General features: G+C 65.2%; 55 protein-coding genes (1 of these 55 only partly in view). 23 read left to right on the top strand and 32 right to left on the bottom strand.

Annotated elements, in window-relative coordinates; translation table 11 throughout:
* The 3 genes in view from AC0L2L_RS07445 to AC0L2L_RS07435 are tightly spaced (at most 7 nt apart) and all read left to right on the top strand, a layout consistent with a single transcriptional unit that may run on beyond the window.
* Positions 1-318 carry the end of a heme/hemin ABC transporter substrate-binding protein gene (locus AC0L2L_RS07445; RefSeq protein ID WP_473577220.1) on the top strand. Its footprint begins 570 nt before the window's first position, so only the last 318 of its 888 coding nucleotides appear in the window; the start codon falls outside the window, past its left edge; it ends in the stop codon at positions 316-318.
* 6 nt (positions 319-324) lie between these two features.
* Positions 325-1,425 (top strand): FecCD family ABC transporter permease, encoded by a 1,101-nt coding sequence (locus tag AC0L2L_RS07440; protein ID WP_473577218.1) that lies wholly within the window; start codon positions 325-327, stop codon positions 1,423-1,425.
* A 7-nt stretch (positions 1,426-1,432) separates the two neighbouring features.
* Positions 1,433-2,221 carry a heme ABC transporter ATP-binding protein gene (locus AC0L2L_RS07435; protein ID WP_473577217.1) on the top strand — a complete coding sequence of 263 codons (789 nt, stop codon included), beginning with the start codon at positions 1,433-1,435 and terminating at the stop codon, positions 2,219-2,221.
* Here AC0L2L_RS07435 and rirA read toward each other — a convergent pair.
* Positions 2,218-2,679, bottom strand: coding sequence for an iron-responsive transcriptional regulator RirA (rirA, locus tag AC0L2L_RS07430; protein ID WP_027167204.1), 462 nt, complete (start codon positions 2,677-2,679; stop codon positions 2,218-2,220). The two genes, AC0L2L_RS07435 and rirA, sit on opposite strands and share 4 nt — an antisense overlap.
* 205 nt (positions 2,680-2,884) lie before the next feature.
* On the opposite strand from rirA, the gene AC0L2L_RS07425 reads away from it, so the two are divergent.
* The 3 genes from AC0L2L_RS07425 to AC0L2L_RS07415 all read left to right on the top strand — a co-directional run bounded on the left by AC0L2L_RS07425 (position 2,885) and on the right by AC0L2L_RS07415 (position 5,351).
* Positions 2,885-4,180: a DUF445 domain-containing protein gene (locus AC0L2L_RS07425; RefSeq protein ID WP_473577216.1), complete on the top strand. Its 1,296-nt coding sequence runs from the start codon at positions 2,885-2,887 to the stop codon at positions 4,178-4,180.
* A 66-nt stretch (positions 4,181-4,246) separates the two neighbouring features.
* A complete protein-coding gene (locus AC0L2L_RS07420; protein ID WP_027167206.1) occupies positions 4,247-4,675 on the top strand; it encodes a phasin family protein in 429 nt (142 codons plus the stop codon).
* A gap of 178 nt (positions 4,676-4,853) precedes the next feature.
* Positions 4,854-5,351 (top strand): MaoC family dehydratase, encoded by a 498-nt coding sequence (locus tag AC0L2L_RS07415; RefSeq protein WP_473577215.1) that lies wholly within the window; start codon positions 4,854-4,856, stop codon positions 5,349-5,351.
* A gap of 19 nt (positions 5,352-5,370) precedes the next feature.
* Here the strand turns inward: AC0L2L_RS07415 and AC0L2L_RS07410 are convergent, their stop codons facing one another.
* The 3 genes from AC0L2L_RS07410 to AC0L2L_RS07400 all read right to left on the bottom strand — a co-directional run bounded on the left by AC0L2L_RS07410 (position 5,371) and on the right by AC0L2L_RS07400 (position 8,299).
* Positions 5,371-6,207 (bottom strand): EamA family transporter, encoded by an 837-nt coding sequence (locus AC0L2L_RS07410; RefSeq protein WP_473577213.1) that lies wholly within the window; start codon positions 6,205-6,207, stop codon positions 5,371-5,373.
* On the bottom strand, positions 6,204-6,785 hold the full coding sequence (locus AC0L2L_RS07405; protein WP_473577212.1) for a TetR/AcrR family transcriptional regulator: 582 nt from the start codon (positions 6,783-6,785) through the stop codon (positions 6,204-6,206). The genes AC0L2L_RS07410 and AC0L2L_RS07405 overlap by 4 nt, the downstream gene beginning before the upstream one ends.
* A gap of 74 nt (positions 6,786-6,859) precedes the next feature.
* Positions 6,860-8,299 carry an aminotransferase-like domain-containing protein gene (locus AC0L2L_RS07400; RefSeq protein WP_473577210.1) on the bottom strand — a complete coding sequence of 480 codons (1,440 nt, stop codon included), beginning with the start codon at positions 8,297-8,299 and terminating at the stop codon, positions 6,860-6,862.
* Between the two features lie 80 nt (positions 8,300-8,379).
* On the opposite strand from AC0L2L_RS07400, the gene AC0L2L_RS07395 reads away from it, so the two are divergent.
* The gene (locus AC0L2L_RS07395) at positions 8,380-9,243 is read left to right on the top strand and encodes a DMT family transporter (RefSeq protein ID WP_473577209.1); all 864 of its coding nucleotides are present in this window, start codon (positions 8,380-8,382) and stop codon (positions 9,241-9,243) included.
* Positions 9,244-9,251: 8 nt separating this feature from the next.
* Here the strand turns inward: AC0L2L_RS07395 and AC0L2L_RS07390 are convergent, their stop codons facing one another.
* Both AC0L2L_RS07390 and AC0L2L_RS07385 read right to left on the bottom strand, forming a co-directional pair.
* A complete protein-coding gene (locus AC0L2L_RS07390) occupies positions 9,252-10,292 on the bottom strand; it encodes a zinc-dependent alcohol dehydrogenase family protein (protein ID WP_473577208.1) in 1,041 nt (346 codons plus the stop codon).
* Between the two features lie 100 nt (positions 10,293-10,392).
* Positions 10,393-10,851, bottom strand: coding sequence for a winged helix-turn-helix transcriptional regulator (locus tag AC0L2L_RS07385; RefSeq protein ID WP_473577207.1), 459 nt, complete (start codon positions 10,849-10,851; stop codon positions 10,393-10,395).
* A 93-nt stretch (positions 10,852-10,944) separates the two neighbouring features.
* On the opposite strand from AC0L2L_RS07385, the gene AC0L2L_RS07380 reads away from it, so the two are divergent.
* Positions 10,945-12,174: an MFS transporter gene (locus AC0L2L_RS07380; protein WP_473577206.1), complete on the top strand. Its 1,230-nt coding sequence runs from the start codon at positions 10,945-10,947 to the stop codon at positions 12,172-12,174.
* 53 nt (positions 12,175-12,227) lie between these two features.
* Here the strand turns inward: AC0L2L_RS07380 and AC0L2L_RS07375 are convergent, their stop codons facing one another.
* From AC0L2L_RS07375 to AC0L2L_RS07365, 3 genes are all read right to left on the bottom strand, one after another.
* Positions 12,228-12,704, bottom strand: coding sequence for a hypothetical protein (locus AC0L2L_RS07375; protein ID WP_473577205.1), 477 nt, complete (start codon positions 12,702-12,704; stop codon positions 12,228-12,230).
* Positions 12,705-12,841: 137 nt separating this feature from the next.
* Entirely contained in the window at positions 12,842-13,492 is a 651-nt protein-coding gene (maiA, locus tag AC0L2L_RS07370; protein WP_473577203.1) for a maleylacetoacetate isomerase, read from the bottom strand.
* Positions 13,489-14,187, bottom strand: a complete 699-nt coding sequence (locus AC0L2L_RS07365) for a fumarylacetoacetate hydrolase family protein (RefSeq protein ID WP_473577201.1) — start codon at positions 14,185-14,187, stop codon at positions 13,489-13,491. The genes maiA and AC0L2L_RS07365 overlap by 4 nt, the downstream gene beginning before the upstream one ends.
* Before the next feature lie 225 nt (positions 14,188-14,412).
* Between AC0L2L_RS07365 and AC0L2L_RS07360 the strand changes: the two genes are divergently transcribed.
* Both AC0L2L_RS07360 and AC0L2L_RS07355 read left to right on the top strand, forming a co-directional pair.
* Positions 14,413-15,096, top strand: a complete 684-nt coding sequence (locus tag AC0L2L_RS07360) for a response regulator (RefSeq protein ID WP_027167217.1) — start codon at positions 14,413-14,415, stop codon at positions 15,094-15,096.
* A 38-nt stretch (positions 15,097-15,134) separates the two neighbouring features.
* Positions 15,135-15,512: a VOC family protein gene (locus tag AC0L2L_RS07355; RefSeq protein WP_473577199.1), complete on the top strand. Its 378-nt coding sequence runs from the start codon at positions 15,135-15,137 to the stop codon at positions 15,510-15,512.
* Positions 15,513-15,534: 22 nt separating this feature from the next.
* On the opposite strand, the gene AC0L2L_RS07350 is transcribed toward AC0L2L_RS07355, so the two are convergent.
* Both AC0L2L_RS07350 and AC0L2L_RS07345 read right to left on the bottom strand, forming a co-directional pair.
* The gene (locus AC0L2L_RS07350; protein ID WP_473577522.1) at positions 15,535-16,872 is read right to left on the bottom strand and encodes a hybrid sensor histidine kinase/response regulator; all 1,338 of its coding nucleotides are present in this window, start codon (positions 16,870-16,872) and stop codon (positions 15,535-15,537) included.
* Positions 16,873-16,877: 5 nt separating this feature from the next.
* Positions 16,878-18,116 carry an FIST N-terminal domain-containing protein gene (locus AC0L2L_RS07345; protein ID WP_473577197.1) on the bottom strand — a complete coding sequence of 413 codons (1,239 nt, stop codon included), beginning with the start codon at positions 18,114-18,116 and terminating at the stop codon, positions 16,878-16,880.
* A gap of 205 nt (positions 18,117-18,321) precedes the next feature.
* Here AC0L2L_RS07345 and AC0L2L_RS07340 point away from each other — a divergent pair, with 205 nt between their 5' ends.
* The 4 genes from AC0L2L_RS07340 (at position 18,322) to AC0L2L_RS07325 (ending at position 23,417) form a co-directional block, all read left to right on the top strand.
* Positions 18,322-18,822, top strand: coding sequence for a (2Fe-2S)-binding protein (locus AC0L2L_RS07340; protein ID WP_027167220.1), 501 nt, complete (start codon positions 18,322-18,324; stop codon positions 18,820-18,822).
* A 105-nt stretch (positions 18,823-18,927) separates the two neighbouring features.
* The gene (locus AC0L2L_RS07335) at positions 18,928-21,276 is read left to right on the top strand and encodes a xanthine dehydrogenase family protein molybdopterin-binding subunit (RefSeq protein WP_473577195.1); all 2,349 of its coding nucleotides are present in this window, start codon (positions 18,928-18,930) and stop codon (positions 21,274-21,276) included.
* Between the two features lie 109 nt (positions 21,277-21,385).
* The gene (locus AC0L2L_RS07330) at positions 21,386-22,183 is read left to right on the top strand and encodes an FAD binding domain-containing protein (protein WP_473577194.1); all 798 of its coding nucleotides are present in this window, start codon (positions 21,386-21,388) and stop codon (positions 22,181-22,183) included.
* Positions 22,184-22,394: 211 nt separating this feature from the next.
* Positions 22,395-23,417 carry an acyltransferase family protein gene (locus AC0L2L_RS07325; protein WP_473577192.1) on the top strand — a complete coding sequence of 341 codons (1,023 nt, stop codon included), beginning with the start codon at positions 22,395-22,397 and terminating at the stop codon, positions 23,415-23,417.
* Here AC0L2L_RS07325 and AC0L2L_RS07320 read toward each other — a convergent pair whose 3' ends face one another.
* The 3 genes from AC0L2L_RS07320 to AC0L2L_RS07310 form a co-directional block, all read right to left on the bottom strand.
* Positions 23,418-23,906, bottom strand: coding sequence for an SRPBCC family protein (locus AC0L2L_RS07320; RefSeq protein WP_473577191.1), 489 nt, complete (start codon positions 23,904-23,906; stop codon positions 23,418-23,420).
* Between the two features lie 76 nt (positions 23,907-23,982).
* On the bottom strand, positions 23,983-24,480 hold the full coding sequence (locus AC0L2L_RS07315; protein WP_473577520.1) for a GNAT family N-acetyltransferase: 498 nt from the start codon (positions 24,478-24,480) through the stop codon (positions 23,983-23,985).
* Between the two features lie 11 nt (positions 24,481-24,491).
* A complete protein-coding gene (locus tag AC0L2L_RS07310) occupies positions 24,492-25,256 on the bottom strand; it encodes a copper homeostasis protein CutC (protein WP_473577190.1) in 765 nt (254 codons plus the stop codon).
* 194 nt (positions 25,257-25,450) lie between these two features.
* Between AC0L2L_RS07310 and AC0L2L_RS07305 the strand changes: the two genes are divergently transcribed.
* Positions 25,451-25,879: an SRPBCC family protein gene (locus AC0L2L_RS07305; protein WP_473577189.1), complete on the top strand. Its 429-nt coding sequence runs from the start codon at positions 25,451-25,453 to the stop codon at positions 25,877-25,879.
* Between the two features lie 125 nt (positions 25,880-26,004).
* Entirely contained in the window at positions 26,005-26,460 is a 456-nt protein-coding gene (locus AC0L2L_RS07300) for a carboxymuconolactone decarboxylase family protein (RefSeq protein WP_473577188.1), read from the top strand.
* 42 nt (positions 26,461-26,502) lie between these two features.
* Here the strand turns inward: AC0L2L_RS07300 and AC0L2L_RS07295 are convergent, their stop codons facing one another.
* From AC0L2L_RS07295 to AC0L2L_RS07255, 9 genes are all read right to left on the bottom strand, one after another.
* Positions 26,503-26,934: a cupin domain-containing protein gene (locus tag AC0L2L_RS07295; RefSeq protein WP_473577187.1), complete on the bottom strand. Its 432-nt coding sequence runs from the start codon at positions 26,932-26,934 to the stop codon at positions 26,503-26,505.
* A 69-nt stretch (positions 26,935-27,003) separates the two neighbouring features.
* Positions 27,004-28,602, bottom strand: coding sequence for a DHA2 family efflux MFS transporter permease subunit (locus AC0L2L_RS07290; RefSeq protein ID WP_473577186.1), 1,599 nt, complete (start codon positions 28,600-28,602; stop codon positions 27,004-27,006).
* A complete protein-coding gene (locus AC0L2L_RS07285) occupies positions 28,599-29,612 on the bottom strand; it encodes an HlyD family secretion protein (RefSeq protein WP_473577185.1) in 1,014 nt (337 codons plus the stop codon). The genes AC0L2L_RS07290 and AC0L2L_RS07285 overlap by 4 nt, the downstream gene beginning before the upstream one ends.
* Before the next feature lie 298 nt (positions 29,613-29,910).
* Positions 29,911-30,684, bottom strand: a complete 774-nt coding sequence (locus tag AC0L2L_RS07280) for an SDR family NAD(P)-dependent oxidoreductase (RefSeq protein ID WP_473577183.1) — start codon at positions 30,682-30,684, stop codon at positions 29,911-29,913.
* 5 nt (positions 30,685-30,689) lie between these two features.
* Positions 30,690-32,024, bottom strand: a complete 1,335-nt coding sequence (locus AC0L2L_RS07275; RefSeq protein ID WP_473577181.1) for a dihydroorotase — start codon at positions 32,022-32,024, stop codon at positions 30,690-30,692.
* A gap of 3 nt (positions 32,025-32,027) precedes the next feature.
* On the bottom strand, positions 32,028-32,960 hold the full coding sequence (locus AC0L2L_RS07270) for a polysaccharide deacetylase family protein (protein WP_473577180.1): 933 nt from the start codon (positions 32,958-32,960) through the stop codon (positions 32,028-32,030).
* A gap of 28 nt (positions 32,961-32,988) precedes the next feature.
* Positions 32,989-34,011: an NAD-dependent epimerase/dehydratase family protein gene (locus tag AC0L2L_RS07265; protein WP_473577179.1), complete on the bottom strand. Its 1,023-nt coding sequence runs from the start codon at positions 34,009-34,011 to the stop codon at positions 32,989-32,991.
* Positions 34,012-34,038: 27 nt separating this feature from the next.
* A complete protein-coding gene (locus tag AC0L2L_RS07260) occupies positions 34,039-34,788 on the bottom strand; it encodes an SDR family NAD(P)-dependent oxidoreductase (protein WP_473577177.1) in 750 nt (249 codons plus the stop codon).
* Between the two features lie 14 nt (positions 34,789-34,802).
* The gene (locus AC0L2L_RS07255; RefSeq protein WP_473577176.1) at positions 34,803-35,996 is read right to left on the bottom strand and encodes an MFS transporter; all 1,194 of its coding nucleotides are present in this window, start codon (positions 35,994-35,996) and stop codon (positions 34,803-34,805) included.
* A 295-nt stretch (positions 35,997-36,291) separates the two neighbouring features.
* Between AC0L2L_RS07255 and AC0L2L_RS07250 the strand changes: the two genes are divergently transcribed.
* The 7 genes from AC0L2L_RS07250 to AC0L2L_RS07220 are packed head-to-tail and all read left to right on the top strand — an operon-like array spanning position 36,292 to position 43,440.
* Positions 36,292-36,642, top strand: coding sequence for a RidA family protein (locus tag AC0L2L_RS07250; protein ID WP_473577175.1), 351 nt, complete (start codon positions 36,292-36,294; stop codon positions 36,640-36,642).
* Between the two features lie 38 nt (positions 36,643-36,680).
* Positions 36,681-38,111, top strand: a complete 1,431-nt coding sequence (gene hydA, locus AC0L2L_RS07245) for a dihydropyrimidinase (protein WP_473577174.1) — start codon at positions 36,681-36,683, stop codon at positions 38,109-38,111.
* Positions 38,096-39,010 (top strand): nitrilase-related carbon-nitrogen hydrolase, encoded by a 915-nt coding sequence (locus tag AC0L2L_RS07240; RefSeq protein ID WP_473577173.1) that lies wholly within the window; start codon positions 38,096-38,098, stop codon positions 39,008-39,010. Before hydA ends, AC0L2L_RS07240 begins: the two co-directional genes overlap by 16 nt.
* Before the next feature lie 47 nt (positions 39,011-39,057).
* Positions 39,058-40,341, top strand: coding sequence for a Coenzyme F420 hydrogenase/dehydrogenase, beta subunit C-terminal domain (locus AC0L2L_RS07235; RefSeq protein ID WP_473577171.1), 1,284 nt, complete (start codon positions 39,058-39,060; stop codon positions 40,339-40,341).
* Complete coding sequence (locus AC0L2L_RS07230; protein WP_473577170.1) at positions 40,338-41,498, top strand: NAD(P)/FAD-dependent oxidoreductase; 1,161 nt, start codon at positions 40,338-40,340, stop codon at positions 41,496-41,498. Before AC0L2L_RS07235 ends, AC0L2L_RS07230 begins: the two co-directional genes overlap by 4 nt.
* The gene (locus tag AC0L2L_RS07225) at positions 41,495-42,778 is read left to right on the top strand and encodes a hydantoinase/carbamoylase family amidase (protein WP_473577168.1); all 1,284 of its coding nucleotides are present in this window, start codon (positions 41,495-41,497) and stop codon (positions 42,776-42,778) included. The genes AC0L2L_RS07230 and AC0L2L_RS07225 overlap by 4 nt, the downstream gene beginning before the upstream one ends.
* Positions 42,775-43,440 carry a cysteine hydrolase family protein gene (locus tag AC0L2L_RS07220; protein WP_473577167.1) on the top strand — a complete coding sequence of 222 codons (666 nt, stop codon included), beginning with the start codon at positions 42,775-42,777 and terminating at the stop codon, positions 43,438-43,440. The genes AC0L2L_RS07225 and AC0L2L_RS07220 overlap by 4 nt, the downstream gene beginning before the upstream one ends.
* Here AC0L2L_RS07220 and AC0L2L_RS07215 read toward each other — a convergent pair.
* The 9 genes from AC0L2L_RS07215 to AC0L2L_RS07175 are packed head-to-tail and all read right to left on the bottom strand — an operon-like array spanning position 43,425 to position 54,736.
* Positions 43,425-44,915 carry an N-acyl-D-amino-acid deacylase family protein gene (locus AC0L2L_RS07215; RefSeq protein ID WP_473577164.1) on the bottom strand — a complete coding sequence of 497 codons (1,491 nt, stop codon included), beginning with the start codon at positions 44,913-44,915 and terminating at the stop codon, positions 43,425-43,427. The two genes, AC0L2L_RS07220 and AC0L2L_RS07215, sit on opposite strands and share 16 nt — an antisense overlap.
* A 12-nt stretch (positions 44,916-44,927) precedes the next feature.
* Positions 44,928-46,469, bottom strand: a complete 1,542-nt coding sequence (locus tag AC0L2L_RS07210; RefSeq protein WP_473577163.1) for a trimethylamine methyltransferase family protein — start codon at positions 46,467-46,469, stop codon at positions 44,928-44,930.
* Positions 46,470-46,490: 21 nt separating this feature from the next.
* Entirely contained in the window at positions 46,491-47,459 is a 969-nt protein-coding gene (locus tag AC0L2L_RS07205; RefSeq protein ID WP_473577161.1) for a D-2-hydroxyacid dehydrogenase, read from the bottom strand.
* 7 nt (positions 47,460-47,466) lie between these two features.
* Complete coding sequence (locus AC0L2L_RS07200) at positions 47,467-48,375, bottom strand: dihydrodipicolinate synthase family protein (RefSeq protein WP_473577159.1); 909 nt, start codon at positions 48,373-48,375, stop codon at positions 47,467-47,469.
* The gene (locus AC0L2L_RS07195; protein WP_473577157.1) at positions 48,372-48,965 is read right to left on the bottom strand and encodes a hypothetical protein; all 594 of its coding nucleotides are present in this window, start codon (positions 48,963-48,965) and stop codon (positions 48,372-48,374) included. Before AC0L2L_RS07195 ends, AC0L2L_RS07200 begins: the two co-directional genes overlap by 4 nt.
* Positions 48,966-51,824 carry a 2Fe-2S iron-sulfur cluster-binding protein gene (locus tag AC0L2L_RS07190; protein WP_473577155.1) on the bottom strand — a complete coding sequence of 953 codons (2,859 nt, stop codon included), beginning with the start codon at positions 51,822-51,824 and terminating at the stop codon, positions 48,966-48,968. It lies immediately after the preceding gene.
* Complete coding sequence (locus tag AC0L2L_RS07185; protein ID WP_473577153.1) at positions 51,821-52,087, bottom strand: sarcosine oxidase subunit delta; 267 nt, start codon at positions 52,085-52,087, stop codon at positions 51,821-51,823. Before AC0L2L_RS07185 ends, AC0L2L_RS07190 begins: the two co-directional genes overlap by 4 nt.
* A gap of 2 nt (positions 52,088-52,089) precedes the next feature.
* Complete coding sequence (locus tag AC0L2L_RS07180) at positions 52,090-53,331, bottom strand: FAD-dependent oxidoreductase (RefSeq protein WP_473577151.1); 1,242 nt, start codon at positions 53,329-53,331, stop codon at positions 52,090-52,092.
* Between the two features lie 7 nt (positions 53,332-53,338).
* Positions 53,339-54,736 carry an MmgE/PrpD family protein gene (locus tag AC0L2L_RS07175; RefSeq protein ID WP_473577149.1) on the bottom strand — a complete coding sequence of 466 codons (1,398 nt, stop codon included), beginning with the start codon at positions 54,734-54,736 and terminating at the stop codon, positions 53,339-53,341.
* Positions 54,737-55,018 lie beyond the last annotated feature (282 nt).

Here is a 55,018-nt window from a genome sequence, read left to right as displayed (position 1 = left end):
AGCGATACCGCCGGTGACGGCATCATCAAGCTTGCCGGAGCGGTCAACGCGGTCGAAGGCTTTTCCGGCTACAAGCAGATGTCGGACGAGGCGATCGTCACCGCCAGGCCGGACGTGATCCTGACCATGAGGAATGCCGGGCCTCCGATCTCGGAAGACGAGCTGTTCGCCAATCCGTCGATCGCCTCGACTCCGGCTGGTGCCGCCCGCAAGGCGATCAGCATGGATGGCGGCTATCTGCTGGGCTTCGGGCCGCGCACGGCCGAAGCCATCCACGATCTTGCCGTATCGCTCTATGGCGATCAGGTCACGGACTGAGCGGCCATGGCCGAACAGTCCATTGCCGGCGCGGCGGGCAGGGTGATGACGGCCGATGGCGACCGCTCGGCACGGGCACGGTTTGTCATCCTGCTGTTGGGCCTGGCGCTCGCGCTCTCCGTTTTCCTGTCGCTGACGTCGGGAGCTTCCGATGCGTCCGCTGTCCGCGTCATCCGCGACTGGTTTACCGGGGCCGTGCCGGTGGACGCGGCGCTTGGGGCGCGCGACCAGCTGATCGTCTACGACATCCGCATGCCGCGCGTCCTGCTCGGTGTGCTCATCGGTGCCGCGCTCGCCGTGTGCGGCGCGGTGATGCAGGGGCTGTTCCGCAATCCGCTTGCCGATCCCGGCCTGATCGGCGTTTCGGCCGGCTCCAGCCTCGGCGCGGTGGCAATCATCGTGCTCGGCACCACATGGCTTGCGCCGGTCACGCTTGCGCTTGGCACGCTCGCGCTGCCGCTGGCGGCGTTCGTCGGCGGTCTGGCGGTGACTTTCTTGCTTTATGCCATCGCCACGCGCCAGGGGCGGACGTCGGTCGCCACGATGCTGCTTGCCGGCATCGCCATCAGCGCCCTTGCCATGGCCCTTACGGGCGTCCTCATCTTCATGGCCGACGATCGCCAGTTGCGCGACCTGACCTTCTGGCAGCTCGGCTCGCTTGCCGGCGCAACCTGGCCGAAGATCGGCACCATCGGGCCGGTGATCGTGCTGGCGCTGTCGGCGATGCCGTTCCTGTCGCGCGGCCTCAACGCGCTGGCGCTCGGGGAGGCAACCGCGGGCCATCTCGGCATTCCGGTGCAGCGGCTGAAATACACGGCCATCGTCGGTGTATCGGCGGCGGTCGGCGCTTCGGTCGCGGTCAGCGGCGGCATCGGCTTCATCGGCATCGTCGTGCCGCATGTCCTGCGCCTGGCGATCGGTCCGGACAACCGCTACCTGCTGCCGGCCTCGGCGCTCCTCGGCGCGTCGCTGCTTCTGCTCGCCGACGCGGTCGCCCGCACCATCGTCGCGCCGGCCGAGCTGCCGATCGGCATCGTCACAGCGGTCGCCGGCGCGCCGTTCTTCCTGTGGATCCTGCTGCGCCGGCGCGGCATCGTCGATTTGTGAGTTTGCCATGATCGAGGCGCGCGACATTTCAGTGGCGATCGGCGGCAAGCGCATCGTGTCGCATGTCCACTTCGCGGCGCGGCCCGGCAAGGTCTCGGCCATTGTCGGGCCGAACGGATCCGGCAAGACGACCCTGCTCAAGGCGTTGACCGGCGAGCTTGCCTATAGCGGCACCGTCACGCTCAACGGCCGCGACCTGTCGGCCATGAAGCCGGTCGAGACGGCTACGCTGCGCGCGGTGCTGCCGCAGTCGACGGCGCTGTCCTTTCCCTTCACCGTGCGCGAGATCGTGCGCCTCGGCCTGGTCGGAGGGCGCTCGGGCGTGTTGCCGGGAGAGGATGCGCGTTTGCCCGAGCGGGCGCTGGCGCGTGTCGACCTCGACAGCTTTGCCGGCCGTTTCTACCAGGAGCTTTCCGGCGGCGAGCAGCAGCGCGTGCAGCTTGCGCGCGTGCTGTGCCAGGTCTGGGCGCCGGTGCTGGAGGGCAGGCCGCGCTATCTGTTCCTCGACGAGCCGGTCTCCAGCCTGGACGTCAAGCATCAGCTCATCATCATGAACATCGCGCGCGATTTCGCCCGGCGTGGCGGCGGTGTCGTGGCGATCCTGCACGACCTCAACCTCACGGCCATGTATGCCGATCGCATCTTCGTGCTGCATCGTGGCGAATTGGCCGCCGCCGGCTCGCCGGCAGCGGTGCTGAACGACGAGCTGATTGAAAAGGTCTTCGACTGCCGTTTGAAGGTCGGCGCGCTGCCTGCGGGAAGCGTGCCGTTCGTATTGCCGCAATCGGCCGCTTAGGCCGCCGGGGCGCGCTGCTCCAAAAGATCGATGCCGAGCAGATGGCGCACGTTCGGGCGAGCGGCGACGAGATCGGCGATCGTGTAGCGGGAAAGCACGGCGAAGAAGGCGTTGAGCGCCTCGCGCAGCGCCGAATTCAGGGCGCAGCTATCGACCAGCGGGCATTCGGCCGCGTCGTTCTCGAAGCACTCGGCCATGGCGAAACTCTCTTCGGTGACGCGCACGACATCGAACAGGTTGATCTGCTCGGCCGCGCGGCCGAGACGCACGCCGCCGTTGCGGCCGCGCACGGTTTGGACCAGGCCGGCCTCGACCAGCGGCTGCAGGATCTTGAACAGGAACAGCTCCGAAACCGAATAGGCGGCGGCGATCTCGGGGATGCGGCTCAGCCTGTCGGTGTTTGCGGCGCAATACATCAGGATGCGCATCGCATAATTGGTCTGGCGCGTGAGCCGCATGGTATCCTCGCGAAAATATTAGCTTAAGCCGAATATGGCCCATAGTTTGGAACAATTCCAGACTGGACCGCCACATAGCTGAACAATCGTGTCAACTTTTTGTGCATGCCGCCTATGGCGACGCCGATATGCCCTGAGCTTCAGCGAGCGTTTCGTCGGTGCAGCCACTAGATAGATGCGGGTGCAAACAGGAAACGGCCCTTCCATGTCACAGTCAGCTCCGGCCCTCGTGCCGGTCCGTTTCGACGCCGATGCGCAAGCGAAGCTTTCGGCATTGCGGCGGACCAAGTTCATCGCCGCCGCGGCGCTCGCCTTCTGCATCCTTGTCTTCGCGCTCGCCAAGTCCTTGCAGGGCAGCCATCCATGGCTCGGCTTCGTCGCGGCCTTCGCCGAGGCGGCGACCATCGGCGGCCTTGCCGACTGGTATGCCGTGGTGGCGCTGTTCCGGCGGCCACTTGGCTTGCCCATTCCTCATACAGCCATTATCCCGGAGAACCAGCACCGGATCGCCGACAATCTCGGCCGTTTCATCGAAGCCAATTTCCTGGCGCCGGAGCCGGTGCGCGAAAAACTGGCCGAGGTCGACTTCGCCGCTCTGGTCGCGGACTGGCTGGCTGATGCCGAGCGCGCCGCCAGCCTGTCGCGATTCGTCGCGCGGCTGGTGCCGCAGACGTTGTCGGCAGTGGAGCAATCCGGCCTGCGCGACTTCGTCACCAGCCGCATGCTGGAGCAGATCGAAAAGGTGCCGCTGGCGCCGCTCGCGGCGGATCTGCTGTCGGCGCTGACCGACGATCGCCGTCACCAGAAACTGTTCGACGAATTCACCAGGGTCGTGGGGCGTTTCCTCAACGACGAGCAGGCGCTGGCGACGATGCGCGAAAAGATCCGCGAGGAATTGCCGTCGCTTTTCAACCTGTTCCGGGCCGACGCCTATCTCTTGAAGAAGATCGTCGCTTCGGCGGGTTCGCTACTCGATGAGGTCAGGGCTGATCCCGACCATCCGATGCGCGCCGAATTCGACCGGTTCGCGCTTGGCTTCATCGAGCGGCTAAGGACCTCGAAGCAATATGCAAGGCGCGCCGAGAAGCTGAAGCGCGACTTTCTCGGCCGTCCGGAGGTGAGGGCGATGGCCGGCGATGCCTGGACAAGCTTGCGCCTGTTCATCGAGCAGGACATCGATGCGCCGAATTCGATGATCCGCGAGCATCTCGCCAACATGTTCGTCGAGGCCGGCCGGCATCTGGCCGACGACGCCGAGATCAGGGCCGACATGAACCGGGGCTTCGTCGTGGCGCTGGCCTCGTTCGTCGAGAGCCAGAAGAGCGGCGTGTCGAAATTCATCGCCGACCAGGTCAAGCGCTGGGACCTGGCGCAACTGACGCGGCTGATCGAGATGAACATCGGCAAGGACCTGCAATATATCCGCTTCAATGGCATGATCATCGGCGGGCTTGCCGGCTTGGCGCTCTATACGGCGGAGCTGCTGTTTCTGGTCGATTGACGCGGGCCAGCCGCGCACTATTCTCCTTCAAGGGTGCCGCAAAACGCGGCAATCGGGAGGCATAGAATGGCAAAACAACCGGACTCAGACTCTTTCCTCGACATGTTCAGCAGGTTCGGCCGCGACCTCAAATTGCCGAATGTCGATGTCCAGGCGATCCTCGATCATCACCGCAAGAACCTCGAAGCCTTGGAAAAGTCGGCAAGGGCAAGCGCTGCCGGCACCTCCTCGGTGCTGGCAAGACAGCACGAAATGGTGCAGGACGCCCTGCATGAGGTCACCACGATGGCGCAGAACTACCAGACACCCGGCAATCCGCAGGACCTGATGAGCAAACAGGCCGAATTTGCCCGCAGATCCTTCGAGACGACGCTGAAGAATGCCAGCGAAGTGGCTGACCTTGTGCGAAGATCCAGCACGGAGTCCGTCGAAATCCTGCGCGACCGGATCAGGGACGCGATGGCGGAAATCCGCGCCGGTTACGGGAAGAAGTAGAATATTCGGCCGTTTCGGCTCCACCGTCGACTGACACGCTATGCAACCCGCCCAAGCGCCGCGCGTTCTCGGCTTGCCGCAAAAGCATCAACTTTGCCGGTGGAAATAGCGAAGCCGCGAATTGACTGAGGCTGCCGCTGCATGGTCGGGAGCAGGCAAAAGTGACGGGAAAGTCGGAATGACGGAAACACGGCGGAGGACGCCGCTGACCTTCGAACAGCTGCGCATGATGTCCGGGCAGGAGATCGGCGTGTCCGACTGGACGACAGTCGACCAGTTGCGCATCGACCAGTTCGCCGAATGCACGGGCGACCATCAGTGGATCCATGTCGATCCCGAGCGCGCAAAAAGGCAGAGCCCGTTCCGTACCACGATCGCGCATGGCTATCTGACGCTGTCGATCACCGGCGCGCTGGCGCTGGAGATGGACATCGCGCCGGAAAACACGCAAGCCGCCTTCAACTACGGCTTCGACAAGGTGCGTTTCCTGGCGCCGGTCAAGGCCGGCGCGCGCATCAGGCTGCGCATCACGCTGCTTTCCATGGAGGATCGCGGCCCCGGCCAGTATCTCATGAAGGCGGCCAACACCGTCGAGATCGAAGGCGAGCAGACGCCGGCCCTGACCGCCGAAACGCTGGTGATGATGTATGAGCGCCGCAAGCGGGCAGGGGCTTGAGAGACCGTTGGGAACGACGTCACCCTTGATAGCCAAGGCAGATCGCGCCTAACGCGACAACGCCGCAGGCCGCAATCCGCCTCGGCGTCAGCGTCTCGCCCAGGAAAAGCCTTCCGATCAACACCGCGAAAACCACGCTCGTCTCGCGGATGGCCGTGATCGGGCCGGCCGGCCCGAGCGCGAAGGCCGCGACCACGGCGCCGTAGGCGATCAGGGCGAAAATTCCGCCGCCGAGCGCTTTCAGCGTGTCGGGCGAACGAAAGTCCACCGTGAGCCTGCCGCGGTAGACGATGAAGGTCACCGGCAGCAGCACGCCGTAGACCAGAAACACACAGGCTATGTAGGCGCCTGAGCTTCCCGCCAACCGGACACCGATGGCATCGATGGTTGCATAGGCCGCGATGATCGCACCCGTCGCCAGCGCATAAAGGATCGATCTCGTTGCCGCGCGCCCCTTGCCAAGCGAAAGGCTCATGATGCCAAGCGCGGCGAGAACGACGCCAAGGATCTGATGCGGGCTCAGACGCTCGCCCGCCAGAACGAAACCGCCAAGCGCCACCAGGAGCGGCACGGAGCCGCGGACGATCGGATAGACCTGCCCCAATTCACCATAGCGGTAGGCAGCTACCAGAAACAGGCTGTAGCCAACCTGAAGGCAGGCGGAGAGCATGACATAGGGCCAGGCCGACGCCGCCGGCAGCGGGTGGAAGATCGCCAGCGGAATGGCGACGACCGTCGCCGAAAAGCTCATGACCGTGACGGTCCATAGCCTGTCGCTGCCGGTTCGCAGGAAGGCGTTCCAGCTGGCGTGCAGGATCGCGGCGAACAGCGCCAGGCCGATGACCGTCGCGCTCATTGCGGTCCCGCGTGCGTGGCGAGAATGGCCATAGCCGCCTTGCGGGCGTCGCGAATGGCGGCGTCGGGCTGTCTCATCCTGGCCATCAGCGTCGCGCCCTCGATCAGCATCAGCAGGGCGGCCGAAGCGCTGTCGGCCGCGTCGGCGGGCATCGTCTCTTCGAGGATCAGCCGCATGCGCCGCTTCAGGCCGTTTTTCTGACCGGCGGCCGCCTGGAAGACCGGATGCGCAGGATCGCCGAATTCCGCCAGGGCATGCGCGAACAGACAGCCGTGGAAGTCGGCGCTGTGGAACCAGCGGCCGTACCAGTCGAAAATCGTGCCGATCTTCCGGTCGGGCGTAGCCGCCTGCTCGGCGAGGCGGTCGAGCTGGCGATCGAACCGCTCGGCCCGGTAGGCCAGAACCTCGACCATCAGATCGTCCTTGCTGGGGAAGTGCCGGTACATGGTCATCTTGGCCACCTCGGCCTCGGCGATGATGCGGTCGATGCCCGTGGCATGAAAGCCCACACGCTTGAACAGCCCGTAGGCGGTTTCGATGATGTGCTGGCGCTTATCGATCTTGGCTGGTTCAGTCATGGTGCTATCGATAGTGAGACAGGTCTGTCTACTTACGAGTAAGAGGATCGCCCTGTCAATTGCCGTCGCCCGGTCTATGCGGCTTTGCGACGCGATGCGGCCATCGCGTTCTCGACCGCCTTGAAAATACGCTGATCCCCGCACTGGGCGACGTTGAAACGCATGAAGCGGCCGGCGGTGTGCGACAGGCTGAAGGCATTGCCGGGCGCCAGCACGATATTGTCCGACAGCGCATGGCGCGCGACGTCGGCAGCGTCGATGCCGTCGGGCAGGCGGCACCACAGGAACATGCCGGACGGTTGGTCGATCCAGGGCATGATGCCCATCGCTCTCAGCCTGCCGGCAGTCTCGGCCATGGCGCGCGACAGGCGGGTGCGCAACTGCTCGACATGCTTGCGGTAGCTGCCGTCCTTCAACAAGGTCAGCACCAGTTCCGAGGAGAGCCGCCCACCGCCGAAGGTCGTGGCGATCTTGAGATCGGTCAGGCCCTCCATCCAGTCGCGGGGCGCGGCGATGAAGCCGCAGCGCACCGAGGCCGACAATGTCTTGGAGAAGGAGCCGATCTGGACGACGCGCTGCAACCCGTCGAAGGCCGCGAGCCTCGGGGCAGGAGCGTGCTCGAAGTCGGCGAAGATGTCGTCCTCGACGATGGTGAGTTCCGCCTGGTCGGCGAGCTTCAGCAGCCGATGCGCGGTGACCGGCGACAGGATCGCGCCGGTCGGGTTGTGGATGCCGGAATTGGTGATGTAGAGGCGCGGCCGGTGCTCGGCGAGCGCCCGGGCGAAGAGCTCGATATCCGGCCCCGAAGGTGTGTAAGGCACCCCGATCACCTTGGCCTGATGGGCGCGCAGCAGCGCGTGAAAGTTGAAATAGCAAGGATCGTCGACCAGCACGGCGTCGCCGGGCTCAAGCAGGAAACGGCACAAAAGGTCGATCGCCTGGGTGCCGCAATCGGTCAGCATGATCTGGTCGGGCGAGGCCTCGACCCCATGCCCGGCCATGCGCCGCGCCAGCAATTGGCGTAAAGGCGGCAGGCCGAGCGGCGTGCCGTAATCGGCAAGCGCCACATCGTCCGCGCGGGCCGCGGTTCTCAGCGCCCGGCGCAAGGCGGCCTGCGGCATCCAGGAAGCAGGCAACCAGCCGCAGCCGGGCTTCAGCATGTCCTCGCCCGCCTCCAGCGATTGCCGTGAGACCCAGAGCGGATCGACGGCCCGGTCGAGGCGAGGGCCGATCTCGGCCAGCGACAGTGGCGCAAGCTGGCCGGCGGCGTAGAAACCCGAGCCCGGGCGCGAGCGGATCGCGCCTTCGGCCGCAAGCCGCTCATAGGCCTCGACCACGGTCGATTTCGAAACCTGCATGGATTTGGCCATGGCCCGTATCGACGGCAGGCGGGCTCCGGGCGTCAGCGTACGCGCCGCGATCCGCTGGCGAATTGCCGCCATGACAGTTTCGACGAGGGTTGCGCCGCTGGCATCTGGGCGGTTTGCGACCATCCGTACTTCCCCGCAGGCCATTACAGTTTTGTGAAATTGTACTCCATTGTCTCTGGCAATGCCATGACCTGCCCCGTACGGAAGCGCAAAGGGAGCAGATGATGGAAAAGAGTTTTGACGGCTGGCTCAGCGGCTTCATCGGCGTGCTGATCTTCAGCGGGTCGCTGCCGGCGACGCGGGTGGCGGTGATGGATTTCGACCCGACCTTCCTGACGTCGGCCCGGGCGGCCATTGCCGGCCTTCTGGGGATCGCCATGTTGCTGCTGTTTCGCCAGAAGCGTCCGGAGCGAAAGGATCTGGCTTCGCTCGTCGTCGTTGCGCTGGGTGTCGTGGTCGGCTTCCCGTTGCTGACGGCGCTGGCGCTGAAGCATGTCACCTCGGCGCATTCCATCATTTTTGTCGGCTTGTTGCCGTTGGCGACCGCGATCTTCGGCGTGTTGCGCGGCGGCGACCGTCCGCGCCCGGCCTTCTGGCTGTTCTCGTGCCTGGGCAGCGCGCTGGTCGCGGGCTTTGCCCTGTCGCAAGGGTTGACAGCATCACCGGTCGGCGACGGCCTGATGCTGGGCGCCATCACCGTCTGCGGACTGGGCTATGCGGAGGGCGCCGCGCTGTCGCGCCGGCTCGGCGGCTGGCAGGTGATCTGCTGGGCCTTGGCGCTGTCGTTGCCGGTCATGCTGGCGCTGACCTTTGCGACGCTGCCGCGGTCCTTCGCAGGCGTCGGATCCGGCGCTTGGATCGGTCTCGCCTACGTCTCGCTGTTCAGCATGCTGATCGGCTTCGTGTTCTGGTATCGTGGCCTGGCGCAGGGAGGCATCGCCGCCGTCGGGCAGTTGCAATTGCTGCAGCCCTTCTTCGGCCTGGCGCTGGCGGCGAGCCTGCTGCATGAGCAGGTCAGCCCGATGATGATGGTCGTCACGCTCGGCGTCGTGGCGTGCGTGTTCGGGGCGAAGAAGTTTGCGCGGTAGGCGCTTACTCAGAACTTCGTCACCACCCCGATACCAATCCCTTCGAACCCGCCCATCGCCATTAGGGCCGCCGGCGCTTCCTCGAGGCTGATCCTCTTGCCGACCAGCAGCTCGGGCTTCAGCTTGCCGGTGCGGATCATCTCCATCATCGCGGAGTAGCGGTAGGCCTGCATGCCGTGGCTGCCGAGGATTTCGAGCTCGAAGGCGATCACCTTGTCCATCGGCACTTGCGGACGGGCATGCTCGCCCAGCATCAGCCCGACCTGAACGTGGCGGCCGCGCCGGCGCAAATTGGCGATCGAGTTGAACGAGGTGGTCGGGTGGCCGAGCGCGTCCATCGACATATGCGCGCCGCCATTGGTGATCTGCTTGACGGCCTTGACCACGTTCGGCGTCGTCGCGGCATTGATCGTCGCCACCGCGCCGATCTTTTTGGCGAATTCCAGCTTTTCGTCGGTGAGGTCGATGGCGATGACATTGGCGCCCATGGCGCTGGCGATCATCACCGCCGAGAGGCCGACGCCGCCGCAGCCATGCACCGCCACCCATTCGCCAGGCGTCACCCGACCCTGGTCGACGATGGCGCGGAAGGAGGTGACGAAGCGGCAGCCGAGGCTGGCTGCGGTGGCGAATTCCATTTTCTCGGGCAGCCGAACCAGATTGGTGTCGGCGTGTTCGATGCCGACATATTCGGCGAACGAGCCCCAGGCGTTAAAGCCCGGCTGCGACTGGTGCTCGCAGACCTGATGGTTGCCGGAGGTGCATTCGAAGCAGCGGCCGCAGCCGACGGCGAAGGGGACAGTGACGCGGTCTCCGGCCTTCCAGCGGCTGACCTGCTTGCCGGCGGCGACAACGACGCCTGCCAATTCGTGGCCAGGAACATGCGGCAAGGTGATGGCGTCATCATGGCCCATCCAGCCGTGCCAGTCGCTGCGGCAGAGACCGGTCGCCTCGACCTTGATGACGACGCCGTCGGCTGCCGGCTTCGGATCGGGCACGGTCTGGATCGTCGGCGCCTCGCCGAACTTTTCGAAGACCACCGCTTTCATAGGCAACTCCACCCTTCGCTTGTCCGGGAGCGACGATAGCCGATTCCGCTGCCGGTTGACCGGAAATCGATTCTGCCAGTACCGGGATCGACCGATCCCGCTATTGCCGTTGCTGGCGGAAATCGGCCAGCCGCGTTTCGCCGGGCGCAAGCTGGCGGCCGTCCTGCGCATGCACTTCCAGGCGCCGTATCGGCCTGCCGGTCCGGGTGTCGACCATGAAGGTGTAGGGCTCGCCCGGTCCGGAGAAATAGGCCTCGCCCCATTGGCGCAGCGCCACCAGGACGTAGAACAGCCCCCGGCCTTTTTCGGTCAGCACATATTCATGATGCGCGCTGCCATCTGGAGCCGGGACGGTTTCGAGGATGCCATGCGTGATCAGATTGCGCAGGCGCGCCGAAAGGATGTTCTTGGCCACGCCCAGGCTCTTCTGGAATTCGCCGAAGCGCCGCATGCCGTCGAAGGCATCGCGCACGATCAGCAGCGACCACCAGTCGCCGATGGCATCGAGCGGCCGGGCGATGAGGCAATCCGCGTTTTGATGGCTCGTCCGTTTAACCATGCAATTCGTCCAGATTTCGGATTTGTGGTTGCAAGATAAAACCTTCCTCTCTATTCCGCAATGGTTTCAAGTTGAAACCAAGTGGAGAGCACGATGAATCTGCAACTGCAAAGCACCGACCTGCAGCGTCTTGAGGGAGGCAGCACGGGTAAGGGGAAGGCGGGATTGCCGCGCCTCACCGCGCTGATCTTTGCGATTGCCTGCGGCCTGAGCGTCGCCAATGTCTATTTCGCGCATCCGCTGCTCGACGCCATCGCGCGCGACTTTTCCATCGACCCGGCCTCGGTCGGCATCGTGGTGACGGTGACGCAGATCGGCTATGCGCTCGGCCTGTTCTTCATCGTGCCGCTTGGCGATCTTTTCGACCGCCGCAAGCTGGTTGCCACCCAGGCCGTGCTTTCGGCTTTGGCGCTTATCCTTGTCGGCGTTTCGCCGAGCGCCGCGGTGCTGCTCCTAAGCCTCGCGGCGGTGGGCGTGCTTGCCGTCGTCGTCCAGGTTCTGGTGGCATATGCAGCCGACCTGGCGGCGCCGGCGGAGCGAGGGCGGGCGGTGGGCACGGTCACCAGCGGCGTCATCCTCGGCATCCTGCTCGCGCGCTTCGTTTCGGGGCTGGTCGCCGATTTCGCCGGCTGGCGCTCGGTCTATCTCGTCTCGGCGGCGCTGACGCTTGCGATGGCGGCGATCCTGTTCCGTATCCTGCCTCGCCAGGAGGTCGAGCGGCCGCGCGCATCCTATGCGCGGCTGCTGGTCTCGGTGTTGCTTCTGTTCGCGCAGGAGCCGCTGCTGCGCGTACGCGCCATTCTCGCCATGCTGATCTTCGCCAGCTTCAACGTGCTGTGGGCGCCGCTGGTGCTGCCGCTCGCAGCACCTCCGTTTTCGCTCTCGCATACCGGGATCGGCCTGTTCGGGCTGGCGGGCGCCGCGGGCGCGCTCGGCGCGCGCCGGGCCGGCATGCTCGTCGATCGCGGGCAGGGCCAATTGGTCACCGGTCTCAGCCTCTCGCTGATGGCCGCCGCCTGGCTGCCGATCGCTTTCATGGGCACGTCGCTCTGGCTGCTGGTGCTTGGCATCGTCATGCTCGACCTCGCCATCCAGGCCGTGCACGTCACCAATCAAAGCCTGATCTTCGCGCGCCGGCCGGACGCCCGCAGCCGGCTGGTCGGCGGCTACATGATCTTCTATTCACTGGGCAGCGCGCTCGGCTCGATCGCCTCGACCATGACCTACGGCGCCTGGGGCTGGACCGGCGTCTGCCTGCTTGGCGCCGGCATCGGTCTGGTGGCGCTGGTGTTTTGGGCGGCGACGCTCAGAGTGGGACTTTAGGGTGTAGTCTCATTACAAGGCCGATCGGGTAGCTGGGCTAACGTCTTGCTTGCTTAGTCGCGCGCTACGGGTTTTGGCGTGAAGCTGAATTGAACCTTGTCGTTCAAATCTATGGCGACGTGGACATTTGCAGTGTCTGATAGGGTACTAAATGTCATCTGTCTGAAGTCGGTGGTTCTGCGCGGACCGAGACCGACGGGTTCCGTGGAGCTGAATCCGGCCGGATGGTCGAAATCCGGCCGCCCAAAAGCTCCCACAACGTCGTCCAGCGTCTTCAGGCTGCTTGTCGCCTTCCTAAGCCTTTCAAACTCTTCGCTCGTCACATGCATGAAAAGCTCATCCCTTCGTGAGGCTGGCGTTTGGCCGCCGCAGAAGATGCAGTGATAGATCATGACCTGCTGTTGAGCAGTTCCAACGATGTGATACTCATTGAGTCCGGCATCGAACACGATGGGGATCGACGGTTCCTTGGAAAGCGCCTCAAGTGTACCGCATTCGCATCTGGGAGCCTCGAAATTAGGTGCACTCACCAACTGACCTCCTTGTGTGATCGGACCATAAGGTAGGACACCCAGAAGCCCACCTCCCGAATTTCTAGCACAACCGACGTTTGCAGCGTAACCGTTCGCTTCTATTTCGCATCTATGAGTTCACGCCCTAGGTCTTGCTATTCGGCATCGATCTGGTTCTGCGGTGCAGCTTTCTGAAAAGCCGGCAGCGCCATGCAGGCGGCGTTGATGCGCGTAATCACGGGATAGGGGGTCATGTCGACACCGAAGCGGGCATTGTTGGTGACCTGTGCGGCAAGGCAGATATCGGCCAGGCCCGGCGTGTCACCATGGCAAAACGTGGCGGTCTGCGGCGACGAAGCCAGAATCTTTTCAATCGGCTGGAAGCCTTCGTTCACCCAATGCCGGAACCAGTTGACGACATCCTCATCGCTGGCGCCGAACAAAGTGCGCAGCGAGGTGAGCACGCGCAGATTGTTCACCGGATGGATGTCGCAGGCGATCATCTGCGCCAGCATCCGGACCCTGGCGCGGCCCAGCGCATCCTTCGGCAGCAACGGCGGCTCGGGCTGGATCTCGTCGAGATATTCGATGATCGCCAGCGATTGCGTCAAAAGCCTGCCGTCATCCAGCACCAGCGCCGGCACCAGCCCTTGCGGGTTGACCGCGAGATAGGCGGGCTCGAGATGCTCGCCGTGCCGAAGGTGGTGTGGCACATAGGTGTAATCCAGACCCTTCATCTCGAGCGCAATCCGCACCCGATAGGAGGTGGAGGAGCGGTAGTAGTTGTGGAGGACGAGGTCGCTCATCGCCTCGGCTGCCCGATGGTCACATCAATGGTGCCGATGCCGTCGACACCGCCGGTGATCCTGTCGCCCGCCTGAACCGGGCCGACGCCGGCCGGCGTGCCGGTAAAGATCAGGTCGCCGGGCTGCAATACGACCGCCTCGCTGCAGATCGAGACGATGTCGGCGACCGGCCAGATCAATTCGGCAAGGTCGCCGTCCTGTCTCACCGCGCCGTTGACGGCGAGCCAGATGCGGCCTTTGACGGGATGGCCCGTTTTCGCGGCCGCAACCAGCGGACCGCAAGGCGCGGACTGGTCGAACGCCTTCGACCAATCCCAGGGACGCGCCGCCTTCTTGGCCTGGTCCTGCAGGTCGCGGCGGGTCAGGTCGACGCCGACGCCATAGCCCCAGACATGGGCGAGCGCGTCTTCGCGCCCAATGCGAAAGCCGGCCTTGCCGATCGCCACCACCAGCTCGATCTCGTGGTGGAGGTTCGAGGTCAGCGGCGGGTAGGGGATTTCCGTGCCGCTGTCGACCACCGCGTCGGCCGGCTTGGTGAAGAAGAAGGGCGGGTCGCGCTCGTCATTGCCGAGTTCGCGCGCATGCGCGGCGTAATTGCGGCCGACGCAGAAGATGCGGCGCACGGCAAAGCGTTCCGCTGAGCCGGCAATGGCGACCGAGGCGATTGCCGGCGGCGGAAGGACGAAGTCTGTCATGGACTGTCTCTGCGTTGTCGTGAATCCGCCAGCACATTCGGCCGATTTCGCCAGGCGGGCAAGGCATGGCGGCCACGAAGCCGTTGACCCTGTCGTTTCGGCGACAGCGTTGTGTATCGTCGAGGCTGTATACCATTGGCCGATATACTATTTGGCAATAATCTGGCCATGGTCGCGGGACTATCCTGCGCCGGACCAAACCGAACCGATGCCCGAACCCATGCAATGACCTCCGTCAGCGATCGCGCCCGCTTCCTGATCATCGACGACCACCCGCTGTTTCGCGAGGCGCTGCACAGCGCCGTGCAGATGGCCTATCCGGATGTCGATACGGTCGAAGCACGCTCGATCTCCGAGGCGATCGATCTTCTCGCCGGCGCAAAGCCGTTCGACCTCGCGCTGCTCGATTTGAGCATGCCCGACGTGCATGGCTTCGAAGGGCTGTTGCAGCTTCGGACCCGCTATCCGCGCCTGCCGGTCGTGATCGTGTCCGGCTATGAGGAGCCGAAGATCATTTCCGAGGCGCTGTCCTATGGCGCGGCCGGCTTCATTCCGAAATCGGCGAGGAAGAGCGATCTCGCCGCCGCCATCCGCTCGGTCATGGACGGTGCCGTCTATGTGCCGGAAAACTACGAAGGCCAGCCGCCCGATCCCGACAGCACCGACCGCGCCGACATGGTGCAGCGCCTGGCCAAGCTCACGCCGCAGCAATTGCGGGTCCTGCAGATGCTGCGCCAGGGCATGCTCAACAAGCAGATCGCCTACGAGCTGCAGGTGGGTGAGACCACGGTGAAGGCGCATGTCTCGGAGATCCTGCGCAAGCTTAATGTGTATAGCCGCACGCAAGCGGTGATCGAGGTGTCGAAGCTCGATAATGCTGAGCTGTTCAGGGATCAGGCGGGGTTTTGAGGATCGGCGGAGGCCATCCAACGGCGGAGGCGATACCTGTGAAAATCAGAGCCTTCGATCATATCGTTCTTGCGGTGGATGACGTCGAGCGCACATGCCGCTTCTACGAACGGGTGCTCGGCATGGAGCCGCGCCAGGAGCGGCCGGGTAAGTGGTCGCTGCATTTCGGCGCCAATAAGATCAGCCTTCAGGATGCTCGGGCTTTTCCCGATATTGCGCGCGAAACGGTACCCGGCAGCGCCAATTTCTGCGTCCTCACTGACACGCCGATCGCGGAGGTCGTGAGGCAGCTTTCGACGGAACGCATCGAGATTGTCGCAGGCCCGGGCGAGCGCTCCGGGGCGGTCGGCGCCATTCTCTCAGTCTATTTCAAGGATCCCGACGGGAATTTGGTCGAAGTCAGCAACCAGTTGTAAACCGGAAGCTTCACCGGGCACTTCAGGCCAACAAATGCGCCAGCAGCGCCCTTAGCTGCGCCGGCTTCAGTGGCTTGCGCATCAGCTCTATGCCGGCGGCCCGCGCCGCCTTGGCGACGGCTTCGGAGCCGTCGGCGGTGACGATCAGGGCCGGCACGGCACGGCCGAGATAGTCGCGCACTTCGGCAATGGTCGCGGTGCCCAGATCGCCGCCGTCGAGATGCTGGTCGGCGATGACGATGTCGGGCATCCAGTCGGTATCGCCGAGCAGGTCGAGCGCATCGTCGGTCGAGGTCGCGGCGCGCACCAGGCATTGCCAGCGCTCGAGCAGCGAGGTCATGGCGGAAAGCACGTCGGCATCGTTCTCGACCAGAAGCACCTTGGTGCCGAACAGGCCGTAGCCGCGCGGCCGTTCCAGGTCCGCGACCGCCGTCACCGGTTCGGCCGCCGCCAGGCCGATCGGCACGTCGATGTGGAAGATGGTGCCGCGCCCGACCTTCGAGGAGAAGGTCACCGGGTGGCCCAGCGCGGCCGCCATGCGGCGCACGATGGCAAGGCCCAGGCCCAGCCCGCCGGCGAGCCCCGCATCGGCCAGCGTCGCGGTGCCGCGGTGGAATTCCTCGAACACCGCCTCGCGCTGGTCCTCGGCAATGCCGCAGCCGGTGTCGGCGACGTCGATGCGGATAGTGTCGCCGCGATGCCTGGTGCCGACCAGCACGCCGCCCGAGCGGGTGTAGCGCAGCGCGTTGGAGAGGATGTTTTGAAGGATGCGGCGCAAGAGCGTGCGGTCGGAACGCACGGCAACATTGACCGGTCGGAACTTCAGGATCAGGCCCTTCTTTTCCGCCTCGGGGTGGAAGTCCGAACGCAGCGAGGAAAACAGCGCCTCCAGGCTGACGTCGCCGATTTCGGGCTGCACAACGCCGGCGTCGAGCTTGGAGATGTCGAGCAGCGTGCGCAACAGGTCTTCCATCGTCTCCAGCGAGCGCTCGACCTGGCGCACCAGCTTTTTGCCTTCGTCGCTGGTCTGGACCTCGGCCAGCGCCGAGACCGACAGATGCGCGGCGTTCAGCGGCTGCAGCACGTCGTGGCTGGCGGCGGCAAGGAACCTGGTCTTGGAAAGGTTCGCCAGCTCGGCGTTCTCCTTCGCCGCGCTGAGGTCGATGTTCGACTGCTCGAGCCGGCGCAGCGTCGCGTGCAATTCCTCGGTGCGGTTGCGCACCCTGTTTTCCAGCGAAATAGCGGTCTGGAACAGTGAGAAGGCGTTGCCCTGCTGGTCCATCGAGCGCTCGACGCGGCTGACAAGCGCCGCGTTGATCTTCTTCAGCTTTTCGAGGTCGTTGATGTCGCGAAGCGGCATCTCGCTCACTCGGCCGCCCGGCGTTCGCCGAAGGCGATGCCGGTAAAAGTCTGGTTGAGGTGCATCGAGCGGTACTGCTCGCCATAAGTGCCGAAGCCGATGACCTTGTTGGTCCGATAGAGCTCGGAAATGTCGCGGAAGACCTGACGGTTGCGCGCGTCGAGCCGGCGCAGCACGCAGTCGAAGCCGAGGATCATGTCGATGCCGCCGAGCCTGTGCTCGACATCCTGGAGAGCGGTGCGCGTCGATTCCACCATGTTCTTCGGCTGGGCGATTGACAGCACCACGCCGTCGTCGATGGCGCAGAAGAAGGACAGCGAGCCGTCAGCGTGCATGCGCTGGATCGAGCGGCAATAATATTCGCCGCCGACTTTTAGCACGACGGGGTGCGAGGCAAAGCTGAGTGGCGTCAGCATCTGCGGCAGGATGCCGACGGAGGCTGCATATTCCTCCGCGGCGTTGGTGGCGTTGAATTCGCGCACGACGCGATGGTCGGGGTCGGACTCCGTCACCACCAGCTTCTCATCGGTCGGGATGAAATTGTCGGTCTTGAAGACGTGGAAGGGGATCTCGGTCGCGACCAGCACGATGATGGCGCAGTCGGACGCAACCCTGCCGTTGGCGATCAGACTGGTGGTTTCGAATTTCAGGTCGTCGCCGGCCGAGCCGCCGATCAGCGGAATGTCGTCCAGCCCCCAGTGTATGGCCGAGGTCACCGCTTCCTCGGCATAGGACAGTCCGTCGATGAAGCAGAGCGCGAATATGCCCTTGGAGCTATCATCGCCGCCCGGTCCGCGCAGCAGGCGCCGCAGCGCCGCGACCTCTTCGGTGATTCCATCCATGCCTGACGAGGACAGGTTTTCGACCATGGTGCACACGGTCGAAAACGACGCCGACGGCAGCAGCAGGGCAAGGATATGCCCTTCCTCCAGTCCCTGCGGCGTGATCTCGCCCGCGGTCGAGCAGCCGGCATAGGCGAGCAATGGCGCATGCAGCTTCAGCGCCTGGGCGAGCGCTGACGCGTCGACCAGGCTTTGGGAGAAGAACAGAAGCGCGAAGCCGGCGTTGACGATCGCGGCTTCGGCCGCAATGGCCCGGGCAAAGGCGTTTGGGTCGGGCTCATCCGTGGTGAGCGCCGAAAGGCCCGATGCATAGCGTGTGCTCGAACTGGCCAGCTGCCTTCCTCCCGCAGTTCCTCCAACGCTGTTTTTATGCGCATCCCGGCGCGCTCGCGTCGAAGGCATTGTTGTCTCGGCGACTCACTTTGGCAATGGGCGCTTCACGTGAGGCGTGACCGAAAGTACAATATGCGGCGTTTCGGGCGAACTGCATTCTCGCATTTCGGGGAGGTCCAAGGCACATTTACGGTGCATTGGAAACATCGATTGCCGGGGCATTTAGAACACGCTGGCGGCTGAACGACCAAGGTTGATACCCAGGGAGGGGCTCATGTCTGACGTTTCGTTGATGGTGAACGGAAAGCGGGTCAGCGGGAACGTCGAGGACCGAACGTTGCTGGTTCATTTCCTGCGAGAAAATCTCGGCCTCACGGGCACGCATGTCGGTTGCGATACATCGCAATGCGGCGCCTGCGTGGTGCAAGTCGACGGCAGGGCGGTGAAGTCGTGTACAATGCTGGTGGCGCAGGCTTCGGGCTCGACCATCGTCACAATCGAAGGGCTGGCCAACGGCGCCGAGCTGCACCCGGTGCAGGCCGCGTTCAAGGAACATCACGGGCTGCAATGCGGCTTCTGCACGCCCGGCATGATCATGACGGCGACCGACATGATCGCGCGTCATCCCGAGGGCCTCGACGAGGCGACGGTGCGCGCCGAGCTCGACGGCAATATCTGCCGCTGCACGGGCTACCACAACATCGTGAAGGCGATCCTCGCCGCATCGCAAGCGATGGCGAAGGGGGCCAAGGGCAGGGCGAAACAGGCAGCTTAGGGGAGTAAGGGAATAGGGGAGTAAGGGAGTAGGCCATTAGCGCCCTAATCCCTACTCCCTTACTGCCCTACTGCCCTACTCCCCTAAATTCCGGAGGAATTTCCTATGGGTATCGAAGGCGTCGGCGCCCGCGTGGCGCGCAAGGAAGACAGAAGGTTCATCACCGGCGGCGGCCGTTATGTCGACGACATGGTGGTTCCCGGCATGAAGCATGCCGTGTTCGTGCGCAGCCCGCACGCGCATGCGCAGATCAAGAAGATCGATGTGAAGCAAGCGCAGGCGATGCCCGGCGTCATCGGCGTCCTCACCGGCAAGGAGCTCAAGGCCGACGGCATCGGCAATTTGATCTGCGGCTGGATGATCCATTCCAAGGACGGCACGCCGATGAAGATGGGCGCCTGGTCGCCGCTCGCCGTCGACAAGGTGCGCTATGTCGGCGACGCGGTCGTCATCGTCGTCGCCGACACCAAGGGCCAGGCGCGCGACGCGGCTGAAGCGGTCGAGATCACCTATAAGGAACTGAAGGCCGTGGTCGATGCCACGAAGGCGATCCAACCCGGTGCGCCGCAGGTCCATGCCGAGGCCGAGAACAACCTCATCTTCGACTGGGAACTCGGCGACGGCAAGGCGACCGACGCGGCGATCAAGTCGGCGGCCCATGTCACGCGCATGAAGATCGTCAACAACCGGCTGGTGCCGAATGCGATGGAGCCGCGCGCGGCTCTCGGGCACTACGACAAGGCCGAGGACCACTATACGTGCTGGACGACGTCGCAGAACCCGCATGTCGCGCGGTTGGTGATGAGCGCCTTCTACAACGTCGCGCCGGAAAACAAGCTGCGTGTCATCGCGCCGGATGTCGGCGGCGGCTTCGGCTCCAAGATCTACATCTACCCGGAAGAGATTGTCTGCCTGTGGGCTTCGAAGAAAACCGGCGTTCCGGTCAAATGGGTGGCCGACCGCACCGAGAGCTTCCTCTCGGATGCGCATGGCCGCGACCATGTCTCGACCGTCGAGATGGCCTTCGACAAGGACAACCGGATCACCGGGCTGAAGGTCGACACGATAGCCAATCTCGGCGCCTACATGTCGCTGTTCTCGTCCTGCGTGCCGACCTATCTCTATGCCACTCTCTTGTCTGGGCAGTACAACATCCCGGCGATCCACGCCAATGTGCGCACCGTCTACACCAACACCGCGCCCGTCGATGCCTATCGCGGGGCGGGGCGACCTGAGGCCACCTACGTGCTGGAGCGCATGATGGAGACCGCCGCGCGCGAACTCGGCGTGTCGCCGGCGGAACTCAGGCGCCGGAACTTCATCACCTCCTTCCCGCACCAGACGCCGGTGATCATGAATTATGATGCGGGCGACTATAACGCCTCGCTCGATGCCGCCATGAAGGCGGCCGACTATGCCGGCTTCACCAAGCGGCGGTCGGACGCCGCCAAGCAGGGCAAGCTGCGCGGCATCGGCATGAGCTGCTACATCGAAGCCTGCGGCCTTGCGCCGTCGTCGGCGGTCGGCTCGCTCGGCGCCGGCGTCGGCTTGTGGGAATCGGCGGAGGTGCGCGTCAACGCGGTCGGCACCATCGAAGTGCTGACCGGCTCGCACAGCCACGGACAGGGCCATGAGACGACCTTCGCGCAACTGGTCACCCAGCGCTTCGGCGTGCCGATCGATTCCGTCTCGATCGTGCATGGCGACACCGACAAGGTGCAGATGGGCATGGGCACCTACGGCTCGCGTTCCGGTGCGGTCGGGATGTCGGCTATCGTCAAGGCGCTGGACAAGGTCGAGGCAAAGGCCAAGAAGATCGCGGCGCACCTGCTGGAAGCCGACGAGGGCGACATCGTCATCGAGAATGGCGAGGTCAAGGTTGCCGGCACCGACAAGAGCCTGCCCTGGTTCCAGGTGGCGCTTGCTTCCTACACCGCCCATAATCTGCCCGCCGGTATGGAGCCGGGCCTGAAGGAAACCGCCTTCTACGACCCGTCCAACTTCACCTTCCCGGCCGGCTGCTATATCTGCGAGGTCGAGATCGATCCGGAGACCGGGTTGACGGAAATCGTCCAGTTCGTCGCTGCGGACGATTTCGGCAACATCATCAATCCGATGATCGTCGAGGGGCAGGTACATGGCGGCATCGCGCAAGGCGTCGGCCAGGCATTGCTCGAAGGCGCGCACTACGACAGCAACGGCCAGCTTTTGACGGCAAGCTATATGGACTACACCATGCCGCGCGCCGACGACCTGCCTTCCTTCAAGGTCTCGACCTCGAACACACCGTGCCCGGGCAATCCGCTCGGTGTCAAAGGCTGCGGCGAGGCCGGCGCCATCGGTTCGCCGCCGGCTGTCATCAACGCCATCACCGATGCGCTCGGCGTCGTCGACATCGCCATGCCGGCGTCGCCCGCGACAGTGTGGTCGGCGATCCGCGCGACGAAGCACTGAAATGAGTCAGTAGTGAGTAGCGAAAAGGAAAGCGCTTCATCGACAATGGCAGCTGAGCATTCACTACTGACTACTTACTACTGACCAAGCACTCTCAGGGGAGGATCCCATGTACGCAGTCAACTATCACCGTGCTTCCTCCGTCGCCGATGCCGCCAAGCTGCTGAAGAACGGCGACGCCAAGCTGCTCTCCGGCGGCATGACGCTGGTCCCGGCCATGAAGACGCGGCTCGCGGCGCCGTCGGACCTGGTCGACGTGTCGCGGCTGAAGGACCTTCAGGGCGTCAAGGTGTCCGGCAGGTCGGTCACGATCGGCGCCGCGACGACTCATTACGACGTCTCCACCGACGAGAAGCTGAAGAAGGCCTGCCCGGCGCTTGCGCATATGGCATCGCTGATCGGCGATCCGGCGGTGCGCCACAAGGGAACCATCGGCGGCTCGATCGCCAACAACGATCCGGCGGCCGACTATCCGGCGGCGTTGCTGGCGCTGGCAGCGACGATCATCACCAACAAGCGCGAGATCGCGGCGGACAAATTCTTCAAGGGCCTGTTCGAAACGGCGCTGAAGGAGGGCGAGATCGTCACGGCGGTGAGCTTCACCGCTCCGGCCAAGGCGGCTTACCAGAAATTCCGCAACCCGGCTTCGCGTTACGCCATCGTCGGCGTGTTCGTCGCCAAGGGCAAGGACGGGGTGAGGGCAGCGGTGACCGGCGCCGGCGAAGATGGCGTCTTCCGCTCCAAGGAAATAGAGGCGGCGCTGGCGAAGACTTTCGACGCCTCGGCGCTCGACGGCCTCAAAGTGCCGGCAAAGGGGCTGATGAGCGATCTCCATGCCTCGGCCGACTATCGCGCCAATCTGATCGCGGTGATGGCGAAGCGCGCGGTGGCCGCCGCCAACGCCTGAATGCCCTCGGCCTGGCTTGAAGAAAGGGGGTCGTCACGGCCCTTTTTCTTTTGCGGTCGCAATGGCTTGGCCGAGTAGCCCTGCCAAAATCGAAGCTTCGCACTTGCACAAAGTTATCCCGCACTGCAAAATAAAGCAGGCGGGAAAACGAGGCGGGTCCAAAACGCATGGCGGCTGCCGTGTTTCGGACCTCGAGTTGCGAAAGCACGGCATGACCGACATATCCGCAGCGTCCGTTGTCCTGCCCCGGACCACAGCCGACAAAGCGGCACGGACAAGGCTGGCCTATCTCGACGGCTGGCGCGGCCTGTCGATCGCCCTGGTGCTGATCGGCCATTTTTTCCCCGTTCCCGGCATCAATCTTGGCGTTCTCGGCGTCGAATTCTTCTTCGTGCTGAGCGGCCGGCTGATGGGCGAAATCCTGTTCATCGAGCGCTTTCCGCTGAAGAAATTCTTCAAGCGCCGCTTCGCGCGCATCTATCCCGCACTGCTTGTGTTCGTGGTCGCCGCCATGATCGGCCTTGCCGGCACCTACATCGCCTTCAAATGGAAGGCGGCGCTGACGGCGCTGACCTTCACCTACAACTATGCCGGCGCCCTGGTCACCCGCGCCGGCGCGCTCGATCACATCTGGTCGCTCTGCGTCGAAGAGCATTCCTATATCCTCCTGGCGCTGATCAGCGTGCTGGTTTCCGGAAGGGCGAATGTGGTGCGGCTGCTCGTGGTGCTGGCGCTGTTGGCGATGGCCAACGGCGCCATTTCGTACGGAGTTCTCGGCATGGGCTACGAGACCAGCTACTGGCGCACCGACGTGCACATCGCCTCGATCCTGCTGTCCACCGCGATCTGCCTGCTCAAGGCCGACGGCCGCCTGCCGGGTTTCCTGCAAAGCCCGCATGTGGCGTTTGCGGCCGCGGTTGGCGGCGTGTTGCTGTTCCTCGACCCCGTGCCGACCACGATCCACTATCTTCTCGGCGTGCCGCTCTTGGCGCTGGCCGTCAACACGCTCGACTTCGCCGGCGGGTACCTGACTGGGCTGTTGTCATCGCGGCCGATGGTGATGCTCGGCCTGTGGTCCTATTCGCTCTATCTCTGGCAGCAGCCTTTCTACAAATTCGTCGATGAGCGCGGCAGCGCGGCGTTGCCGATGTTGGCCGCGGTGTTCGCCTGCGCGCTGACGAGCTACTACATCGTCGAAAAGCCCGCTCGCGGCTGGCTCAACCGCAATTGGTGATCAATCTGGTTTTGCCGCTCGTTGCGCGGCCAGGTAACGGCGAAGCCCGGCTTCGCCGCGCGGTGTCGTCCAGCGGTGGTTCCAGGCGAAGGCTGGTCTCAGAATCGGCGCCAGGAATCTGAGGATCGGCCTCTCGACCGTGACCTGCCAGATCAGGTCGACATGCGTGCCGGCACCCGACGGCGACAGTTCGGCCCGCCACAGCCCGTCGAAATCGCCGAAGGTCTTTACGATCACCAGCCGGCCGGGCTCGAGCTCCGCGGCCTCGATGATGAAGTTCAGCTCATAGGGCAGGGCGCCGCGCGCCCTGGCCCTGGCGCGCGCACCGACGACGCCCTTGCCCTTTTTGTCGAGCGGCTCGACCTCCTTATAGGCATCGCCCCACCAGAGCGGCAGAAGCTGAGCGTCCGACAGCACATCCCACACTTCCTGGGGTGTGCCTTCGGGAATCTCCCAGGTCTCGTCGAAGCGGAAGACATTGCTCGCCATGATGTCGCGCCCCAGTCAGCGGAGCGGCTATATTAGCTGTGGCTTGTTTTCCTGGCCAGCACCGTTGGGAGCGTGTTCAGGCGGCAATGGGTTTTGCGTAATAGCGCACGGATTTCTTGCCGCCGTGGATCACCGCATCGCCGACTTCGGCGAAACCGAGCGTTGCGTGGAAGGCATCGGAAGCCGGGTTGGGCGGATCGGCATTCACCTCGCAGGTGACGATCGTGTGGCCGGCGCGCCGGGCATGATCGAACAGATCCTCATAAAGCCGGCGGGCATGGCCACGGCCTCGCGCCTCGGCTGCGACCACCACGCGGTCGACATAGACGAAGCGCGGGTAGCGCTCGCGAAACCAGAGGAAGTTCGGGCTGTCGTAGCTTGCGCCCTGGTCGAAGCACATGATGAAGGCTTCGAGCCCACCGATGCGGCGGGTGTAGAAAGCTTCGCCGAGCAGGACCGAAAGCCGTTCCGGCTCGAGCCAGGACAGCTCCGCCGCATGCTCGTTGTTGAGCGCGAGGATACCGGCCTGGTCGGCGGTCAAAACCTGTTCGATCGGCAGCGGTTCCTTGGTCATCGCACCGGCCATCAGGCTCTCGCGGCCGCTATCGTTGCCGCCACCTGGGCCTCGTCGGTCACCGTGTTGCGGTATTCGCGGTCGAGGTCGGTGCCGCCCATGCCGACATTTGGGTTGCGGTAGCGCATGGCGCTTGGCACGTCCGCGAGCGCGGCGAAATGCATCTCGGTCAATCCAGTCCGTCTGCGCACTTCGCCGATAGAGTCGGGCGCCAGGGCGCCGCAGCCGAGGATGATGATGCGCCCGCCCGCCTGGCGAACGAGCTCAGCCAGAAGCTCGATACCTTCGACGGCAGTGTCGCGCTGGCCGCTGGTCAACACGCGGCCGACCTTGCAGCGGATCAGGGCTTCGAGCGCCTCGGCCGGATCGCGCGTCATGTCGAAGGCGCGGTGGCAGGTGACGTTGAGCGGGCCGGCGGCCTCAACCAGCGCGGCCATGCGCGCTTCATCGATAGCTCCGTCGGCGGTCAGGCAGCCGATGACGACGCCGGCGACGCCAAGCTCGCGAAGCGCTTCGACATCGGCCAGCATCGAGCGGTATTCGGCCTCGCTGTAGAGGAAATCGCCGCCGCGCGGCCGAACGATGACATGGAAGGGAATGGTTGCGCTTGCGAGCGCGGCGCGGACCGTGCCGAGGCTCGGCGTGATGCCGCCCTCGATCAGGCTGGCACAGAGCTCGACCCGGTCGGCGCCGGCGGCCTGCGCGGCAAGCAGCCCGTCAATGCCTTCGACGCAGATTTCGATCAGGGGTTTTTGCGCGTCCGCCACCGTTTCCATCCATGCTTTCGAGGAGACGGGCAGCCCTAGCATCGTGCGGGCCGGCGCGAAAGCCTGAACGGTGGCCGCTATTTTGGGCCAAGCGGCATTTCAACGCTTGACAGTTCTATAACTGTGGAGTTATGGGTTAAATCCATAGCCGTAGGGTTATTGATTTCGCGTGGGCAGCGAGACTACGACAAGGAGAAGCAACCATGACGCAAACCAAATCGATCGTTGTCGAGCGGCTGATTCCGCATTCGGCGGAGAAGATATGGCGAGCACTGACCGTGCCCGAACTCGTCGCCGAATGGCTGATGCAGAACGATTTCGCGGCGCAAGAGGGACATCGCTTCACCTTCCGCGCGACGCCGGTTCCGGGCTGGTCCGGGACGACGAACTGCGTGGTGCTGAAGGTCGAGGCGCCACGCCTGCTGGCCTATAGCTGGGGCGACGGAAGCGAATCCGACAGCGGGCTGAAGACCCTGGTGACCTGGTCGCTCACGCCCGAGGGTGCGGCGACCCGGGTGCGCATGGAGCATTCGGGGTTCCGGCCCGCCGACGAGCGCGGATATGTCGGCATGGGCAGCGGCTGGCCGCGTATCCTCGAGCGGCTGGAGCAGGTGGCTGGCAAACAAGGCTGAAGGCCCACCGTTTCGCCTGCGCCGCTGTGGCGGCTGATGATTGACACAACCTGATCGAAAAACAAATCCTGGATGCGCGACATCCGGGACGCCGAAACACACCCGAAAAACAAAGGAAAAATATGATGGAAGCAAGATTGAAGAACCCGGTGATGCTCATTCCCGGCGCGCTGCCGGCGCTGATGGCGCTCGACAAGTCGACCGAAGCCGGCGATGTGCCTTATGTGACACGCAAGCTTATTCATCTTCGCGCCAGCCAGATCAACGCCTGCGCCGTTTGCGTCGACATGCATGCGCGCGAGCTGAAGAAAGCCGGCGAGAAGGACGAGCGGATATTTGCCGTGTCCGCATGGCGCGAAACGCCTTACTTCACAGCCGCCGAGCGCGCGGCGCTTGCGCTGACGGAAGCCGCGACGCGACTGGCCGACCGTTCCGACGCGGTGCCGGACGATGTCTGGGACGAGGCCGCGCGTCACTATGACGACAAGGCGCTCGCCGCGCTGGTGATTCAGATCGCGCTGATCAACGCCTTCAACCGGCTAAACGCGACCACACGGCAACCAGTGGGCGCCTGGGGCTGAGGCGAGAGGAGGGCGTCCGCTTCGAAGCGGACGCATTGCCGGCTACTGCTGCAGGATCGTGTTCTTGGCGCCGTGCTCGATCTGGTCGATCACCAAAAGCTGCACCGGGTCGGCGCCGATGTTGGTGGCCTGGTGCCATTGGCCGATCATCTCGACGATGAAGTCGCCGGTCTTGTAGGTATTGCTGGCGCCGGTCTCGACATTGGTGACCTTGAGCGTGCCGGCCTCGACATAGGCGTAGCGCGGGAAGGGGTGCTTATGGACAGGCAATTTCGCACCTGGGGCGATCTGGTAGGATGAGACCTGAACCTCGACGTTCTTTTGCGGCAGCGTGATCGGCTGGCCGGAAGCGGTCGTGGTCTTCGACGTCAGCGGCGTGACGACGACTGGCGTGTTCGAGCTGTCCAGAGCATTTGCGTCGGTCGCGAAAAATGCCGCCGCCAAAAGCAGCGCCGATGCCGTGATGTTGCGCATGAGGTCCCTCCAGAGGCCGCCAGCTTCGCGCGGCAGACGCAGAGGCGCAAGCACTGGATGAGGGAATAGCTAACGTTTCGCCGGAGCCGGCTTCGGCGGCCGCAGCAGCAGGGCGAGCGGCACAAGGACTGCGGTCGCCACGGCGCAGTAGAAAAAGACATCGACATAGGCGAGCAGCGACGCCTGGCGGCCGATCTCCTGCCCGATCCAGCCGACGGCCTGTTGCTTGGCTTCGACCAGCGGCGAGCCCTCGGCGACGAAATGGTCCGTCACCTGGCGAAGCGTCTGCTGATAGGCCTCGCTCGATTGCGCGGTGTGACCGACCAGCACCGACTGGTGGAACTGGGCGTTCTGGGCGATCACCGTGTTGGACAGCGACACGCCGATGCTGCCGCCGATGTTGCGGGCGACATTGATCAGCGAGGATGCCTGATCGGTCTTCTGCGGCGGCAGGCCGACATAGGCCGCGGTCGAGATCGGGATGAAGAGGAATGGCAGTCCGATCATCATGAAGATGCGCGCGTAGGCGAAGAAGTCGAAGCTGGCGTCAGGCGTCAGCGAGGTCATGTGCCAGAACGCGACCGCGACGACGGACATGCCCATCATGATGAGATAGCGCGGCTGAACGAAACCGGCCGCAAAACCCGAGATCGGCATCAGCATGAGCATGGCGATGCCGCCCGGCATCATCGACAGGCCGGAGAGGGTGGCGGTGTAATCGAAGGTCGTCTGCTGCAGCTGCGGCATCAACTGCGTGCTGCTGAAAAGCGCGGCGCCCACCGCCATCATGACCAGGAACGACATGCCGAACTGCCGGCTGAAAAGCAGGCGGACGTCGACGACCGGATCGCGCCGGGTCCATTCCCAGGGAACGAGCAGCAGGAACGACACCGCCGAGACCACCGCGAAGGTGGTGATGAAGGTCGAGGCGAACCAGTCGTTGCGCTGGCCTTCGTCGAGAAAAACTTCGAGGCAGCCGAGCGCCATCGCCACCAGGATGAAGCCGACCCAGTCGACCTTCAGTCCGTTGCTCAATCGCTCCCGGCGCTCGCGTTCGAGAATGTCGGGCTCGATCACCAGCCATTGCACGAGCGCCAGCGACATGATGCCGAACGGGACATTGATGAAGAAGATCCAGTGCCATGAGAAATTGTCCGTCAGCCAGCCGCCGATGGTTGGCCCGACGGTCGGCGCGACGATGACGGCGATGCCGTAGAGCGCGAAGGCCTGGGATCGCTTCTCCGGCGGAAAAGTATCGGCGAGGATCGACTGCTCGCTCGGCGCCATGCCGCCGCCGCCCAATCCCTGCAGGATGCGGAAAGCGATCAGCGTCTGGAGGTTGGGGGCCAGCCCGCACAGCAGCGACGCGAGTGTGAAGGTCGCGACGCAGATCATGTAATAGCGCTTGCGGCCGATGACGCTGGTGAGCCAGCCGCTGACCGGGATGATGACGGAGTTGGCGACGAGATAGGTGGTGATCACCCAGGTGCTCTCGTCCATGCCGGCCGCCAGGCTGCCCGCGATGTTGCGCAGCGCGACGTTGGCGATCGAGGTGTCGAGCACCAGCATGAAGGTCGCGATCGAGACGACGATGGCGATCAGCCAGGGGTTTCGGCCGCCTGCAGCGGAGCGGCTCTCGCCGCCTGGGGCTGTCGCCGCATCCGTCATCGCACCTTGACCGTCGGCACCACCGACATGCCGGGACCGAGATAGACGCCGGGGGGGTCATCGAACACGATCTTGACCGGCACGCGCTGCACGACCTTGACGAAATTGCCGGTGGCGTTTTCGGCCGGGAGCAGGCTGAACGCCGTGCCGCTGCCGGCCTGGACGCTGTCGACGCGGCCGTGGAAGGCCTTTTCCGGATAGGCGTCGATGGCGATATCGACTGGCTGGCCAGGCCGCATCAGGTCGAGCTGCGTTTCCTTGAAGTTCGCCTTCACCCAGACGTCCTTGGGAACGAACATCATCAGCACCTGACCAGGCTGCGCATAGGTGCCTTTTGCCGCCGTGATGTTGGTGGCATGGCCGGCGACCGGCGCCGTGATGGTCGTTCGGGTAAGGGTGGTCCTGGCCTGGTCCGCGGTGGCCTCAGCCTGCTGCAGTTTGGCCTCGTCGCTGTTGACCTGTGCCTGCAGAACCGCAACCTGGCTTTTCGCCGCCTCGGCGTTGGCGTTGGCGGTATCAAGCGCGGCCTGGTCCTGGCGCAAGGTTGAAGCGGCCTGCTGCGCCTGTTGTTGCGTGGCCGTGCCCTTGGCCAGAAGCTCGCGGTTGCGCTGGTCCTCGGACTTGGCGAATTCGAGCGTCGCCTGCGCCTGCGCCACCTGTTTTTGCGCGGCGTCGATCTTGGCGTTCTGCGCTTCGATCTGCGCCTGCACATTGGTGATCTCGGCCCGCGCCGCCACCACGCCCGCCTCGGCTTGCTTGAGCGAGGCCTGATAGTCGCTGTCGTCGATGCGCAGAAGCACGGCGCCGGCCTCGACCGGCTGGTTGTCGGTGACGGCAACATCGGTGATGCGCCCGGAAATTTCCGCGCTGACGGTCACCGTGCGCGCGTCGATGAAGGCGTCATCGGTCCATTCATATTGGCGCGCATTGAGCCACCAGGTCACCACGGCGGCTATCGCCAACAAGACAAGGATCGCGACGGCCGCCGCTACATAGGGATGGCGCCTCACCAGGCTGGGCTTATTGCTGTCGGACGGGCTGTCATTCGCCTGGATGTCTTGCGCTCGCTTGTGGTCGCTGCGCTTGTTTTCGACGGGCTTGTCGCCGCTCGGCGGGTGTCGCCGCCGATCGGACCGGGGTCGAGCCCGCGCTTCCTCAGCAGGAGCGGTTTCGCGCTCTTTTCTTTCAGATTTTGCGTCCAAGGCAACGGATCCCAGATATCGTCGACCCCCTCGCAACAGGATCAACGGGCGGTTTCCGCAAAGGTTCCTATCGCCGGATGCCGGGCAGCGGCCCGTCTGTCGGTCGTCAGCCCGCCATCCAGCCGCCATCCACCATCAGGTTTATGCCGGTGACGTAGCTGGCCATGTCGCTGGCAAGAAACAGCGCCGCGCCCGCCACGTCGTCCGGATGCCCGAGCCGCGGCCAGGGCGTGCGGCTGCGCGAATAGTCGAGCGCATCAGGATCGTTGGCGACGCCCGGCTTGCCGGTGATGATCTTGCCCGGAGCGATCGCGTTGCAGACGATGAGGTCGTCGGCGTGGTCGACCGCGATCTGGCGCGTCATCTGCACGATGCCGCCCTTGCTGACCGAATAGGGCAGGTCGCCGGGGCAGGCGACCATGCCGTGCTGCGACGAGATGTTGATGATGCGGCCACGAACGTCATTGACCGGCGCCTGGGTCAGCATCTGGGTGACGGCGCGTTTGTTGCAGTAGAAGAAACCGGTCAGGTTGACGCCGATGACGCTATGCCACTGTTCCGGCGTGGTCTCGATGAGGTTGGTGCTGGTGTAGATCGCGGCGTTGTTGACCATCACGTCGAGCCGCCCGAAGCGATCGACGGTCGTGCCGACAAGTGCGTCGACGGCGCTCCAATCCGAGATGTCGGTCTTGACGTAGATGGCGGTGCCGCCGGCCGAGCGGATCATGTCGACGGTGCCTTGGCCACCCTCGATCGGCTGCTCCACCGTGTCGGCGACGACGACGCTGGCGCCGTCGGCCGCGAATTTTAATGCGATCGCGCGGCCGATGCCGGAGCTCGCTCCGGTGACGATGGCGGTTTTGTCTGCGAGCAAGGCCATGGTTCTCAGCTCTCCCGGGTGACGATCTTTCCCTGCGCCGGACCGACCAGCCGGCCCTCGCGCACGATCTCGCGGCCGCGCAGGAAGGCACTGGTCAGCCGCGCTTTCACGGTCCAGCCGTCGAAAGGCGTATAGCCCGCTCGCGATACCTGATCGGCGTTGGCGATGGTGCCGGATTGGCGCGGGTCGAGGATGAGCAGATCGGCATCGTAGCCGGCGGCGATGCACCCTTTGCGCCGGCCGAGGCCGAAGCGCTCGGCCGGATTGCGGGCGCACATGCGCACCAGGTCGGACAGGGCGATGAGCCCTTCGTCGACCAGCTTCAGCATGGTCGGGAACAGCGTCTGCAATCCCGGCATGCCGCCTGGGATGTCGGCGAAAGCAGCATAAGTCGCCGCCTTCTCGGCCGGCGCATGCGGGGCGTGATCCGTGGCGACGACGTCGATCAGGCCTCCGCTCAGCGCGGCGCGCAGCGCGTCAACATCGTGCGGCGAGCGCAAGGGTGGCGAGGCCTTCAGATCGGCGCCTTGCGTCTCGTAGTCTTGCGCCGTGAAGAACAGGTTCTGCGGTGTGGTCTCGACGCTGGCATCGGCGATGCCGCGCAGCCGGCTCCAGGTCTCGACACCCAATTCGGAATTGATCTGGCGGATATGGATCCTTGCCTCGGTCGAGGCGGCGGCGACCAGCGCCCGTGCGATACCCACGGCTTCCGCCAGCGGCGGCCGGCTCGCCTGGAAGGCGGCGATGGTGCCGGAGCGATCACGCGCCGTGCTGCCGGTCAGGATCGATTGGTCGCCGGGCGAGATGCCGATCAGCGTATCGGCGCCGGCAAAAGCTTTCAGGGCCTCGGCGATAGTGTCGAGCGAGGCAAACAGGAAGGCGTCCGGGACGTCGGCGGTGAACAATTCGAACGACACCGGCGCGAGGTCGAGCAGGCGAGGGACAAGCGACAGGTCGCGGCCGACCACGGCCTGCAGGCCGACATCGACATGAATGCGACCCTGGGCAATCGCCATCTTGTCGGCGAGTTGCTGAGACGTGGCCGTCCACGGCTCATCGGTCGGCATGTCGAGCACCGTGGTCACGCCGCCAAGCGCGGCCGCATGCGTTCCGGAAGAAAAATCCTCCTTATGCGTCAGCCCGGGCTCGCGCAGATGCGCATGCGCATCGACCAGGCCGGGCAGCAGGAAGCTGCCGGAGGCGTCGACGATTGTCCTGGCTTCGGCGGCTTCGCCGGGTGTGATGAGTGCCGAGATCCTGCCCGCGGCAATGCCGATATCGCGGCGGCTTAGACCGTCGGCGTTCACCACCGTTCCGCCACGGATCAATGTTTCGAACATCTCTCAGCCGCGCTGCTCGAGGCGCGCATGGTTTTCGAGCCAGAAGCGGGCGATGTCCTGGCGGCGCATGAAGGCTGCGCCGTCGCTCTGCCGGACGTGCTCGATCACCTCGCGCAGCCCGGCAGCCCGGTTGGGCTGGCCCGTCCAGCGGGCGTGGATGCCGATGGTCAGCATGCGGCCACCGGTCTCGTCGGCTTCGCCGAGCATATAGTCGATGGCCGAGCGGCAGTCCTCGGCGAAGTCGCGCGGATTGCTGTAGCCCGGAGCCACCAGATAGCGGCTGTCGTTGAGCGTCTTGGAGTAGGGGACGACCAGGATCTCCGTGCCCCGGTGGTCGAGGAAATAAGGCAAATCGTCATTACAGGGATCGGAGTGATAGAGGAAACCGCCTTCCTCGACCAAAAGGTCGCGCGTGTTGACGCTCGGCAGCGAGCGGCAGTTCCAGCCCAGGGACCGCTTGCCCAGAAGTTTTTCATAGAGCGCGACCGCTTCCTGCAGCTGGCGTTCTTCCTCGCCGCGCGCCATGGTCGTGTAGTCGATCCAGCGCAGGCCGTGGCCGAGCAGGTCGTGCCGGCGGGTCTTCATCCATTCGACGAAGGGCGGGTTGCGCTCCAGCGCCACGGCGCAGGCGGAGATGGTGACGGGGATATCGTAGCGGTCGAACAGCCTGGCCAGGCGCCAGACGCCGGCGCGGCTGCCATATTCGAAATGCGTCTCGGTGCCGAGATCGCGCACCGGCGGGCTCGAGACAAGATTGTACTCGCCCCAATTGTCGTTGCGGCCGTCTTCCAGCCAGGAATATTCCGAGCCTTCCTCGTAGTTGAGCACGAGGTTGACGGCGAGCTTGACGCCGCCCGGCCAGACGACGAAGGGCGGATGCGGGCCGTAGCCGACGAAGTCACGCGGCTGCGGCGCCTGCTGCGGATCGGTCGGCATCGGTCGTCCTCCTTCGGCTTGATTTGGCTCAGGTTTCGTTGGCGGCGATCCAGTCCATATAGGCGTGGAAAGCCTCCTTGCCGGGGCGCGGCCGCCATGCTGTGTCGCGCAGGATGCGGGCGATGTCATAGGCGCCCCACATGCCGCCTTTCAGCGTCACATCCTGGACGATATTGGCGTTTTCTCCGGGCGTCACCTCGGCCTTCAGTCCCGGCACGCGTTCCCTTGCCCAGCCGATGATCTCGCCGATGGTCTGGCTGGAACCGGAGCCGATGTTGTAGTGGCGGTAATTGAGATGAGGCGCGTCGATCAGCGCGAGGATCGCGGCGGCAACGTCGGTCGAGGCGACATAGTCGCCGACGGGTTCCAGACTGTTCGGCCGGATCGTCTCGTTGGCCAAAGCCATATGCGCGATGCGGTTGGGAACATGGCGAAAATTGCGGCTCTCGGTGGCGCGATCCATCGGGCCGTAGACGGAAGCAAGCCGCACCGAGGTCGCCGACAGGCCGAATAGGTCGGCATAGCGGTTGGTGACCATCTCGGAGGCGAATTTCGAGATGCCATAGAGCGTAAGCGGCGCGACATAGCCGTCTTCCGGCAGCGGTTCGCCGCCCCAGTCCGGCCCGTTGTGGCGATAGACGGAACCGGAACTGACATAGATGAAGCGCTTGAGACGCGGCCTTGCGCGTGCCCAGTCCAGCATCCGCACGGTGCCCATGAGATTGACGTCGACGATGCGGGCCGGGTCTTCGGCCTCCGGCTGGCGTTTTGCCTCCGAGGCACTGCCGCGCGAGATCGGCGTGATCGTCGCGCCATGCACGATTGCCGTGATGCCTTGCTTGTCGAGCGTCGCGGACCAGGCCTTCGGGTCGAGGACATCGGCGGCGATCACGACGAGCCGATCGCGCACCGGAGCGAAATATCTTTCGGCCGCCGCGTCGAGGCCGGACCGGTCGAGGATCACGGCGCGGGCTTGCGGGTCGCGGTCCAGCCATGCGCGGGCAACCACGCTCATGACGAAGCCGGTACCGCCGGTGACGAGCAGCGTCATGCGCACTCCTTTGAAAGGGTTTCGGGCTCAGCGCGTCGCATAGCCGCCGTCCGCGAGCATGTCGGACCCGGTGACGAAGGATGCGTCGGACGACAGCAGGAAGGCCGCCGCCGCGGCGATCTCGTCGGGTTCGGCGATGCGGCCGAGCAGATGGGCAGGACCGAGGCCGGCATTGGCGGCTTCGAAATCGGCGAACCTGCGCAGCAGGCGTGTCGTCGCCACGGCGCCCGGCGAGAGGCTGTTGACGCGGACCTTCTCGGCGGCATGATCGACGGCCATCGCCTTGGCGAGGTGGATCAGGCCTGCCTTGGCGGCGCAATAGGCGACGGCCCTGGTGGTGGCGACGCGTCCGAATTGCGAGCCGATGAAGACGACCGAGCCGCCGCCACTGGCGGCGATCAGCGGCACGGCGAACTTGCTCATCAGGAAGGCGCCGGTCAGGCCGACATCGATCTCGTGCCGCCACGCGCTCTCGTCGAGGTCGACCACGGTCGCGCTGGTCGAGGGTGCTGCGGCATTGTGCACCAGGCCGTCGAGCCGGCCGAATTTCTGCCGGGCGAATTCGACGGCCGCTTCGGCGGAACCGATCTTCGTCACATCGCACTGGCAGGCGGTCGCGGAAGGGCCGAGCGCTTGGGCAAGCTCGGCCGCCGGCGCGAGATCGTAGTCGGCACAGACGACCCTTGCGCCTTCGGCAATGCAGCGGCGGGCGATGGCGGCGCCGATGCCGCTTGCCGCACCTGCGATCAGAATGACGGTGCCTTCGAGGCGGTTCATGGCTGCATCCACCATCAGGCTTGTTCCTCGATCGTCTGCATGGCCGTCGTGACTACCGGCCTGCGCAGGAGATTGTAGCAGGCGGCTAAAGTTACCAGCACGGCGCCGCCGCCGAGCAGCAGGAACATGGCCGGTGCACCCAAGTGCTCCATCAGGCCAGCGGAAATGCCGGGCGTCGCGACATTGCCGATCGAATAGAGCAGGAGCAGCGTGCCGGAGGCGCCGACCATATGCCGAGTGTGGAGCTGGGAGGCACCGAATGCCATAGCCACCGGATAGACCGTGAGGGCCGTGCAGCCGTAGAGGAAAAACAGCACGAAGAGCAGTGGCTCCGAGAGCTTGCCGACCCACGCGATCATAGCGCAGAGCGTCACGGACAAGACGCCTTGAACAAGCAGTATGATCCGCCGTTCAAATCTGTCCGACAGCCAGCCGACAGGTGTTTGCGCCAGCATGCCGGCGATGCTTACGGTGGTGACCAGCCCAACCGTCGTGCCCGCCGACAGCCCGATCTGGGTGCCGTAGATGGGCGTTAGCACGAAGATGTTCATGTTGGTGATTCCGCCCTGGAAGATGGCGACGACGGTTACCGGCGCCAGCCTGAACAGCGCCAGCGGGCCAAGTCGCTTGACCGGCCTCGCCATGCTTGCATGGTCAGGGTCGGCGGGCGCCGCCGGCAACGCCGGCCAGCTTCCCCCCGTGAACTTGGACGCGAGCGACAGCAGCACCGTCGCACCCGCGACCAGGAACAGATGCGGCGACTGCGGGCCGACCAACGCGACGAGAACTTGTCCGAGCAGCACCGCGATCGCCGTCGTCAGCATATAGATCGAAAACATCGCGCCGCGATTGTGGTGCTCGGCGTAGAGGTTGATCCAGCTTTCGCAGACGACGAATAGCGATGCCATCGCCAGGCCGCCCAACAGGCGGAAGCAGATCCAGCTCGGCAGGAAGTCGGTGAAGACGAAACCGGAAGCCGAGATCAGCGCGAGCACCAGGATCACCACGAAGGTTCGCTCGTGACCGTACTGAGCGACTGCCGGGCGGGTGACCAGGCATCCGATGAGGAACCCCACGGGATAGGCGGTCAGCACGATCTGCACGACTTCGGGTGAAACGCCTGGCCTGCCGAGATGCAGCGATACGGCGGTGGTCAGCATGGCGCTGCCGATGCAGGCCAGGCAGATGCCGACCATGATCGGCAGCATGGCACGAGACCGCTCTGCATTTTGCCAGAGCCGCGCCGCGGATTGAGCGATCGACCTCATGGATGCGGCTGCGGCGGCTCCCCTGGCGGCACCGTTGACCGACGGCAGCCGTGGCAGAAGCTACACTTTGCCGTAGTTGCCACAAACGAAGATTGACGCGGCTATGGCTATAATTTTTTTGGCCATGCCGGTGAAGGAAAGCGGCCTCTCGGCGCCTGCCGGGCTTTACAGTGGTTTTGCACGCTCCTTACCATAGGCAAAAGCCAAGACCTGGGAACCAGCGGAAGGGAACAGCATGACGATCGAACGCCTCGAAAACGGGCCGCGCTTCTGCCGGGTGCTCCGCTACAACGGAACCGTCTATGTGGCGGGCCTGACCGCGGATGACCTTTCCGGCGACACCGCCAGCCAGACGAAGCAGATCCTGGCCAAGATCGACGCGCTTCTCGCCAAGGCCGGCAGCGACAAGTCGAAGCTGTTGAGCGCGCAGATATGGCTGAGGGACATCGCCGATTTCGAGATGATGAACACGGCCTGGGACGCGTGGATCGACAGGAGCGCAATGCCGGTGCGCGCCACGGTGGAAGCGCGGCTTGCCGGCGACCAGTATCGCGTCGAGATCATGGTGACGGCGGCTGTCGGCTGAGCCGGCCGGCGAGGGCATCCGAATGGATGGGCGGGTCCATGCATGAGCTGGTGATCAAGGGCGGGCGCGTGGCGCTAGACGAAGGTTGGGCCGAATGCGATATCGGCGTCGGCGACGGTCGCATTGCCGCCATCGGCAAGGGCTTCTCCGGCGAGACGTTGCTCGACGCCGGCGGCCGCTGGGTGATGCCCGGCGGCATCGATGCGCATTGCCATCTTGACCAGCCGGTCTGGGGCGGGGCGGGCAATGCCGACGATTTCCAGTCAGGCACGATCTCCGCCGCCTTCGGCGGCACGACCTGCATCGTCCCGTTCGGCATGCCTGGACAGGACATGACGACCATCGGCGCCATCGATCGCGCGCTCGATCGCGCGGCGGGACGCGCCGTGATCGACTACGGACTGCATGCCGTGGTCACCATGGGCACCGGCGCGGATGTCGAGGCTCAGCTTGCCGCGCTTGCCGGGCGCGGCATCGCCTCCGTCAAGCTGTTCATGACCTATCAGGGTTTTGCGGTCGACGACGACCTGTTCTTCAAGGTTCTCGATGCCGCGAGGCGCCTTGGCTGGATCGTCATGGTCCATGCCGAGAACGATGCCGCCATCCGGCGCACGCGGCAGCGGCTCATCGATCTCGGCCGAACCGATATCCGCTATCATGTCGTCGCTCATAGCGAGACGATGGAGCGCGAGGCCACCCATCGGGCGCTGGCCTTTGCCGAGATGACCGGCGCGCGCATGACCATTGTGCACGTCTCGTCCTGGCAATCGGCGGAGGAAGTGGCGCGGGCGCGGACGCGCGGCGTCGACGCGGTGGCCGAGACCTGCCCGCAATATCTTTTCGTCGGTTCAGCGGACCTCGACCGGCCGGGAAAGGACGCGGCGCGCTTCGTCTTTTCGCCGCCGCCGCGCTCGCCGCGCAGCCACGAGCATCTGTGGCAAGAACTGATCAATGGTGGCATCGATCTCTGGTCGTCCGACCATTCGCCATACTATTTCGCCGACAAGATCGGTGGCTCCGAAACACCCGGTTTCACCACGACGCTGAGCGGCATTCCCGGCATCGAGACACGATTGCCGCTGCTGTTTTCGGAAGGCCTGCTCACCGGCCGGCTGACGCTCGAGCGCTACCTCGACCTCACCTCGCGCAATGCCGCCGCGATCTACGGGTTTGCCGATCGCAAGGGCAGCATCAAGGTCGGGCTCGATGCGGACCTGGCGCTGTGGGACCCGACGGCGCGCTGGACGCTTGGGCACCAGGCGCTGCATTCACGCGTCGATTTCACGCCCTATGAGGGCAGGAGCGTCACCGGCAGGCCCACCGCCGTCCTGGTACGCGGCGTGCCGGTGGTCGCCGACGGCAAGCTGCAGGCAGACCCCGGGTTCGGGCGTTTTGTGGCGCGGACCGCCGCCGATCCGGCGCATCTCAGAAAACCAGTCGAGGATTGGACACCATGGCTCGATGCCTGACCATCGCCGTTTGCCAGACCGGGCCGATCCAGCGCAGCGCCACGCGCGCCGAGACGGTCGGGCGCCTGGTGCATCTCCTGGAGAAGGCCGCGGCTGCCGGCGCCGAGATCGCCGTGTTTCCGGAAATGGCGCTGACAACCTTCTTCCCGCGTTGGCGCATCGACGACCAGGCCGAGATCGACGCGTTCTTCGAAGCCTCGATGCCGGGGCCTGAGACGCAGCGTCTCTACGATGCCGCCGCGCGGCTGAAAGTTGGCTTCGCGCTGGGCTATTGTGAGCTCACGCATGAAGAGGGCCGCACGCGCCATTTCAACACGATGGATCTGGTCGGGCCCGACGGCGTCTTCATCGGCCGCTATCGCAAGATGCATGTGCCGGGCTCGAGCGAGCCGGAGGCGGGCACCACCACGCATCTCGAACGCCGCTATTTCGAGCCAGGCAATCTCGGATTCCCGGTCTTCGACTATCGCGGCGTTCGCGTGGGCCTCGCCATCTGCAACGATCGCCGCTGGCCGGAAACCTATCGCATGCTCTGCCTCAACGGCGCCGAGGTCGCGTTGCTCGGCTACAACACGCCGCTGCTGCTCGACGAGGCGCCGGCGCTGGCGCATCTCAGGATGTTCCACAACCATCTGCCGATGCAGGCCGGCGCCTACCAGAATACGCTCTGGGTCGCCGCCGCGGCCAAGGCCGGGCTGGAAGACGGACAGGCGCTGATCGGCGGCTCCTGCATCATCGCGCCGACCGGCGAGATTGCCGCGCAGGCGATGTCGCTGGACGACGAGGTCATCGTCCAGCGCGCCGATCTCGACTTGATTGAGGTTTGCCGGAAGGTGAATTTCAACTTCGCGCTCTATCGCCGCCCCGACCAGTACCGGCGCATCTCGGATCCGGCCTGAGATCGACATAGATGGGCTCGATCGAAACCAGTCATAGCCGAGGCAGGATGCCGTTCTCGACCGATCCTCTGTCGCTCAGCGAAATCGTCGAGAACGGCCTTTGCATCGGCTGTGGCCTTTGCCGCTCGATCGCCGGTCCTGGCGACGTCGAGATGGTGATGACGCCCGAAGGGCGCGAGCGGCCGGTGGCGAGGCAAGTATTGGACAAGCCGACACTGGCGAAGATCAACGCCGTCTGCCCCGGAACGCGCATCGCCGGTCCGCCGGTCGCGCAGATGAATGAAGCCGCGTCAACGGATACTGTCTGGGGACTCGTCGAACGGCTTGTGCTCGGCTCCGCGGGAGATCCCACGGTGCGGTTTGTCGGCTCCGGTGGCGGGACGCTGACGGCGCTCGGGCAATTCCTGCTCAACTCGGGACGCGTCAAGTTCGTGCTGCATGTCGCCGCATCGCAATCCATGCCAATGCGCACGGAACGCCGGCTGAGCTTCGATGCCGCTTCGGTGCTCGAGGGCGCCGGCTCGCGCTATGGCCCGGCGGCGACCCTGGTGGATTTCAACGACATCCTCGACCGCGGCGAGCCATTCGCGCTGATCGCCAAGCCTTGCGACATCACCGCCGTGCGCGGCTTTGCGCGGCTCGACCGGCGTGTCGACGAGCACATGCGCTATGCGCTCGCCTTCGTCTGCGGCGGCGCTTCGGACCTGACGAAGTCGGAGCAGGTGCTGCAGCGTTTCGGATTGAGCGAGAACGAACTGGCGCTGTTCCGCTATCGGGGCCACGGCAACCCCGGGCTCAACCGGATCGAGACCAAAGACGGCCGCGCCTTCGAGATCAGCTACCGGCAGCTGTGGGAAGACGAGGACAAGTGGATGATCCAGCCGCGCTGCAAGATCTGCCCCGACGCGATCGGCCAGGTGGCGGATATCGCGGTGTCGGATTCCTGGCTGAATGGCGGGCCGGCGGTCGAGGACGAGGCGCTCAACGGCATCATCGTGCGGACCAAGCGCGGGCTGGAGCTTTTTAATGCCGCGGTCGAAGCCGGCGTGCTGGAGATCAAGCGCAACACCGACATTGCGGAAATCAGCGAATTGCAGTCGCACCAGGTGCGCAAGCGGCGCGCCGTCTGGGCGCGGCTGAAGGGCATGGAGATCGCCGGCAAGCCGGTGCCGGCCGTCACCGACCTCGCATTGCGCGATTGCGCCTCGCAGAATTCGTTGGCCGAGAATCTGGCTGAAGGGCGGGGCGCACGCGACCGCGCGCGGCGCGGGCGGCTGGGCGAGCCGCCTGCCGTGCCGCGCGCAACAGTTTTGAAGGATCGCCATCCATGAGCGAGCAGACCGACGTGATCATCATCGGCGGTGGCATGGCTGGCGCCGGCGCAGCTTTCGAGATTTCGCGCGGCAGAAAGGTCGTGCTGCTCGAACGGGAGAGCCACTGCGGCTACCACACCACCGGCCGCTCGGCGGCGAGCTTTACCGAAAACTATGGCAATGGCGTCATCCGCCGGATCGTGCTCGCAAGCCGGGCGTTTCTCACCGAGCCGCCACCGGGTTTTTCCGATTATCCGCTGCTCAGCAAACGCGGCATGATCACGGTGGCGCGCGCCGATCAGCTCGACCTGTTGCGTGAGGACCTCGAGGCCGCGCAGGCTCTGGTTCCCTCGATCGTCGCGATGACGCCGGACGAGGCGATCGCGCGCGTGCCGGTGCTGCGCCGGGACTATCTCGCCGGCGCCTATATCGAACCGCATTCGATGGATATCGACGTCAACGGCCTGCATCAGGGTTTTTTGCGCGGCGCGCGAGCGCGCGGCGCACGCATCGTCACCGATGCCGGCGTCCGAGTCATCGGCAGGCATGGCGGCCAATGGCGCATCGAAACGGAAGCGGGGACATTCCTTGCGCCGCTGATCGTCAATGCGGCCGGCGCCTGGGGCGACGAGATCGCGCTGATGGCGGGCGTGCGCCCGGTCGGTCTTGAGCCCAAGCGCCGCACCGCCTTCAACATTCCAGCGCCGGCCGGGCTCGATATCGCCGATTGGCCGCTGGTCAACGATGTCGGCGCGGAATTCTATTTCAAGCCGGATGCCGGGCAGCTGTTCGTGTCGCCGTCGGATGCGACGCCGTCGGTGCCGATGGATGCCTATGCCGAAGATATCGATGTGGCGATCGGCGCCGAACGTCTGGAACGGGCGACCACGATCGAGGTGCAGCGCGTGTCGCGTTCCTGGGCAGGCTTGCGGACCTTCGTCGCCGACGGCTCGCCGGTGGTCGGGCCCGATGACGAGTTTCAAGATTTCGTCTGGCTGGTCGGGCAGGGCGGCTACGGCATCAAGACCTCGCCGGCGCTGTCGCGCGTCTGCGCCAGTCTGATCGCGGGCACTGGTCTGCCGGACGATGTAGCAAGGCAGGGCGTATCGCTTGCCGAACTCACGCCGCATAGGCTGCGTAATGCCGAGCATCAATCCAGGCAGGTTGCCTCGTGAGCAACCCGGCAATGACTGCCGGCGGCAGGTTGGCGGGACGCGTCCTGTATGCGCTCGCTGACGCCACGACCGACGCGCCGGGCATCACGCGCGTCGCTTACGGACCCGGCGAACGCTTTGCCCATGATCTTATGCGCAATGAGGGGGAAAAGCTCGGCGCCGTCGCGCGCGCCGATGCCGCCGGCAATCTCTATTTGACGCTCAAAGGCAGCCGTCCGGACCTGCCGGCGATCGTCATCGGCTCGCATCTCGACAGCGTGGCGCATGGTGGCAATTTCGATGGCGCCGCCGGCGTCGTGGCGGGCCTGGCGGTGATGGCCGAGCTGGCCGGGCAAAATATCCAACTGCCGCGCGACCTTATCGTGCTCGCTACACGCGCCGAGGAAGCGGTCTGGTTTCCGCTGTCTTATCCGGGCAGCCAGGCGGCGCTCGGCCTGCTGGAGCCGCAGGCGCTCGAAGCGAAACGGTCCGACAGCGGCCGCACGCTTGCCGAGCACATGCGCGAGGAAGGTTTTGACCCCGATGCCGTGCGACGCGGCGTGCCCGGCATCGACCCAGGCCGGATCGCGGCTTTCGTCGAAGTGCATATCGAGCAGGGACCGCGCTTGGTCGCCGCCGGAGCGCCGGTCGGTATCGTCACCGGGATCGCAGGCGGGTTCCGCCATGTCGATGCCAAATGCCTTGGCGCCTATGCCCATTCCGGCGCCGAGCCGCGCTTTGCCCGGCACGACAGCGTGCTCGGCTTTGCCGATCTGGTCGCGGGTCTCGAGGCGGAGTGGGACGCGCTCGAACGCGAAGGACACGAGGCCACCATCACCTTCGGCCGCGTGCAGTCCGATCCCACCCAGCATGGCGGCAGCAGGGTCCTGGGTGAGCTCGGTTTCACGCTCGATGTGCGCAGCGCCGAAGCCGCCGTCCTGGAACGCATAGAGGCAAGACTCCATGCGATTTTCGCCGAGGTTGGCGCCAAGCGCGGTGTCACCTTCGCGCCAGGGCCGCGCTTCACCTGGGAGCCGGCGACCATGTCTGCGGCTTTGACCGCGAGGCTGGATCGCGCCGCCACTGCATTGCAATTGCGGGCGCCGCATGTGCCGAGCGGGGCGGGCCACGACGCAGCCACGTTCGCTGGCGCCGGCATCCCGACCGCCATGCTCTTCGTGCGCAACGAGAACGGCAGCCACAACCCGCATGAGAGCATGGAGATCGGCGACCTCGATCAGGCGATCCGGCTGCTCCTGCGTTTCGTCATCGATTTCGACAACCCACCGGATCAGCCATGAATCTTGCCGCGACCGCCTTGCTCGTCATCGACCTGCAGAACGAATACCGCCCCGGTGCGGCGTGGCCGGTCGTCGGCTATGACGCGGTGCTCGCCAACGCCGCCGCGCTGATCGATGCCGCGCGCAAGGCGGGCGTGCCGGTCATCCATGCTCAGGCCTGGGTGAAGCCGGAGGAACGCGACGGCTATGCACGGCAGGAAGATATCCTGACCGAGGAATTCCGCTCCGCCGTGGCGGGCAGCAACGGCGCCGCGATCTGCGCCGAGGTGGCGGCGCTGCCGGGCGACATCGTCATCCACAAGCACTGGCCAAGCGCCTTTCGCCGGACCGATCTTTCGCAGCGGCTCGCGGCGCTCGGCATCGGGAACCTCATCGTCGCCGGGGTGCTTACCGACAGCTGCGTGACCGAGAGCGTGTTCGACGCGGTCTACCAGGGCTTTCGCGTCTGGCTGGTCAAGGAAGCCTGCGGCAGCATGACGGAGGCCATGCATCGCACCGGCATGCTCGACATGGCGAACCGGCTCTATGGCGGCGGCGTCTTGCGTTTGCCGCAGGCATTGAAGGCGCTCGCCGGCCAGCCCTTCGACGGGTGGCGCTGCACGCGGCCGGTGGAGTTCGCCTACGCGCTGGAGACCGTCGACCGCATCTACGAGGCGCTGTGATCGGCGCCGCAGCCGTATGCGCCTCTGACGATCGCCCTTGAAGCGGATGGCTTGAGGACCGCGCCCGGCAGCGCTCCGGTCGCCCTGCCGCCGCGCCAGACCGATACGCCGTTGACGAAGACATGCTCGATGCCGGCGGCGGGGCGTCGTGGCTCCTCGAAGGTGGCCGTGTCGATGATCGTCTCGGGATCGAAGACGACGAGGTCGGCGAAATTGCCTTCAGCCAACGTCCCGCGCTGCTGGATGCCAAACTCGCGTGCTGGCAGCCCCGTCATGCGGAACACGGCGTCCTCCAGAGTGAGCAACCCGATGTCGCGCGCGTAGTGCCCGAGCACGCGCGGAAACGTGCCCCAGAGCCGCGGATGCGGATGGATGTCGTGCGGCAGGCCGTCCGAACCGATCATGGTGCGCGGATGCGCGATGATGTTGCGGACATCGGTCTCGTCGAGCTGGAAATAGACCGCGCCCGCCGGCAGCAGGCGCTCGCCCGCGTCGCGCTCGGTGCAGTTCCATTCCCGGGCGATGTCAGCGATCTCGCGCCTCGCCATCTCCGGATGCGGATCGGACCAGGTGACGAGGATCTTCAAGCCGGTGTCGCAGCGCTCCAGCCGCAGCACCGTCGAGCTCGCGGCATAGGGATAGACGTCCATGCCGATGTCCATCGTCTCGCGCGCCCGGTCGATCCTATGCAGCGAGGGGCGGCTCTTGCCGAAATTGGCGCGGCCGGTGCACTGGTGATGCGAGATGAAAAGCTTGCCGCCGGCATGATCGGCGATGTCGATCGCTTCCTCGATCGCCTCGTCCATGGTCTCGAAATAGTTGCGCGTGTGGGTGACATAGGGACCGCCGAGGCCTGCCGCCGTGGCGGCCAGTGCCTTGACCTCTTCGGTCGAGGAATTGACCGCCGGAGGATAGTCGAGGCCGGTGCTGAGTCCGAACGCGCCTTCGGCCATCGCCTCGGCGACGGCCTCCTGCATCAACACCGTTTCCGCTTCGTTGGCGGGACGATCGGTCACCGGCATGCAGCGCTGGCGCAAAGTGGTGTGGCCGACGAGCAGGGCGGCGTTGGTGGCGATGCCGCGCCGCTTCAGCTCAGCGACATAGTCGGCAAAACGGTCGAACCGGAAACTCTCCCGGCCTCCGACCAATGTGAAGGGTGGCGGCGGCGTCCTGTCCAGAAGCAGCGGCGCGAGGCTTACACCGCAATTGCCGGCAATCACCGTCGTCACGCCCTGGCTGACCTTCGGGTCCATGCCGCGCGGCGCCAGCAGCGCGCCGTCGTCATGGGTGTGTACGTCGATGAAGCCGGGCGCGACCACCTTGCCCTTTGCATCGATTTCCTCGACGCCTTGCGCATCGTCCAGCCGACCGATCGCCGCGATCCTGTCGCCGGCGACGGCAATGTCGGCGTCGAAGGGCTTCGAGCCGTCACCGGTGATCAGCGTCGCGTGGCGGATAATGAGATCATAGGGCATAAGGCGGCTTTCCTAGGTTTCCGGATTGGCGGCGATCTCCTCGCGACGGCGCGTGACGTAAGCGTCGAGCTCCTCGCGGACCGCGGGGTCCATGGCCGGTTCCTCGTAATCGTGCAGCGCCTGCTGCCAGAGTTCGGTCGCCCTTTCCAAGGCGTCCTTGCCGCCGGCTTCCTGCCAGGCGCCGTGGTTCTGCCAGTTGGACAGCATCGGCTGGTAGAAGGCTGTGGTGTAACGAGACATGGTGTGCTCGGCGCCGAAGAAATGGCCGCCGGCCGGCACCGACTTGATGGCCTCGAAGCCGAGATCGTCCTCCTGGAACGGCAATGGCCGCAGGAACTCCATCATGTTCTGCAGGATTTCGACGTCCAGCACGAGCTTTTCATAGGACGCCGTCAGCCCGCCCTCCAACCAGCCGGCCGCATGATAGATCAGGTTGGCGCCGCCAAGCACTGCGCCCCATGTCGCCATCTCGGTCTCGTAGGCGGCCTGCAGGTCGACGACGTTGGAGGCATTCGCATTGGAGGTGCGGTAGGGCAGGTTGTAGCGCCGCGCCAATTGCCCGGCGATGATGTTGGCCTTGGCGTTTTCCGGCGTGCCGAAGGCCGGCGCGCCCGACTTCATGTCGACGTTGGAGGTGAAGGCGCCGTACATCACCGGGGTGCCGGGGTTGACGAGCTGGGTCAGCACCACGCCGAACAGCGCTTCCGCGTTCTGCTGGCAAAGTGCGGCGGCAAGCGTCACCGGCGTCATCGCGCCCATCAGCGTGAAGGGCGTCACCGTCACCGGCTGACCGTGCTCTGCCATCGCGATCAGGCCTTCCGCCATCGCGTCGTCGAACAGGCGCGGCGAGTTGATCGAGATGATCGTCGTCACGCCTGGCGATTCCCGCATCTCCTCGACGCTGATGCCGCGCGCGATCGCCATCATGTTGATCCCGTCCATGGCCCTGGCGCGGCCGATAGCGGTGCAATGGAAAGAGAGGTCGCTGAGCGTCAGATTGGCATAGTAGGTGTCGAGATGGCGCGCATTGGCCGGCAGCTCCATCGGCGCCACCACCTGATTGCCGATGATGTGGATGGCGTTGAAGTGATGCGCCAGCCGGATGAAGTTCTGGTAGTCGGGAAGATTGCCCTGGCGGCGGCCATTGATGCGGTCATGCACGTTGGGCGGCCCGGCGACCAGGCCGAAAACCAGTGAATTGTCGCCAATATGGACCTGCTTTTCCGGATTGCGGCTGGTCAGCGTGAAGGATGATGGAACCGCGCGCAGGGCCTCCGTGACGATGCTTTCGTCGACGCGGATGATCCGCTCCTCGCGATCGACAATGGCGCCGGCCGCGGCGAACAGGTCCATCACCCTTTCGCTCATGACGCGAATGCCGAGTTCCGACAGGATGCGCATGGAGGTCTTGTGCAGTTGCTCCATGCGCTCTTCGTCGAGCAACTGCATGGGCGGGTAGGGATTCTTGACGCTCTGCCACGGCAGCTGCGCGATGCCGCCACCGGCGCGTCCGAGCTTCGATCTGCGGCCACCGCCGCGCCTGTCCTGTGACATCGGACTACTCCCTCCCGGCCTTCAATAGCCGCGTTCCGGATTGACCACATTCTCCAGCGGCTGGCCTTTGCGGTAGCGCGCCAGATTGTCGGCGAACATGCGCACCGACTTGATGTCCCAGCCGTCGTAGACTGCCGCGCAATGCGGCGTGACGGCGACGTTGTCGTAGCCCCAGAGCGGATGCTCCGGCGGCAATGGCTCGGTCGCGAAGACATCGAGTGCCGCGCCCTTGATCCTCCCCATGTCGAGCGCACTCAGCAATGCGGCTTCCTCGACGACGCCGCCGCGCGAAATGTCGATGACGACGGCGGACGGTTTCATCGCGGCAAAGGCCGCATCGCCAAGCAGGCCGCGCGTGGTGGGCAACAGAGGCACGCAGCAGACGATGAAATCGGCGCGGCCGATCAATGCCAGCAGCGCGTCGGGGCCGTGCACCTCATCGAGCGACGGCATCGGCTTCGGCCGCGCGCGGATGCCGAGCGTGCGCATGCCCATCGCCTGCGCGCGGCGCGCGACGGCCTCTCCGGTCTTGCCGAGGCCGACGATTAGGACAGTCTTGCCCTCGATCGGCTCGACACGGCCGCCGCCCCATTGGCGAGCCTGCTGCCGTCGCTCGAAGCCGCGCAGGTCGAGCGAGAAGGAGAGCATGGCGCCGAGCGCATATTCGGCCAGCATGCCGGCGGCGACGCCGGCCGAATTCGTGACCGTCACATGCGCCGGATCCCATCGCCCGAGATGATCGGTGCCGGAGCCGCCGATCGACACCCATTTCACCGTCGGGCTCTCGGTGAGGGCCCGGCGCGGATAGCGCGGCGTGCCGTCGAAGCGGATCGAATAGACCACTTCCGCGGCGGTCCGCTCGATCAAAGCGGGAAGGCCGGCATAGGTATCGCAGGCATGCACTTCGAGGTCCGGATGCGTCTCGGCGAGCACGGCAAGCGCGCCGGCCGGTTTGTCGGTGTGGAGGATGACTGTTGGACGCGCCGACATCGCGACCTCAATTACGGCCGATATGATCGGCGGCGCTGCCGAGCATGGCAAGCAGCGCCTGCCCGCTTTCCAGCGTCACATTCTCATGCGGCGCGCGCAGGTTCAGCCAGCGCCAGTCGCCGGACTTGACCGCGAGCACCGCCTTCATCGCCGGGATCAGCCCGGCATCCTGGATCACCTTCCGGAACGCCTTGATGGCGGCATCCGCCTCGGCGAAGTCCTCGCCTTTCAGTACTGCATCATAGAGGCGGCGGATGGCGGCGGCGTTAAGGTTGACCGTCGCAGAGATGCAGCCGGCTGCGCCGCTCGCGAGACCCTTGGTGAGTTGCGCCTCTGAGCTCGGGAAGACCGCGATGTCGGGCGCGGCGGCGATGACGGCGGCGGTGTTGTTCCAGTCGCCGGCGCTGTCCTTATAGGCGACGACGGTTTCCGGAAACGCCTTGCTCAGCCTGGCCGTGAGCGCGGGACTGACCGGCACGCCGGAGTTCTGCGGGATGTGGTAGAGGATCACGCGCATCGAAGGTCTTGCTACCTTCTCGATCAGTTCACTGAAGTAGCGCGCCTGGCCGTTGTCGCCGGCGCCGGTGTAGAAGAAGGACGGCAGCACCATGACCGCGGCGCAGCCGAGGCTGACGGCGTGCGCCGACAGCTCGACTGTTTCAGGAAGCGCGGTGACGCCGGTGCCGGGCATCAGCCGGTTCGGCGTGATGCCGGCCTCGACCAGCCACTCCAGCGCCTGCATGCGTTCGCGCAAGGAAACCGACAACGCTTCGCCCGTCGTGCCGAATGGCGACAGGAAATGCGCGCCCTGGCCGAGCACCCATTTGGCGTGGGATATCCAGAGATCGCGCGCGATGCGGCCGTCGTCTTCGAACGGCGTCAAGATGGGGGCGATGGTTCCTTGCGGGCGGGTCATGGATGTCCTCTATGCTGGTCTGTGTGGCCGGCCATCGCCGCGACGGCGCGGGCGAAGCAGGCCGAAGCGGTGATGTCGAAGAGTATGTCGAAACCCGCCGGCGAACGGAACGTCACCGCTTCGATATGGCCGACGCGGGTCTGCGCGATACCGTCGGCGCCGAATTTTTGGGGCCTCAGGTCCAGCGCGCAAAGGCCGTTCATCGCTTGGGCAAGGCGAGGACCGGAAAGTCGCATCCATGCCCAGCCTTCCTCACGCCATGACGAGTAACCTTTAGGCGCGGCCGCGGCTTGCCAGGCGGCTTTGACTTCGGCGAGCGTCTCGCCATCGCCCTCGGCGAGAAGCAGGATGTCCTCGTTGCCGAGGCGAAGAACCCGCATGCCGCGGTGGTCGCCGATGCGATTGACGGCCGGCAGCGTGACACCTTGCGCGGTAAGCCAGGCGGCGCTGCCGCCACCCTTCAGGCCGAAACGCGGGCTGTGCGTAAGGTCGCTCAGCGCGACCGTACCGGAAATCAGCTTCGTGCCATCGGCGGCGCCGCTGGGCATGAAGGGATAGACGCGGGTTGCGGTGCCGGCGGAAGCGGCCATCTAGATCTCCTGCCGGGCATTGGTCGGGTCGAAGAAGGCGTGGGCGACGACCGGGGCCTCGACCAACTCGCCGTTGCGGCACTTCACCGTCACGCGGCTGCCTTCGGCCTGGTCGTCGACATGGACATAGGCCAGCGCGATGTGATGCCCAAGCGACGGCGAGTATCCGATCGACGTGACCTGGCCGACAGGTGCGCCGCCGCGCAGCACGAGGCAGCTTTCGCCAGGGATGTTCGCGGCGCCGGCGGGGAATTTCAGGCCGACGAGCTTGCGGGCCTGGCCGAGCCTTGCGCGCATCTCGATGGAGCGCTTGCCGACGAAGAATGGCTTCTTCCTCGAGACCGCCCAGCCGAAGCCCAGTTCGTCGGGCGTGGTGATCGCATCGGTGTCCTGGCCGATGAGGATGTGGCCTTTCTCCAGGCGCAATATGCGGGACGCTTCCAGACCATAAGGCCGCAGGCCGTGCGGTCTGCCCGCCGCTATCACCGCATCCCAAAGGCCAGGCGCCAGGCTCGAAGGACAATGCAGTTCGTAGCTCAGTTCGCCGGTGAAACCGATGCGCATCACCCGCACCGGCACACCGGCGACGGTGCCGTCGCGGCCGCTGAGATAGGGGAAGGCTTCGCGGCTGAAATCAATGTCGCTGTCCAGCGCCTCCAGCACCTGGCGCGCTCTGGGTCCGGTGACGTTCAGGCCGCAGAACGCGCCGGTGAGGTTGAGCACGTCGACCTTCAGGCGCCACTCGGCATTCCAGAACAGCATGTCGGCATAGACGCGTGCGACGGCGCCGGTGGTCGCGGTGACATAGAACTGGTCCTGCGCCATCCGGTAGGCGACGCCATCGTCGATCACCGAGCCCATCTCGTTGAGCATCAGGCAATAGCGGACGCGGCCGACGGGCTGGTTGGCATGCGCCATCGTGTAGAGGCGGTCGAGAAATTCACCGGCGTCCGGCCCACGGATCTCCAGCTTGCCCAGCGTCGAGACGTCGAGCAGGCCGACGCCTTCGCGCACGGCAAGGATCTCCTCGCGGACTGCTTCCTGCGCGCTGCTTGCATCGCCGTAGAAATAGGGCCGCCACCAGGCGCCGACCGGCTTCATCGCGGCGTTCAGCGCGAGGTGCCTCGCATGCAGCGCGGTACGGCGCTCCAGAACTTCGTGGTGGCCGGCGAGCACGCCGAGCGTCTCCGGCCCGACGGGAGGACGCGCCGTGGTGATGCCGATTTGGCCAACAGTCCTGCCGGTCGCCTCGGCGACGATCCGGGCGGTCGCCAGGGCCGAATGGCGACCCTGGCTCGGACCCATGCCGACGGTGGTGAAGCGCTTGACCAGCTCGATCTCGCGGTAGCCCTCCTTGGTCGCGTTCTGCAGGTCCTTGACCTGCAGGTCCTCGTCGAAGTCCACGAAATCGCGTCCCTTGGGATCGGCGACGATCGGCTGCACATAGCGTGGCCGTGCGCTCTTGGGGCTGGTCGTCGAAGGCCCGTCCGCAATCGCGTGGCCGAGCCGCGAAAGTGCGGCCGCCGCCGCGCGCTTGCCGCTGGCGATTGCGTCCTGCAAGTCGTCCGTTCCGGCAACGGCGCCGGCGAGATGGACGGGACCTTTGGGAAGCGTGATCGTCATCGTTTCGCCGGCGGCATCGTAGCCGACCTTGCCGCCGGCCTGGCACGGCAACTGCCACGCCGGCGCCTGGCCGATCGAAACGGCCAGCAGGTCGCAGGCGATCCAGCTTCCGCCGACACGCACTCGGGCGAGGTGGCGATTTCCGGCCGTGCCTTCCGCTGCCTCGATGATCGAGCCTTTCCAAATGGCGATGCCCCTGCCGCGGAGCTCGGCATCGAGCGGACCGGTCTCGCCGACCGCTCTTGGATCGATAAGCTGCACGACCGATACGCCAGCATCCAGCAAATCGAGCGCCGTCCGGTAGCCGTCGTCATTGGCGGCCAGCACCACGGCGCTCTGACCGGGCCGCACGCCATAGTGGCGGACTAGGCGCTGGGCGGCGCCGCCGAGCATGATCCCGGGCAGGTCGTTGTTGCGGAAGACGGCCGGCTGCTCGATGGCGCCGGTCGCCAGGATCACCTCCCGGGCGCGGGTCCGGTGAAGCCGGTTGCCCTCGATCAACGGCAGCCAATTATCCTCGTACCAGCCATTGCAGACAGTGCCGGTCAGCAGCCTCAGATTGGGCAGCGCCTCGAGCCGCGACGACAGGCCGGAGAGCATCGCCGGATCATAGCGGCCATAGCTCAGCGAGCCGCCGATCTCGGGGTTCTCGTCGCACAGCACCACATCGGCGCCGGCCTCGGCGGCGGCAATCGCGGCGCTTAGTCCCGCCGGGCCGGCGCCGACGACGAGCACGTCGCAATGCAGGTGCGTCTTGTCGAAATGCCGGTGCGGAGCCATGGTGTCTACGACGCCCAGGCCTGCCTTGCGGCGGATGATCGGCTCCCAGAATTTCAGCCAGCTGTCGCGGCGCGGACCCATGAAGGCGCGGTAGTAGAAGCCGACCGGCAGGAAGCGGCCGAACCTGTCCATGATTGCATCGCGGTCGCGCTCGAGCGAGCCGTTGACGTTCTGCGCGCTGACCCGCAGCCCTTCGCTGATCGGCGTGCGGTCGGCGGCGGCGTTCGGTTCGGACGGCAGTTGCACCAGCGCGTTGGCGTCGGCTCCGGTCATAGACAGGATGCCGCGCGGGCGATGATATTTGAACGAACGCGACAGCACCCATTGGCCGGACGCGGCGAGCGCGCTGGCGATGTTGTCGCCGGCATAGCCTTCGAAAGGCTTGCCCTCGAAGGTGAAGCGAATAGGGCGGCTTCGATCGATCCGGCTTCCGAAAGGGGCAGGCAGCCGGTTCATGCGCGGTCCCGCTGTTCGGAAGCGTCGAAGGTGCGGATGATCTCGTTGCTGACGAGATCGCGTTCGGCAAGGAAGAAGTAATTGCTCGGCACGTGCCGCCACCACTCGACCACGACGCCCCGGCGGTTCTCGGCGCGGAACAGGTGGCGCGACCATTCCGTGTCGGCGGTTGCGTTCGGATCAAGCCTCGCGCGCACCGGCCCGAAGGACTGGAACTCGTCGATGTTGCGCGGGCCGTTCATTGGGCAGGTGAGCAGTTTCATGGCTAATGGCTCGCTGCGGTCGCGCCCATTTCATTGAGCAGCCTGAAGGTTTCGAACCGCTCCAATGCAAATGGTTTCAGGATGTCGGGCACGCGGCCATCGGCGATGGTCTGCGCCATGCGTTTTCCGGCGACGGGCGTCGCCTTGAAGCCCCAGGTACCCCAGCCGCAGTCGAGCCAGAGATTGGCGAGCGGGCTCGCGCCCATGATCGGGCTGTAGTCCGGCGTCATGTCGGTGATGCCGGCCCATTGCCTGAGCAGCCGCACGCCCTGCAGGAAGGGGAAGAGGTGGACGGCGCCTTCCGCGAGGTGCTCCTTCATGTCGAGCGTCGAACGCGTCGAATAGAGCTGGTAGGGATCGGAGCCGCCGCCGATGACGACCTCGCCACGCGAGGACTGCACGAGATAGGTGTGCAGCGACACCGACGAGACCAGCGTGTGTAGCCACGGCTTCAAGGGCTGGGTCACCATCGCCTGTAGCGGGTAGCAGCGGATGGGAAGCTCGACGCCGGCCATCAGCGCAACGTCGTAGTTCATGCCGCCGGTTGCGATCAGCACCTGGCCGCAAGCGACGCGGCCCCTGTTGGTTTTGACGGCCTGGACCCGGTCGCCGACGACCTCGAAGCCTTGCACCTCGGTGCGCTGGTGGATCTCGACGCCGCGCCGCGACGCCTGGGCGGCATAGCCCCAGGCTACAGCGTCGTGCCGCGCCGTTCCGCCGTCGGCATGCCAGAGCCCGCCGAGGATTTCGAGCGAGCCGCCATAGTCCATATTCAGAAGCGGGCAGAGCTCCTCGACACCCTTCTGGTCGACGACCTCGGTGCGCGTGCCCATGTGCTTGCCCATTTCGGCGCGCATATGGAAGCTGCGCATCGTCGCCTCGGTATGCGCGAGGGTGAGCTGGCCGCGCTGCGAGAACATGACGTTGAAATCGAGTTCTTGCGACAGTCGCTCGAACAGCTCGACGCCTTCCTTGTAGAAGGCGATGCCTTCCGGCGTGATGTAATTGGAGCGGATGGTGGTGGTGTTGCGCGCCGTGTTGCCGCCGGCGAGGTAGCCTTTCTCCAGCACCGCAACGCTGTCTATGCCATGGTATTTGGCAAGATGGTGCGCGCAGGACAGTCCATGCCCGCCGCCGCCGATGATGACGACGTCGTAGGCCGGCTTCAACTCGGGCGTGGCGGGAATGTCGCCGCTGACCGGATAGTCGCTGCTGAGACCGTATTTCAGAAGCCTGAGGGGCATTGCGCGCTCAGCTCAAAGCTTTGGGAGGATCGCAGAGCAGCGCCGAGAGATCGGAGAAGCGGCTGTCGCGGTCGTCGAGCGAGAGTACCGCGTCGCGGATCGCCGCAGCGCGGTCGGGTCCGAGCACGGGTGCCGCGAACTCCATGTATTTGGCCTCGACGTCCTGCTTAGTCATTGGCGCTTCCGGTCCGCCGCGCGCATGCACGTCGCCCGACGCCAGCACGCGTCCATCGTTGGTGGTGATCACGACGTCGGCCCAGCGGCCGGCTGGGAAGCGGGCGCTGTGGCGCTCGGTTTCGGTTACCGCGATGCGGGTGAGCATCACAGCGACCGCGGCATCCTTGAGCCCGCAGCCGGAAATATGCTCCAGCCCAATGCGCCCATGGATGATGAAGGTCGCGACGGCGAAGCGCAGGCTGTATTGCGCCTTCGAGGTCGTGTCCGGCATGCCGTCGAACAGTGTCGCCGCATAGTGGAAGCTGTTGACCCGGACATTCGCGATGTCGGACGGGCCAAGGTTGTGCGCCAGGCAGAGACCGCGCACCGCGTCGATCGCCGCGTGCGCCCAGCGGCAGATCGGATAGGGTTTTACGTATTGGTGCAGCGACTGCCAGAACACGCCGAGATCCTGCCAGTGTGTCGCAACGTCCGGCGCCTCGACCGTGATTGCCGGCGCACCGGTGAAGCCGCGTTCGGCCAGCACGGCCGCCGAAAGACCGACGAGGGCGCCGGGGCCGGAGCCGTCATGCAGCATCGTCGGCGTGGCGATCTCGCGCATCATCTGGCTGCGCGGGCCGTGGTATTCGGCAATGCCGAGCGCCTCGCGCAATTGCGTTTCGTCGAGCCGCCGCAGGCGTGCCGCCACCGCGGCGACGCCCAACGCGTTCCAGGCGCCCGAGGTGTGGTAGTCGCTCACCGTCGCATGCAAGGCGATGCCGGCCCGGCCGGCGACTTCGTAGCCGACGATCAGAGAGGCTAGCGCCTCCGGCCCGCTAAGGTCGGGCCTCGCTTCCGCGAGCGCGGCAAGCGCCGGCACCACCGCGACGCCGATATGACCCTTGGTGGGGCTGTACCCGTCATGGCCGTCGAGGTTGTCGATTTGCGTGGCAACCGCGTAGGCCGCGCCGGCAATGCTGGCACGACGCCCGTCGAACAGCATGCGGGCCGCGTATTGCGGATCGCTCGAGCCATAAAGCAGCACGGCGGCGTCGCGGGCGATCCGGCCTGCCTCCATCGGTCCGGCCGCGACGGCGATGCCGAGCGTGTCGAGCAGAAGGTAACGTGCCTGTTCCAGCACCGGCTGGGGGAAGACCGAAGCCGGGCGCCGCAGCACGAAATCGGCAAGGCGGGTGAATGTATCGGAACTGACGACAGGCCCCTCACGCCGGTATGACGGCACAGCCACGCGCTTATCTCCCCTGTCTCTCCACAACATCAATAAATTGGGTTCATCGCGCAAGCACGCGATTAGTTCGGCGGCTTTGGCCAAAAATATCGATGCCATGTCGCCTGTCTGTGATTGAACCGCCGGTCGCCCATGCGATAGCTATGCGAATGCTGGTGGGGGGGGGGGGGGGGGGGGAGAAAAAAAAACCACCCCCCCGCGGGGGGGGGGCGGCGGGCGGGGCCGCCCGGCGCGGGGGGGGGGGGGGGGGGGGGGGGGGGGGGGGGGGGAGGGCAGGAGATT

It is taken from the genome of Mesorhizobium sp. WSM4832, assembly GCF_055811115.1.
Note: the sequence above shows the minus strand (reverse complement) of the source record. Positions and strands in the feature narration are given on the sequence as shown.

Bases quoted from the DNA above. Each gene is read 5' to 3' on its own strand.
- AC0L2L_RS07395 (WP_473577209.1), top strand. From the start codon at position 8,380: ATGGAAAAGAGTTTTGACGGCTGGCTCAGCGGCTTCATCGGCGTGCTG.
- AC0L2L_RS07400 (WP_473577210.1), bottom strand. From the start codon at position 8,299: ATGGCCTGCGGGGAAGTACGGATGGTCGCAAACCGCCCAGATGCCAGC.
- hydA (WP_473577174.1), top strand. From the start codon at position 36,681: ATGCATGAGCTGGTGATCAAGGGCGGGCGCGTGGCGCTAGACGAAGGT.
- AC0L2L_RS07440 (WP_473577218.1), top strand. From the start codon at position 325: ATGGCCGAACAGTCCATTGCCGGCGCGGCGGGCAGGGTGATGACGGCC.
- AC0L2L_RS07215 (WP_473577164.1), bottom strand. From the start codon at position 44,915: ATGCCCTATGATCTCATTATCCGCCACGCGACGCTGATCACCGGTGAC.
- AC0L2L_RS07330 (WP_473577194.1), top strand. From the start codon at position 21,386: ATGTACGCAGTCAACTATCACCGTGCTTCCTCCGTCGCCGATGCCGCC.
- AC0L2L_RS07300 (WP_473577188.1), top strand. From the start codon at position 26,005: ATGGAAGCAAGATTGAAGAACCCGGTGATGCTCATTCCCGGCGCGCTG.
- rirA (WP_027167204.1), bottom strand. From the start codon at position 2,679: ATGCGGCTCACGCGCCAGACCAATTATGCGATGCGCATCCTGATGTAT.
- AC0L2L_RS07315 (WP_473577520.1), bottom strand. From the start codon at position 24,480: ATGACCAAGGAACCGCTGCCGATCGAACAGGTTTTGACCGCCGACCAG.
- AC0L2L_RS07365 (WP_473577201.1), bottom strand. From the start codon at position 14,187: ATGACAGACTTCGTCCTTCCGCCGCCGGCAATCGCCTCGGTCGCCATT.
- AC0L2L_RS07360 (WP_027167217.1), top strand. From the start codon at position 14,413: ATGACCTCCGTCAGCGATCGCGCCCGCTTCCTGATCATCGACGACCAC.
- AC0L2L_RS07205 (WP_473577161.1), bottom strand. From the start codon at position 47,459: ATGTCGGCGCGTCCAACAGTCATCCTCCACACCGACAAACCGGCCGGC.
- AC0L2L_RS07195 (WP_473577157.1), bottom strand. From the start codon at position 48,965: ATGGCCGCTTCCGCCGGCACCGCAACCCGCGTCTATCCCTTCATGCCC.
- AC0L2L_RS07185 (WP_473577153.1), bottom strand. From the start codon at position 52,087: ATGAAACTGCTCACCTGCCCAATGAACGGCCCGCGCAACATCGACGAG.
- AC0L2L_RS07420 (WP_027167206.1), top strand. From the start codon at position 4,247: ATGGCAAAACAACCGGACTCAGACTCTTTCCTCGACATGTTCAGCAGG.
- AC0L2L_RS07260 (WP_473577177.1), bottom strand. From the start codon at position 34,788: ATGAACCGCCTCGAAGGCACCGTCATTCTGATCGCAGGTGCGGCAAGC.
- AC0L2L_RS07340 (WP_027167220.1), top strand. From the start codon at position 18,322: ATGTCTGACGTTTCGTTGATGGTGAACGGAAAGCGGGTCAGCGGGAAC.
- AC0L2L_RS07180 (WP_473577151.1), bottom strand. From the start codon at position 53,331: ATGCCCCTCAGGCTTCTGAAATACGGTCTCAGCAGCGACTATCCGGTC.
- AC0L2L_RS07250 (WP_473577175.1), top strand. From the start codon at position 36,292: ATGACGATCGAACGCCTCGAAAACGGGCCGCGCTTCTGCCGGGTGCTC.
- AC0L2L_RS07200 (WP_473577159.1), bottom strand. From the start codon at position 48,375: ATGACCCGCCCGCAAGGAACCATCGCCCCCATCTTGACGCCGTTCGAA.
- AC0L2L_RS07335 (WP_473577195.1), top strand. From the start codon at position 18,928: ATGGGTATCGAAGGCGTCGGCGCCCGCGTGGCGCGCAAGGAAGACAGA.
- AC0L2L_RS07310 (WP_473577190.1), bottom strand. From the start codon at position 25,256: ATGGAAACGGTGGCGGACGCGCAAAAACCCCTGATCGAAATCTGCGTC.
- AC0L2L_RS07270 (WP_473577180.1), bottom strand. From the start codon at position 32,960: ATGCCGACCGATCCGCAGCAGGCGCCGCAGCCGCGTGACTTCGTCGGC.
- AC0L2L_RS07190 (WP_473577155.1), bottom strand. From the start codon at position 51,824: ATGAACCGGCTGCCTGCCCCTTTCGGAAGCCGGATCGATCGAAGCCGC.
- AC0L2L_RS07280 (WP_473577183.1), bottom strand. From the start codon at position 30,684: ATGGCCTTGCTCGCAGACAAAACCGCCATCGTCACCGGAGCGAGCTCC.
- AC0L2L_RS07415 (WP_473577215.1), top strand. From the start codon at position 4,854: ATGACGGAAACACGGCGGAGGACGCCGCTGACCTTCGAACAGCTGCGC.
- AC0L2L_RS07385 (WP_473577207.1), bottom strand. From the start codon at position 10,851: ATGGTTAAACGGACGAGCCATCAAAACGCGGATTGCCTCATCGCCCGG.
- AC0L2L_RS07235 (WP_473577171.1), top strand. From the start codon at position 39,058: ATGCCGTTCTCGACCGATCCTCTGTCGCTCAGCGAAATCGTCGAGAAC.
- AC0L2L_RS07275 (WP_473577181.1), bottom strand. From the start codon at position 32,024: ATGTTCGAAACATTGATCCGTGGCGGAACGGTGGTGAACGCCGACGGT.
- AC0L2L_RS07265 (WP_473577179.1), bottom strand. From the start codon at position 34,011: ATGACGCTGCTCGTCACCGGCGGTACCGGCTTCGTCATGAGCGTGGTT.
- maiA (WP_473577203.1), bottom strand. From the start codon at position 13,492: ATGAGCGACCTCGTCCTCCACAACTACTACCGCTCCTCCACCTCCTAT.
- AC0L2L_RS07350 (WP_473577522.1), bottom strand. From the start codon at position 16,872: ATGCCGCTTCGCGACATCAACGACCTCGAAAAGCTGAAGAAGATCAAC.
- AC0L2L_RS07240 (WP_473577173.1), top strand. From the start codon at position 38,096: ATGGCTCGATGCCTGACCATCGCCGTTTGCCAGACCGGGCCGATCCAG.
- AC0L2L_RS07255 (WP_473577176.1), bottom strand. From the start codon at position 35,996: ATGCTGCCGATCATGGTCGGCATCTGCCTGGCCTGCATCGGCAGCGCC.
- AC0L2L_RS07325 (WP_473577192.1), top strand. From the start codon at position 22,395: ATGACCGACATATCCGCAGCGTCCGTTGTCCTGCCCCGGACCACAGCC.
- AC0L2L_RS07295 (WP_473577187.1), bottom strand. From the start codon at position 26,934: ATGCGCAACATCACGGCATCGGCGCTGCTTTTGGCGGCGGCATTTTTC.
- AC0L2L_RS07435 (WP_473577217.1), top strand. From the start codon at position 1,433: ATGATCGAGGCGCGCGACATTTCAGTGGCGATCGGCGGCAAGCGCATC.
- AC0L2L_RS07290 (WP_473577186.1), bottom strand. From the start codon at position 28,602: ATGACGGATGCGGCGACAGCCCCAGGCGGCGAGAGCCGCTCCGCTGCA.
- AC0L2L_RS07345 (WP_473577197.1), bottom strand. From the start codon at position 18,116: ATGCCTTCGACGCGAGCGCGCCGGGATGCGCATAAAAACAGCGTTGGA.
- AC0L2L_RS07230 (WP_473577170.1), top strand. From the start codon at position 40,338: ATGAGCGAGCAGACCGACGTGATCATCATCGGCGGTGGCATGGCTGGC.
- AC0L2L_RS07220 (WP_473577167.1), top strand. From the start codon at position 42,775: ATGAATCTTGCCGCGACCGCCTTGCTCGTCATCGACCTGCAGAACGAA.
- AC0L2L_RS07405 (WP_473577212.1), bottom strand. From the start codon at position 6,785: ATGACTGAACCAGCCAAGATCGATAAGCGCCAGCACATCATCGAAACC.
- AC0L2L_RS07210 (WP_473577163.1), bottom strand. From the start codon at position 46,469: ATGTCACAGGACAGGCGCGGCGGTGGCCGCAGATCGAAGCTCGGACGC.
- AC0L2L_RS07320 (WP_473577191.1), bottom strand. From the start codon at position 23,906: ATGGCGAGCAATGTCTTCCGCTTCGACGAGACCTGGGAGATTCCCGAA.
- AC0L2L_RS07305 (WP_473577189.1), top strand. From the start codon at position 25,451: ATGACGCAAACCAAATCGATCGTTGTCGAGCGGCTGATTCCGCATTCG.
- AC0L2L_RS07410 (WP_473577213.1), bottom strand. From the start codon at position 6,207: ATGAGCGCGACGGTCATCGGCCTGGCGCTGTTCGCCGCGATCCTGCAC.
- AC0L2L_RS07425 (WP_473577216.1), top strand. From the start codon at position 2,885: ATGTCACAGTCAGCTCCGGCCCTCGTGCCGGTCCGTTTCGACGCCGAT.
- AC0L2L_RS07380 (WP_473577206.1), top strand. From the start codon at position 10,945: ATGAATCTGCAACTGCAAAGCACCGACCTGCAGCGTCTTGAGGGAGGC.
- AC0L2L_RS07390 (WP_473577208.1), bottom strand. From the start codon at position 10,292: ATGAAAGCGGTGGTCTTCGAAAAGTTCGGCGAGGCGCCGACGATCCAG.